General features: G+C 39.7%; 65 protein-coding genes, 3 tRNA genes and 3 pseudogenes (1 of these 71 only partly in view). 33 read left to right on the top strand and 38 right to left on the bottom strand.

Translation table 11 applies throughout. From position 1 onward, the window contains the following. The 3 genes in view from WIW72_RS08490 to WIW72_RS08480 are tightly spaced (at most 39 nt apart) and all read right to left on the bottom strand, a layout consistent with a single transcriptional unit that may run on beyond the window. Nucleotides 1–300, bottom strand: the 5' portion of a protein-coding gene (locus WIW72_RS08490) for a cysteine synthase family protein (protein WP_337699439.1). It extends 582 nt beyond the left edge of the window; only the first 300 of its 882 coding nucleotides appear in the window; the start codon lies at nt 298–300; the stop codon falls past the left edge of the window. A 39-nt stretch (nt 301–339) separates the two neighbouring features. Continuing rightward, nucleotides 340–570 (bottom strand): sulfurtransferase TusA family protein, encoded by a 231-nt coding sequence (locus tag WIW72_RS08485; RefSeq protein WP_156005391.1) that lies wholly within the window; start codon nt 568–570, stop codon nt 340–342. Beyond that, the gene (locus WIW72_RS08480) at nt 567–962 is read right to left on the bottom strand and encodes a DsrE/DsrF/DrsH-like family protein (RefSeq protein ID WP_337699338.1); all 396 of its coding nucleotides are present in this window, start codon (nt 960–962) and stop codon (nt 567–569) included. The genes WIW72_RS08485 and WIW72_RS08480 overlap by 4 nt, the downstream gene beginning before the upstream one ends. 55 nt (nt 963–1017) lie before the next feature. Between WIW72_RS08480 and WIW72_RS08475 the strand changes: the two genes are divergently transcribed. Continuing rightward, entirely contained in the window at nt 1018–2013 is a 996-nt protein-coding gene (locus WIW72_RS08475; RefSeq protein WP_337699336.1) for a DUF711 family protein, read from the top strand. Between the two features lie 62 nt (nt 2014–2075). Then, nucleotides 2076–3125 (top strand): phosphate uptake regulator PhoU, encoded by a 1050-nt coding sequence (locus tag WIW72_RS08470; RefSeq protein WP_337699334.1) that lies wholly within the window; start codon nt 2076–2078, stop codon nt 3123–3125. Here WIW72_RS08470 and WIW72_RS08465 read toward each other — a convergent pair. Continuing rightward, entirely contained in the window at nt 3122–4291 is a 1170-nt protein-coding gene (locus WIW72_RS08465; RefSeq protein ID WP_337699332.1) for a nicotinate phosphoribosyltransferase, read from the bottom strand. The two genes, WIW72_RS08470 and WIW72_RS08465, sit on opposite strands and share 4 nt — an antisense overlap. A 62-nt stretch (nt 4292–4353) precedes the next feature. On the opposite strand from WIW72_RS08465, the gene WIW72_RS08460 reads away from it, so the two are divergent. The 17 genes from WIW72_RS08460 (at nt 4354) to WIW72_RS08380 (ending at nt 15034) form a co-directional block, all read left to right on the top strand. Continuing rightward, complete coding sequence (locus tag WIW72_RS08460) at nt 4354–4815, top strand: 30S ribosomal protein S19e (protein ID WP_337699330.1); 462 nt, start codon at nt 4354–4356, stop codon at nt 4813–4815. A 13-nt stretch (nt 4816–4828) separates the two neighbouring features. Beyond that, the gene (locus tag WIW72_RS08455; protein ID WP_337699328.1) at nt 4829–5176 is read left to right on the top strand and encodes a DNA-binding protein; all 348 of its coding nucleotides are present in this window, start codon (nt 4829–4831) and stop codon (nt 5174–5176) included. Further along, nucleotides 5173–5328, top strand: coding sequence for a 50S ribosomal protein L39e (locus WIW72_RS08450; protein ID WP_337699325.1), 156 nt, complete (start codon nt 5173–5175; stop codon nt 5326–5328). The genes WIW72_RS08455 and WIW72_RS08450 overlap by 4 nt, the downstream gene beginning before the upstream one ends. Before the next feature lie 196 nt (nt 5329–5524). Continuing rightward, nucleotides 5525–5767 (top strand): 50S ribosomal protein L31e, encoded by a 243-nt coding sequence (locus tag WIW72_RS08445; RefSeq protein ID WP_337699437.1) that lies wholly within the window; start codon nt 5525–5527, stop codon nt 5765–5767. Next, nucleotides 5764–6435: a translation initiation factor IF-6 gene (locus tag WIW72_RS08440; RefSeq protein ID WP_337699323.1), complete on the top strand. Its 672-nt coding sequence runs from the start codon at nt 5764–5766 to the stop codon at nt 6433–6435. The genes WIW72_RS08445 and WIW72_RS08440 overlap by 4 nt, the downstream gene beginning before the upstream one ends. After that, nucleotides 6435–6695: a 50S ribosomal protein L18Ae gene (gene rpl18a, locus WIW72_RS08435; RefSeq protein ID WP_337699321.1), complete on the top strand. Its 261-nt coding sequence runs from the start codon at nt 6435–6437 to the stop codon at nt 6693–6695. Before WIW72_RS08440 ends, rpl18a begins: the two co-directional genes overlap by 1 nt. A gap of 5 nt (nt 6696–6700) precedes the next feature. Further along, the gene (gene pfdA, locus WIW72_RS08430; RefSeq protein WP_337699319.1) at nt 6701–7147 is read left to right on the top strand and encodes a prefoldin subunit alpha; all 447 of its coding nucleotides are present in this window, start codon (nt 6701–6703) and stop codon (nt 7145–7147) included. A gap of 216 nt (nt 7148–7363) precedes the next feature. Then, nucleotides 7364–8326: a signal recognition particle-docking protein FtsY gene (gene ftsY, locus WIW72_RS08425; protein WP_337699435.1), complete on the top strand. Its 963-nt coding sequence runs from the start codon at nt 7364–7366 to the stop codon at nt 8324–8326. Nucleotides 8327–8361: 35 nt separating this feature from the next. Next, nucleotides 8362–8541, top strand: a complete 180-nt coding sequence (locus tag WIW72_RS08420; RefSeq protein WP_337699317.1) for a SecE/sec61-gamma family protein translocase subunit — start codon at nt 8362–8364, stop codon at nt 8539–8541. A gap of 9 nt (nt 8542–8550) precedes the next feature. Next, nucleotides 8551–9009: a transcription elongation factor Spt5 gene (locus tag WIW72_RS08415; protein WP_337699315.1), complete on the top strand. Its 459-nt coding sequence runs from the start codon at nt 8551–8553 to the stop codon at nt 9007–9009. A gap of 12 nt (nt 9010–9021) precedes the next feature. Beyond that, a complete protein-coding gene (locus WIW72_RS08410) occupies nt 9022–9534 on the top strand; it encodes a 50S ribosomal protein L11 (RefSeq protein WP_337699314.1) in 513 nt (170 codons plus the stop codon). A gap of 4 nt (nt 9535–9538) precedes the next feature. Continuing rightward, on the top strand, nt 9539–10195 hold the full coding sequence (locus WIW72_RS08405; RefSeq protein ID WP_443294934.1) for a 50S ribosomal protein L1: 657 nt from the start codon (nt 9539–9541) through the stop codon (nt 10193–10195). Continuing rightward, nucleotides 10192–11202: a 50S ribosomal protein L10 gene (locus WIW72_RS08400; protein WP_337699312.1), complete on the top strand. Its 1011-nt coding sequence runs from the start codon at nt 10192–10194 to the stop codon at nt 11200–11202. The genes WIW72_RS08405 and WIW72_RS08400 overlap by 4 nt, the downstream gene beginning before the upstream one ends. 47 nt (nt 11203–11249) lie before the next feature. Beyond that, nucleotides 11250–11564: a 50S ribosomal protein P1 gene (rpl12p, locus tag WIW72_RS08395; RefSeq protein WP_156005426.1), complete on the top strand. Its 315-nt coding sequence runs from the start codon at nt 11250–11252 to the stop codon at nt 11562–11564. A 38-nt stretch (nt 11565–11602) separates the two neighbouring features. Further along, a complete protein-coding gene (alaS, locus tag WIW72_RS08390) occupies nt 11603–14323 on the top strand; it encodes an alanine--tRNA ligase (protein WP_337699310.1) in 2721 nt (906 codons plus the stop codon). Continuing rightward, nucleotides 14289–14921, top strand: coding sequence for a DUF434 domain-containing protein (locus tag WIW72_RS08385; protein WP_337721345.1), 633 nt, complete (start codon nt 14289–14291; stop codon nt 14919–14921). The genes alaS and WIW72_RS08385 overlap by 35 nt, the downstream gene beginning before the upstream one ends. 23 nt (nt 14922–14944) lie before the next feature. Continuing rightward, a tRNA-Arg gene (locus WIW72_RS08380) sits at nt 14945–15034 on the top strand. 102 nt (nt 15035–15136) lie between these two features. Here WIW72_RS08380 and WIW72_RS08375 read toward each other — a convergent pair. The 4 genes from WIW72_RS08375 to WIW72_RS08360 form a co-directional block, all read right to left on the bottom strand. After that, nucleotides 15137–15493, bottom strand: coding sequence for a hypothetical protein (locus WIW72_RS08375; protein ID WP_337699307.1), 357 nt, complete (start codon nt 15491–15493; stop codon nt 15137–15139). Between the two features lie 569 nt (nt 15494–16062). Beyond that, a complete protein-coding gene (locus tag WIW72_RS08370; RefSeq protein ID WP_337699305.1) occupies nt 16063–17379 on the bottom strand; it encodes a hypothetical protein in 1317 nt (438 codons plus the stop codon). Between the two features lie 487 nt (nt 17380–17866). Then, nucleotides 17867–17939, bottom strand: a tRNA-Gln gene (locus WIW72_RS08365). 97 nt (nt 17940–18036) lie between these two features. Then, complete coding sequence (locus tag WIW72_RS08360; RefSeq protein WP_337699303.1) at nt 18037–18522, bottom strand: DUF973 family protein; 486 nt, start codon at nt 18520–18522, stop codon at nt 18037–18039. A gap of 672 nt (nt 18523–19194) precedes the next feature. On the opposite strand from WIW72_RS08360, the gene WIW72_RS08355 reads away from it, so the two are divergent. Next, nucleotides 19195–19267 (top strand) — tRNA-Gln (locus tag WIW72_RS08355). Here the strand turns inward: WIW72_RS08355 and WIW72_RS08350 are convergent. The 7 genes and pseudogenes from WIW72_RS08350 to WIW72_RS08320 all read right to left on the bottom strand — a co-directional run. Continuing rightward, nucleotides 19251–19445: pseudogene (locus WIW72_RS08350) on the bottom strand (putative integrase); the annotation flags it as partial. The gene WIW72_RS08355 and the pseudogene WIW72_RS08350 sit on opposite strands and share 17 nt — an antisense overlap. A gap of 132 nt (nt 19446–19577) precedes the next feature. After that, nucleotides 19578–20288 (bottom strand): ParB N-terminal domain-containing protein, encoded by a 711-nt coding sequence (locus tag WIW72_RS08345; RefSeq protein WP_337699301.1) that lies wholly within the window; start codon nt 20286–20288, stop codon nt 19578–19580. After that, nucleotides 20272–22275 carry a TrmB family transcriptional regulator gene (locus tag WIW72_RS08340; protein WP_337699300.1) on the bottom strand — a complete coding sequence of 668 codons (2004 nt, stop codon included), beginning with the start codon at nt 22273–22275 and terminating at the stop codon, nt 20272–20274. The genes WIW72_RS08345 and WIW72_RS08340 overlap by 17 nt, the downstream gene beginning before the upstream one ends. Next, nucleotides 22272–22787: a hypothetical protein gene (locus tag WIW72_RS08335; protein WP_337699297.1), complete on the bottom strand. Its 516-nt coding sequence runs from the start codon at nt 22785–22787 to the stop codon at nt 22272–22274. Before WIW72_RS08335 ends, WIW72_RS08340 begins: the two co-directional genes overlap by 4 nt. A gap of 54 nt (nt 22788–22841) precedes the next feature. Continuing rightward, nucleotides 22842–22994 (bottom strand): CopG family transcriptional regulator, encoded by a 153-nt coding sequence (locus WIW72_RS08330; RefSeq protein ID WP_337699295.1) that lies wholly within the window; start codon nt 22992–22994, stop codon nt 22842–22844. Nucleotides 22995–23081: 87 nt separating this feature from the next. Then, the gene (locus tag WIW72_RS08325) at nt 23082–23369 is read right to left on the bottom strand and encodes a cysteinyl-tRNA synthetase (RefSeq protein ID WP_337699294.1); all 288 of its coding nucleotides are present in this window, start codon (nt 23367–23369) and stop codon (nt 23082–23084) included. Beyond that, entirely contained in the window at nt 23370–23582 is a 213-nt protein-coding gene (locus WIW72_RS08320) for a hypothetical protein (RefSeq protein ID WP_337699292.1), read from the bottom strand. It abuts the gene before it with no gap. A gap of 189 nt (nt 23583–23771) precedes the next feature. On the opposite strand from WIW72_RS08320, the gene WIW72_RS08315 reads away from it, so the two are divergent. After that, entirely contained in the window at nt 23772–23942 is a 171-nt protein-coding gene (locus tag WIW72_RS08315) for an AbrB/MazE/SpoVT family DNA-binding domain-containing protein (RefSeq protein ID WP_337699291.1), read from the top strand. Nucleotides 23943–24198: 256 nt separating this feature from the next. Here WIW72_RS08315 and WIW72_RS08310 read toward each other — a convergent pair. From WIW72_RS08310 to WIW72_RS08270, 8 genes and pseudogenes are all read right to left on the bottom strand, one after another. Continuing rightward, nucleotides 24199–24439, bottom strand: a pseudogene (locus WIW72_RS08310) (hypothetical protein). Nucleotides 24440–25062: 623 nt separating this feature from the next. After that, a complete protein-coding gene (locus WIW72_RS08305) occupies nt 25063–25794 on the bottom strand; it encodes an integrase (RefSeq protein ID WP_337699289.1) in 732 nt (243 codons plus the stop codon). 670 nt (nt 25795–26464) lie between these two features. Then, nucleotides 26465–27796 carry an ATP-binding protein gene (locus WIW72_RS08295; protein ID WP_337699285.1) on the bottom strand — a complete coding sequence of 444 codons (1332 nt, stop codon included), beginning with the start codon at nt 27794–27796 and terminating at the stop codon, nt 26465–26467. Between the two features lie 807 nt (nt 27797–28603). Continuing rightward, on the bottom strand, nt 28604–29581 hold the full coding sequence (locus tag WIW72_RS08290) for a hypothetical protein (RefSeq protein ID WP_337699283.1): 978 nt from the start codon (nt 29579–29581) through the stop codon (nt 28604–28606). A gap of 12 nt (nt 29582–29593) precedes the next feature. Beyond that, nucleotides 29594–30037, bottom strand: a complete 444-nt coding sequence (locus WIW72_RS08285; RefSeq protein WP_337699281.1) for a conjugal transfer protein — start codon at nt 30035–30037, stop codon at nt 29594–29596. A 441-nt stretch (nt 30038–30478) separates the two neighbouring features. Beyond that, nucleotides 30479–30688, bottom strand: a complete 210-nt coding sequence (locus WIW72_RS08280; protein WP_337699431.1) for a type II toxin-antitoxin system VapC family toxin — start codon at nt 30686–30688, stop codon at nt 30479–30481. Between the two features lie 104 nt (nt 30689–30792). Then, nucleotides 30793–31053: a hypothetical protein gene (locus tag WIW72_RS08275; protein WP_337699280.1), complete on the bottom strand. Its 261-nt coding sequence runs from the start codon at nt 31051–31053 to the stop codon at nt 30793–30795. Between the two features lie 793 nt (nt 31054–31846). After that, nucleotides 31847–33808: a DEAD/DEAH box helicase gene (locus WIW72_RS08270; protein WP_337699279.1), complete on the bottom strand. Its 1962-nt coding sequence runs from the start codon at nt 33806–33808 to the stop codon at nt 31847–31849. Nucleotides 33809–34101: 293 nt separating this feature from the next. Here WIW72_RS08270 and WIW72_RS08265 point away from each other — a divergent pair, with 293 nt between their 5' ends. The 3 genes from WIW72_RS08265 (at nt 34102) to WIW72_RS08255 (ending at nt 36032) form a co-directional block, all read left to right on the top strand. Beyond that, a complete protein-coding gene (locus WIW72_RS08265; protein WP_337721344.1) occupies nt 34102–34548 on the top strand; it encodes a DUF973 family protein in 447 nt (148 codons plus the stop codon). Between the two features lie 97 nt (nt 34549–34645). Continuing rightward, nucleotides 34646–35284: a hypothetical protein gene (locus WIW72_RS08260; RefSeq protein WP_337699275.1), complete on the top strand. Its 639-nt coding sequence runs from the start codon at nt 34646–34648 to the stop codon at nt 35282–35284. Nucleotides 35285–35354: 70 nt separating this feature from the next. Continuing rightward, nucleotides 35355–36032 (top strand): hypothetical protein, encoded by a 678-nt coding sequence (locus tag WIW72_RS08255; protein ID WP_337699273.1) that lies wholly within the window; start codon nt 35355–35357, stop codon nt 36030–36032. Here the strand turns inward: WIW72_RS08255 and WIW72_RS08250 are convergent. Next, nucleotides 35964–38333 (bottom strand): hypothetical protein, encoded by a 2370-nt coding sequence (locus tag WIW72_RS08250; protein ID WP_337699271.1) that lies wholly within the window; start codon nt 38331–38333, stop codon nt 35964–35966. The two genes, WIW72_RS08255 and WIW72_RS08250, sit on opposite strands and share 69 nt — an antisense overlap. A gap of 163 nt (nt 38334–38496) precedes the next feature. Here WIW72_RS08250 and WIW72_RS08245 point away from each other — a divergent pair, with 163 nt between their 5' ends. Then, a complete protein-coding gene (locus WIW72_RS08245) occupies nt 38497–39054 on the top strand; it encodes an SPW repeat protein (protein ID WP_337699269.1) in 558 nt (185 codons plus the stop codon). A gap of 241 nt (nt 39055–39295) precedes the next feature. Here WIW72_RS08245 and WIW72_RS08240 read toward each other — a convergent pair whose 3' ends face one another. The 4 genes from WIW72_RS08240 to WIW72_RS08225 form a co-directional block, all read right to left on the bottom strand. Beyond that, on the bottom strand, nt 39296–41065 hold the full coding sequence (locus WIW72_RS08240) for an ATP-binding protein (protein ID WP_337699266.1): 1770 nt from the start codon (nt 41063–41065) through the stop codon (nt 39296–39298). A gap of 92 nt (nt 41066–41157) precedes the next feature. After that, nucleotides 41158–41409, bottom strand: coding sequence for a hypothetical protein (locus tag WIW72_RS08235; RefSeq protein ID WP_337699265.1), 252 nt, complete (start codon nt 41407–41409; stop codon nt 41158–41160). A gap of 78 nt (nt 41410–41487) precedes the next feature. Beyond that, entirely contained in the window at nt 41488–43689 is a 2202-nt protein-coding gene (locus WIW72_RS08230) for a heavy metal translocating P-type ATPase (protein WP_337699263.1), read from the bottom strand. Then, nucleotides 43690–43854: a YHS domain-containing protein gene (locus WIW72_RS08225; protein WP_337699261.1), complete on the bottom strand. Its 165-nt coding sequence runs from the start codon at nt 43852–43854 to the stop codon at nt 43690–43692. Nucleotides 43855–44002: 148 nt separating this feature from the next. Here WIW72_RS08225 and WIW72_RS08220 point away from each other — a divergent pair, with 148 nt between their 5' ends. Both WIW72_RS08220 and WIW72_RS08215 read left to right on the top strand, forming a co-directional pair. Further along, nucleotides 44003–44518: a TRASH domain-containing protein gene (locus WIW72_RS08220; RefSeq protein WP_337699259.1), complete on the top strand. Its 516-nt coding sequence runs from the start codon at nt 44003–44005 to the stop codon at nt 44516–44518. Nucleotides 44519–44836: 318 nt separating this feature from the next. Next, the gene (locus WIW72_RS08215) at nt 44837–45199 is read left to right on the top strand and encodes a hypothetical protein (RefSeq protein ID WP_337699256.1); all 363 of its coding nucleotides are present in this window, start codon (nt 44837–44839) and stop codon (nt 45197–45199) included. Nucleotides 45200–45244: 45 nt separating this feature from the next. On the opposite strand, the gene WIW72_RS08210 is transcribed toward WIW72_RS08215, so the two are convergent. The 3 genes from WIW72_RS08210 to WIW72_RS08200 form a co-directional block, all read right to left on the bottom strand. Then, nucleotides 45245–45823 (bottom strand): XdhC family protein, encoded by a 579-nt coding sequence (locus WIW72_RS08210; RefSeq protein ID WP_337699255.1) that lies wholly within the window; start codon nt 45821–45823, stop codon nt 45245–45247. A gap of 70 nt (nt 45824–45893) precedes the next feature. After that, nucleotides 45894–46199 carry a winged helix-turn-helix domain-containing protein gene (locus tag WIW72_RS08205; RefSeq protein ID WP_156005458.1) on the bottom strand — a complete coding sequence of 102 codons (306 nt, stop codon included), beginning with the start codon at nt 46197–46199 and terminating at the stop codon, nt 45894–45896. A 192-nt stretch (nt 46200–46391) separates the two neighbouring features. Beyond that, nucleotides 46392–47090 carry a hypothetical protein gene (locus tag WIW72_RS08200; protein ID WP_337699253.1) on the bottom strand — a complete coding sequence of 233 codons (699 nt, stop codon included), beginning with the start codon at nt 47088–47090 and terminating at the stop codon, nt 46392–46394. Between the two features lie 37 nt (nt 47091–47127). Between WIW72_RS08200 and WIW72_RS08195 the strand changes: the two genes are divergently transcribed. From WIW72_RS08195 to WIW72_RS08180, 4 genes are all read left to right on the top strand, one after another. After that, nucleotides 47128–47808, top strand: a complete 681-nt coding sequence (locus tag WIW72_RS08195) for a maleate cis-trans isomerase family protein (protein ID WP_337699252.1) — start codon at nt 47128–47130, stop codon at nt 47806–47808. A gap of 145 nt (nt 47809–47953) precedes the next feature. Beyond that, nucleotides 47954–48487, top strand: coding sequence for a hypothetical protein (locus WIW72_RS08190; protein WP_337699250.1), 534 nt, complete (start codon nt 47954–47956; stop codon nt 48485–48487). Next, the gene (locus WIW72_RS08185; RefSeq protein WP_337721343.1) at nt 48487–48975 is read left to right on the top strand and encodes a phosphate-starvation-inducible PsiE family protein; all 489 of its coding nucleotides are present in this window, start codon (nt 48487–48489) and stop codon (nt 48973–48975) included. The genes WIW72_RS08190 and WIW72_RS08185 overlap by 1 nt, the downstream gene beginning before the upstream one ends. A 69-nt stretch (nt 48976–49044) precedes the next feature. Continuing rightward, entirely contained in the window at nt 49045–49575 is a 531-nt protein-coding gene (locus tag WIW72_RS08180; protein WP_337699246.1) for a class I SAM-dependent methyltransferase, read from the top strand. A gap of 5 nt (nt 49576–49580) precedes the next feature. Here WIW72_RS08180 and WIW72_RS08175 read toward each other — a convergent pair whose 3' ends face one another. Next, nucleotides 49581–50060: a hypothetical protein gene (locus WIW72_RS08175; protein ID WP_337699244.1), complete on the bottom strand. Its 480-nt coding sequence runs from the start codon at nt 50058–50060 to the stop codon at nt 49581–49583. Nucleotide 50061: 1 nt separating this feature from the next. Next, nucleotides 50062–50382 (bottom strand): hypothetical protein, encoded by a 321-nt coding sequence (locus WIW72_RS08170; RefSeq protein ID WP_337699242.1) that lies wholly within the window; start codon nt 50380–50382, stop codon nt 50062–50064. Nucleotides 50383–50754: 372 nt separating this feature from the next. Between WIW72_RS08170 and WIW72_RS08165 the strand changes: the two genes are divergently transcribed. Next, nucleotides 50755–51813, top strand: coding sequence for an ISH3 family transposase (locus tag WIW72_RS08165; RefSeq protein WP_337699240.1), 1059 nt, complete (start codon nt 50755–50757; stop codon nt 51811–51813). Between the two features lie 659 nt (nt 51814–52472). Here the strand turns inward: WIW72_RS08165 and WIW72_RS08160 are convergent. From WIW72_RS08160 to WIW72_RS08145, 4 genes are all read right to left on the bottom strand, one after another. Continuing rightward, nucleotides 52473–52862, bottom strand: coding sequence for a hypothetical protein (locus tag WIW72_RS08160; RefSeq protein WP_337699238.1), 390 nt, complete (start codon nt 52860–52862; stop codon nt 52473–52475). A gap of 44 nt (nt 52863–52906) precedes the next feature. Continuing rightward, nucleotides 52907–53341 (bottom strand): hypothetical protein, encoded by a 435-nt coding sequence (locus WIW72_RS08155; protein ID WP_337699236.1) that lies wholly within the window; start codon nt 53339–53341, stop codon nt 52907–52909. 33 nt (nt 53342–53374) lie between these two features. Next, nucleotides 53375–53566 carry a hypothetical protein gene (locus tag WIW72_RS08150; RefSeq protein ID WP_337699234.1) on the bottom strand — a complete coding sequence of 64 codons (192 nt, stop codon included), beginning with the start codon at nt 53564–53566 and terminating at the stop codon, nt 53375–53377. 112 nt (nt 53567–53678) lie between these two features. Then, entirely contained in the window at nt 53679–54662 is a 984-nt protein-coding gene (locus WIW72_RS08145; protein ID WP_337721342.1) for a Rieske 2Fe-2S domain-containing protein, read from the bottom strand. 313 nt (nt 54663–54975) lie between these two features. On the opposite strand from WIW72_RS08145, the gene soxA reads away from it, so the two are divergent. After that, entirely contained in the window at nt 54976–55440 is a 465-nt protein-coding gene (soxA, locus tag WIW72_RS08140; protein WP_337699229.1) for a proton pump complex quinol oxidase subunit SoxA, read from the top strand. A gap of 58 nt (nt 55441–55498) precedes the next feature. On the opposite strand, the pseudogene WIW72_RS08135 reads toward soxA, so the two are convergent. Then, nucleotides 55499–56007: pseudogene (locus WIW72_RS08135) on the bottom strand (IS701 family transposase); the annotation flags it as partial.

Genomic DNA, 56007 nt, shown 5'->3' with positions numbered 1-56007 from the left:
GGCTGAAGGTGCAGTAGAAGGGACGAATACAGTAAACTTCACGTTGTAAATAGCTGATAACGCTGATAACGCTATACCGGTATTGCCAGATGTAGCTTCAACAAGGTGCTCTGTTTTCCTTTTTAGTGCTTCTTTGAAAAGAAAGAGTGCAGTCCTATCCTTTATGCTGTGACTTAACGGGTTATAAAATTCGAGTTTGGCCCAGACGTTATTTCCTATATTTAACTTAAGAAGGGGAGTAGGCCACATCCCTTCCATTAGTTCTATTGCGTTTGTGAATACGTGGAACTCCTTTGACACAATATTGACCGCCAATTATGTTTAATTTTACTATCAAATTTAAGCATTATTATCTCTCTTTACAACTTTCATCCTTATTACGAATTTGCTACCCTCCTTACTCCATCCCAAATACTGATTGTTAGTCTCTCTACACCACTTCTCTAATTCCGTCACAGCAGCTTCCCACTTAGTTTTGACTATTATTTCCTCACCGTCTTTAGCCTCTCTGAAAGCCCTTAAGACGTTTACAAGAACTACTGGGCAAACGTCCTCACTATCGATTATCATAGGGACAACACCACCTCGGATTCTCTTGCTTGGGTTAAAAACGTAATACTTCCTGAAAGTTTTACACCATCTTTAAGGTCTTCCTTACTAGCCCCTATAACCTTAAGACCTGCTTCGTCTACGTAAAACTCCACACCCTCTTTTATAGCATCATCAAGCATTTTCTCAGCATCGGTTATCTTAAGCCTTCGCATCTGAAACTTTACGTAGAGCCTAGCAAAAAAGGGCATATCTAACTTAGGTTTGGAGGACTTTAAAAAGAGAGCTACTGCTTGAGAAACCACAAAGACCTTAACTTCCCAGTTTAAAGCCCTAGCTGATAGTGCTAGAGTCAAAGCATGATATAGCGCGTCTAAATTGTTGTTAGACAGTAAAATTGTAAGCCTAGGCATTCTAATTGATCATTTTCCCAGTAAACTAAAATATTTGTCAAGCATAGATGGACACATGAAGATAAGAGCCCTCACTATTTTCTTCGTTTCAGAAGATATGGACAAGTTAGTTAAATATGTAGATCAGCTTCAAAACATAAAAGACGAAGTAGTATGGACGAAAAGAATAGCGTTTCCCCCTGAGCTAAAGGACTTAGAGCGTAAAGTAAATCAAATACCTTCGGGAAAAGGTATAATTTATTCAATCATACACAGAAGAGCTAAGGATGAACTGAGAAGTATCGCGGACTTTTTATCTACCGATAAATCGTTCTATGCTTCCGTGTTACTTAATGACAGTAAATATATTGACGACGTTGCACAATTAGTATATTCGTTAGACCCCGAAATTGCAACAAGAGTAGCGATACTCGTAAACGAGGAATTCCTAACCACGCCTTACTTTCCAGTTGGTAGCGCTAACACGATAAACGACTCTTTATCTTCCTCGCTAATCTATGTTAGAGAATTCGAGGAGAACAGAGCGGAGAGAGTTCTAGCATTTGCTGACGAATACAGTAAAAAAATAAGCAAGGAAATAGGAATAAGGTATCTAGGTATAGATGCTTCTCTGTCCCCATGGATGGAAGAGAGCACTGGAAGACTAATAGAAAATCTTTCCGGGGAGAAGATATTCTCTTTCGGACAGCTATCCACGGTTGCGAATATAAATAGGAGGATATTCGAGTTAGTCTGGAGGCTAAAAATAGCTCCGATAGGTTTTTCTGAACTTATGTTGCCCGTAGCTGAAGATAACGTTTTGATGGAAAGAGTTAGAGAAGGTTCTTTAACCCTATCTCAGTTGATGGCTTTGACTTCTGTCTGTGTTGCTGGATTAGATATGATAGCGGTGAAAAGAGACATAGAATTATACAAAAAGATCTTAAGAGATTCCATGGCAATCCAGTTTACTAAAAGAAGACCTTACGGAATTAGAATTATTCCGTCTACTGGTGAAGGAGAAATTTACCTTAAAGAGTATGGCAAAATACCCGAGATTAAAATAATCTGATACACATTTAAACTACTTTTATAAACTTTACAAATATATATAACATAGACTAGTGAGTAAAAATGGAGGTTCGTAGAGTTCAGAAATTCGGTAAATCGACACTTATGGTATCATTACCTGCTGAATGGGTAAAAGAGGTAGGATTATCACCAGGGGAGAGTGTATACTTGGAGGTAGATGAAGACGGAAGCCTAAAAGTATATCCACCAAATATGAAACTACAAAACGCAACTAAAGAGGTGAAAGTGCTTCTTTCAAACAATATAATGCCCGAAATAGTCACGAGGATAATTTACGGTTTGTACATTCTTGGCTTTGACAAGATCGAGATAGAGAGCAAAGACAAGCTGTTTAGTGAAGACATACTGAGAAAGGTGAAAGAAGCAGTAAGAAGTCTAATAGGATATGAAATTACGGTTCAGAACGTGGATTATATTCAAATACAGTCCTTCTTGGATCCCACGAAATACACCATGACAAGCTTACTTAACAGGCTAATTAACAACCTGAAGCAAATGCTCCATTACTTAAGCCTGGGTATAAAGGAGGGTAGTAGGACATTCCTGCAAGAAACAATAGAGTTAGAAAAGGAGGTTGATAGACTTTATTATCTAGCTCTAAGGCAATTAATCCTTTCACAATCTAATCGTAGCTTGGCTTACATGATAGGTGTTAAAAGGATACAGCTTATAGGAAATAGAATATTAATAAAGGCGATTGAGGAGTCCGCTGATGAAATAAGCGAAGCTGCTACTGACTTGTTGACTCTCACACCTCAGGAACTTGAAGAAGTCAAAAATTACTGGAACAACATGTTCGACTTAATAGAGCAGTCTACAGCAATAATAGACCATACCATAAAAGTCCTTGCCAAAGAAGACGCTAAATTGATAAACGAGACTATGGAAGAACTCAGAACCCTCAGGAGGGTTTTAATAAGCGAAGCTACAAACATAGAGAATTCAACTTCTAATATAAAGAACTACAGGATACTGATAGCTATAAGGACAGTCAATCTGAGATTATATAACGCTATCAGAAGAATGGAACCCATAGTTGAAATAGCATTTAATAGAAGCTTAGAAAATACTAAGGAAATAGTTATAGATTAATTAGGAAGCTTTTTTAGCTGTTCCAGAACGTATTCTCTTATTTCTTTTGCAGACGGTAGATCAGTAATTATCTTACCCCTTTCCATCACCTTTTTCAACAGTGGTTTACACTCTGGTCTTGGAGGTTGTACGTCGAGTAATGTAATTACATCTGTATCTGGAGTGTCTCCGCATCTGTACACTTGTTTTGCTCCAGGCCATTTTCCTCTTTTAGTGAAGGGTATCCACTTGCCGTTTTCGAACTTTTCTACAATATCGGCGCTGAAATCAACACCTTCAGATGGATTAGCTATACTTGTTCCGACACCGAAGCCATCAACTATATCCCTTAATTGTATAATATCATCTTCATCTATTCCACCGCTAACGTATATCTTAACGTTAGTAAAACCGTGAATGTTAAGAGTCCACCTAACCTCTTGAACTATCTTCCTAAAATTCCCCCTTCTACTTGAAGGTGTATCTAACCTGATTCCATACAACTTATCCTTGAGTAACTGAGCTGCCTTTAGTGCTTCGGTTCTCTCGTCTTCAAAAGTGTCGGCAAGTATTATTCTCGGTACATCAGGTGGCATTGCTTCGTGGAAGGCTTTCCACGCCTTTACGTTATCACCTACAGACAGCATTAACGCATGAGGCATAGTTCCCGACGGTTTTACGCCTAAAGTTTTTTCATTAAAGGCTCCCGATACGCCATCGCAACCTCCTATATAAGCAGCCCTATCCACCATCGGCGCTATAGCCGGATGAACCGCCCTTAATCCGAAGAATAAAACTGTCTTGTCTAATGCCAGTCTCTTTATCCTAGCTGCCTTTGTAGATATGCTTGAGTAATGTCTTAAAATCCCGAGAAAAGCTGTTTCATAGACACCGAAATCTAAGTAGTTACCTTCTATTATCATAACTGGTTCAATTTCCTTAAAGAGTGTACCTTCAGGCATCGCGTAGACAGTTACATCTTTTCCTTCAAGGAGGTTTAACACTTCTTCTAGCCCGGTAAAAACTGCCCATTGGTAATCCTTAGGGAGGCCATAGGAGTGTATTTCCATTCTAACTTTGACTTCCTTAAATCCTAAATGCTCTAAAGTCCTTACGGCTCTATCGAAATAAACGTCAGTTATTTCGCCCTTGAGTATCGAAGCCTCATCGGCTATGTAAAATCTCATTATCCATCGAAATTAGAAAGTCAGATTAACTTTTAAACCTTAAATGAATGATTAGTAGGCGTATGATAACTGTAAATATGGTTCCAGCCGACGAGCTGATCAAAAGGCTCAGTGAGTACTTAAAAGAGAACGTTAAGGAGTTACAACCTCCAGATTGGGCTCTATATGCAAAAACAGCTAGCTTCAAAGAAAGGGTTCCGGATAACCCAGAAAACTGGTGGTATATAAGGGCTGCTTCATTGCTCAGGAGAGTTTATATGCAACAGCCTTTAGGAGTAGGTGAGACGAGAAGGATTTATGGAGGATTAAAGAGGAGAGGGACTAGGCCACCTATATCAGTAAGAGGTCCTGGTCACGCTAACCGCCTCATATTCCGTCAGCTTGAGAAAGCCGGGTTAATTGCTAAGACGAAACAAGGTAGAGTTCTCTCTCCTAAAGGAAGGTCGCTTTTGGACAAATTATCATACGAAATATTTAAAGAGCTGGCTGATAAAAGAACTGATTTGAAAAAGTATTTAGAGTAATTAGGTGATTATCATGAGTGACGAATACGATGAAGAACTACAAGAGTTATTAAGAAGGAAGGCAGTAGAGCAACAAAGAAAAGTCTTAGAAGAACAGCAAAGAAAAGCCGAACTTGAAGCCAAGAAAGAAGCAATTTTACGAGTTATATTAACACCAGAAGCTAGGCAAAGATTAGCAAACGTAAAGCTCGTAAAGCCAGAAATAGCTGAAGCTATTGAGAATCAATTAATAGCCTTAGCACAAGCAGGGAGGATTCAGGCTCCTTTAACTGACGAGGAGTTAAAGGAAATTTTAGCACAACTCACCTCTCAAACTAAAAAAGATTTCAAAATAACAATTAAGGAAAGGGGATGGAAATGAGTAAGCACAAGCCTTTAGGTAAAAAACTGAGACTTGCAAAAGCGATTAAAAGTAACTCAGCCATTCCGGCTTGGGTAGTTTTAAAAACTAATGCTAAAATCAGATTTAACCCTCTTAAAAGAAATTGGAGAAGGAATAGCCTGAAGGTGTAACGAGATGACTGAACAAAACAATCAGGAAGTACAAGAAGTTCAAAACCAACAAACCACTACTCAACAGCAGGTAGAGCAACAACCCCAAAAACAGACCGAGGTTAAGCAAGAGGTACAACAAGAGAAGAAAAGTGAGAAGAAGGAGCAAAAAACTGCCGAGAAAAAGAGGGCTAAGAAAGAAAAGGATAATTTCGAGATGGTAGTGAACTTCAGAAGAGCATTCATGGGTAGAAGAAACGTGAGGGCTAGAAGGGCACTCAACATGATTAGGAGCATTGTCAAAAGACATTTTGATGCGGAGAGGGTCATAATCGATCCAATACTAGCTAGAGCAGTATCTACTAACGGTAGGGATAAGATTGTGAGAAAAGTAAGGATAAATGTTAGAAAGGTAGGGGAAAAGATATATTTAGTTACTCTCGCACTTAAGAGTGAATGAATTTAGACAAGCTTTCAATATTCGGGACAGATAATATAGGAATATACGTTTTTACTAATGATAAGTATACTATTTTACCTAAGATAGATGACAGACTAGTTCTAGATAAGATTCAGGAAGTTTTAAAGACCGAGGTAATCCAGACTACAGTGGCTAAGAGCGTGCTTGTAGGCATCTTGGTCTCCGGTAACAACGACGTAATCATTCTGCCCAAGACCATTACAGACGATGAGTACCAAAGCATAAAACAACAAGCCAAAGATGTGAGAGTTGAGATCTTAGATATCAAGCCTACAGCATTAGGTAACATAATACTCATGAACTCACATGCTGCTTTATTGTACAAAGAACTGACGGACGTAGAGGTAGAGAAGATTAGAAAAGTTATTCAAGTTGAAGCCGTGAAGAGGGGTAGTATAGCTAATATAATCACTGTGGGTTCTGTAGGAGTCGTAACTGACAAAGCTGGGTTAGTCCACGTAGACGTTACAGAAGAGGAATTAACTGAACTGTCCGAATTCTTCAAGGTGAAGCTGGATACGGGAACTGTTAATTTTGGAAGCGTCTTTATAAGAAGTGGACTAATTGCAAACAAGAACGGAGTCCTTGTTGGCTCGTCCACTACCGGACCAGAGATTTTAAGAATCCAAAGAGCATTTAATGATTGATGTCCGAGATCAAAATTTTCATGGTCAGAGGAACGGCATTATTTAACGAGTCTAGATTTCCCACAAGGCAAAAATTCGTTAAGTACATAAGGGCATTAAACGAAAAACAAGCACTAGAAAAAATATACAGTGATTTCGGAAGTAAAAACAAGATTAAGAGGTATAACATTAGAATCGAGGAAATAAGGGAGGTCAAACCTGAAGAGATAAACGATAAAACAACAAGAGATTTAGTAAAGTTAGAAAAGATAATATTGTGAGTGGCATGAGTGAGAGAGAACAAAGTGGACAAATAGCCATAGACGTAGGGGCTCTTTACCAGCAAGCAGTGGAACTTAAAGAGTATATAGATACTCTCCAGAAAACCTTAACTGAGGTCTTAGACTCAATTGAGTCAGTTAAATCCTCAAAAAGTGCAATAGATGAGATAAATAAAGGTAATCAGGAGTATATAATGATCGGAGATAGGAAAGGTAATGTCATGTTTAAGGTGAGTAATATAAACAACGTGAAAGTAATAGTCCACTTAGGACTGCAGTACTTTGTAGAAGTAGATCCGCAGACTGCAAAGAAAATACTAGACGATAAAGAAAAAGAACTAAACGATTATTCTAAAGCTTTACAAGCCGAACTGGCTAAATCAATAGAGGCTTATAACCAGCTTGCACAAGTTCTATCCGCTATCCAAGCCCAAGCTCAAACAGGTGGATAATTTTGTTTCGATAAATTAAAGAAAGCACTTTCTAATTTTTTAGGTAAAGTAACAGGAAAAGAGGAAGAGGAGAAAAAACCCGAGCAGGAGCAAAAAGTTGGAATCCAACAGAATGTCCAAATCCCCCAAGAAGCAACTCAACAGAAATCAAAAGAAGATCAAAAACCTCCACAAGAAGCAAAGCCTCAACCTCTTCCTCCCCAACCCACTGACCAAATCCCTCAACCTAATACTCAGTCCCCTCCACAATCCGTAACGGAAAAACTTAAAGACGAAAAGAAGGCTGAGGAGAAGTCTAAATCACGTTTCTCTTTCTTCGATTTCCTCAAATATAAGACTATAAAGGAGGATGACATAACTGAATTAATTGAAGAATTCAGATACCAACTTCTCGAGGCTGACGTCTCCTACGAAGTGTCGGAAAAGATACTAGAAGACCTGAAAAACTCCCTAGTAGGAAAGAAGGTTAGTAGAAGCGAGGAGATAGAGAAAATAATAACAGATTCTCTAAAAAAATCTATAGAAGAGATCCTTACAAAAAACAGAGGCTTCGACTTGGTAAAAGAAATAAAAAGCGAAGGTAAGAAGCCTTACGTGATTGTCTTCTTCGGCGTAAATGGTGTTGGAAAAACCACGACAATAGCTAAAGTAGCGTACATGCTGAAGAAAAACGGTATTAGTTCCATTATAGCTGCGTCCGACACCTTCAGGGCAGCTGCTCAAGAACAACTGGCTTATCACGCCCAAAAGCTCGAAATACCCCTAGTTAGGGGGAAATACGGTGGGGATCCTGCTGCAGTCGCATTTGACGCCATAAATTCTGCAAAAAGCAGAAACATAGACGTGGTGCTAATTGACACTGCGGGAAGGATGCACGTTGACGCTGACCTAGTTGAAGAGCTCAAGAGGGTTGTAAGAATAACAAAGCCGGACTTAAGGATATTAGTCCTTGATTCACTTGCTGGTAACGACGCTCTTGAACAAGCTAGATATTTCGAGAATAATATCGGCTATGACGCAGTAATACTCACCAAAGTGGACGCTGACGCAAAAGGAGGAATAGTTTTGTCATTAGCTTACGATCTTAAGAAACCCGTGATCTACTTGGGAATAGGACAAGAATATGACAGTTTAGTTCCCTTCGATCCGGACTGGTTTATAAAGAGAATATTTCAGTAGTTAAAGTTAAAATTATGGTCAAAAACTATCTACATATGGCATTCTTAGAGTCCCTTAAAAAACTCAAGGACGATTGGAAACTGATAACCAGCGTAGCTAAAAAACCTGACAAGGATATGTTAAGCTACAGCATTAAGCTTACATTACTTGTAGTCGGAGTTGTCGGGATCCTCGCGTATATAATACAACTTTCCGTTACCCTAATTATAAAATAGGTGAATATAGTGGAAGCACCAAGATTCAGGAACTATTACGCAGTAAGAGTTACGGCTGGTCAGGAAATAAACGTAGCCTTGATGATAGAAGAGAGGATCAAAACAAATAACGTTAAGGAGATTTATTCAATTATTGTCCCGCCCAATGTCAAGGGTTATGTCATTGTAGAAGCCTCTGGTCCACATGTAGTAAAACTGGTAGCTACTGGTATAAGACACGTAAAAGGAGTAGCCCATGGATTAGTCCAAAAAGAAGATGTAGTCAAATTCGTCTCTAAGACCGTTGCAATACCTACTGTGAAAGAGGGCGATATAGTAGAGATTGTGAGCGGCCCTTTTAGAGGTATGCAAGCGGAAGTAAAGAGATTAGATAGTGCAAAGAATGAAGTAGTTTTAAATATTTTAGAATCATCATTTCCTCTTCAGGTTACAGTTCCCCTTGACCAAGTCAAACCCGTTAAAAAGTAAGGTGATAAGCTTATGCCCACAAAGTCAATAAAAATCGTAGTTGAAGGAGGAAACGCAAAGCCAGGCCCACCACTGGGTCCTACGCTCTCACAACTAGGACTAAATGTAGGTGAAGTTGTAAAGAAAATAAATGAGGCAACATCTCAATTCAAAGGCATGACAGTACCTGTAGCTATAGAAGTTGACACTTCCACCAAGAAATATGAAATAAAGGTAGGTGTTCCAACCACCACATCCTTACTTCTCAAAACTGTAGGTGCTGAAGCACCTTCTGGTGACCCCGAGCACAAGAAGATAGGGAACTTAAAGATGGAGCAGATAATCGACGTAGCAATAAAGAAGAAGCCGCAGTTAACAGCTAAGACCCTAAAGGCTGCAGTAAAGAGCATTCTAGGGACTGCGAGATCAATAGGAATTACAGTAGAGGGTAAAGATCCAAAGATGGTTGTAAAAGAAGTAGAACAAGGTAAGTATGATGACTTATTAACCAAATATGAGCAAAAATGGAATGAGGTAGAAGGGTGAAATTATGATCGCTGACAGAAATAGTCTAGTGGAAGCGTTAAAACAAGCACTAGACCCTTCAAACAATCCTAAGAGGAACTTCACTCAGAGCGTTGACATAATAGTAACTTTTAAAGGAGTAGATATGAAAAAAGGAGAGATAAAACTAAGGGAGATAGTCCCGCTACCTAAGGCTCCGACAAAGGCTAGGAAAGTTCTCGTAGTGCCTTCCTTTGAGCAGTTAGAATCAGTCAAGAAAGCTCAACCGAACGTCATCCTAACCAAAGAAGAGTTACAAAAATTACAAGGGCAGAAGAGACCAGTGAAGAAACTCGCAAGACAGAACGATTGGTTCTTGATATCTCAGGACTCTATGGCATTAGCTGGTAGGATAATTGGACCCGCACTGGGTCCTAGAGGAAAGTTCCCGGTTCCTCTTCCAAACTCTTCTGACGTCTCAGAATACGTTAATAGGTTTAAGAGATCAACATTAGTTAAGACAAAAGACCAGCCCCATGTTCAAGCTTTCATAGGGACTGAAGATATGAAGCCTGAAGATCTAGCCGACAATGCCTTAGCTGTACTTAACGCTATCGAAAATAAGACTAGAGTTGAAGGTATTTTGAGAGCGATATATGTAAAAACCACTATGGGTAAAGTAGTAAAAGTTAATATGAAGTGATTAAGATGGCCGTAGTAACTCAACACAAAATTCCGAAATGGAAGATAGAGGAAGTAGAAGAACTAACCCAAAAGCTTAAGGAGTACACTACAATAATAATCGCGGATATACAAGGATTCCCAGCTGACAAGTTGCACGATATTAGAAAGAAATTGAGAGGGAAAGCTGAGATAAAAGTAACTAAGAACAGTTTGTTCGAATTAGCCCTTAAGAAAGCTGGTATTGACGCATCTAACTTCAAACCTTATCTCACTGGGTCAAACGCTTATATCTTCACCAGAGCAAACCCGTTCGAACTCCACTTATTCCTCTCCAAGTTTAAACTAAAGAGGTATGCAATGCCTGGAGACAAGGCAGATGAAGAAGTAGTAATACCAGCCGGAGACACTGGAATGCCTGCAGGTCCTATACTGAGCACTTTCGGAAAGCTTAAGGTTAAGACTAAGGTTCAAGACGGTAAAGTACACGTCTTACAAGATACTGTGATAGCTAAACCTGGCGATCCAATTCCTCCCGATGCTATACCTATACTACAAAAGTTAGGGATAATGCCCGTCTATATAAAGCTCAGCATAAAAGTCGCATATGAAGGAGGCATACTGATACCCGGCGAACAACTGGCGATTAACTTAGACGAGTACAAGGATCAAGTAATGAAAGCTCACTTTAACGCCTTCAACTTAGCTGTAGAGATAGCCTATCCAGTGCCAGAAGTTCTGAAGGTCACCGCACAGAAAGCTGCAAGAAATGCTATGTCCTTAGCTGCTGAAATAGGCTACATAACTCCTGAGACTGCACAAGCGGTAATATCAAGAGCTATGGCTAAGGCATATGCACTTGCTGGAGCAATTAGTGGTAAAGTAGACTTAGGTATACAAGTACCAACTGCTGCTCCTGCTCAGGCTGATGCTCCTGCTGAGAAGAAGGAGGAGAAGAAGGAGGAAGAAGAGAAGAAGGGACCTAGTGAAGAGGAGATTGGTGGCGGTCTAGCCTCACTATTCGGTTAATGAAAATTTTATATATTGCTTTGTCGGTTAAAGAGGATTGATACAGTATGGAATACATCTACGCGAGCCTCTTATTACATTCAGCTAAAAAAGAGATAAATGAAGATAACCTCAAAAACGTACTCTCTGCTGCAGGTATAACCGTAGACGAAGTTAGGTTAAAGGCTGTAGTAGCTGCCCTAAAAGAAGTAAACATCGACGAAGTCCTCAAGAACGCTACTGCAATGCCAGTAGCTGTGGCTGCTGCTCCTGCTCAGGCTGCTGCTCCTGCTGAGAAGAAGGAGGAGAAGAAGGAGGAAGAAGAGAAGAAGGGACCTAGTGAAGAGGAGATTGGTGGCGGTCTAGCCTCACTATTCGGATAAGAAAACTCTTTTTAACACCGCTCCACGCATTTTAATCTATGAAAGCAAGTGAAAGCGAGTACAGACTTAATTTCTTTTTATCAAACAATTATGAAAGAAAATTATGTAAGTCTTGTTCAACCCCTTTCTGGGCTAAAGACAAATCCCGTGAAGTTTGTAGTGACGTACCTTGTACGGACTACTACTTCTTTGACCTGGACATAAAGTCCCCTCCCCTCACCGTAAGAGAAGCGAGAAATAAGTTCCTAAAGTTCTTTGAGAGGAAAGGACATACCATAATTCCGCCCAAACCAGTGTTAGCTAGGTGGAGGGAGGACCTATACCTAACTATAGCGAGCATTGTAGATTTCCAGCCTTTCGTCACGAGTGGTGTGGTTCCACCTCCCGCAAATCCCTTAGTTATCTCCCAACCTTGTATAAGGCTTGAAGATGTAGACAACGTAGGTATCACCTTCGGCAGGCACTTGACGACTTTCGAAATGGCAGCCCACCACGCCTTTAACTACCCTGACAAACAAGTATATTGGAAAGAAGAGACTGTATCTCTCGCAAAGGAGTTCTTCACAGAAGAACTGGGGATACCGGAAGAACAGCTCAACTTCAAGGAGTCGTGGTGGGAAGGTGGAGGTAATGCGGGCCCATCTTTTGAGGTGACCGTAGGGGGGCTTGAACTGGCAACACTAGTATTCATGCAATATGAAATCAAGGGAGACCAATACGTACCTTTGAAGCTAAAAATCGTGGATACAGGCTACGGAGTAGAGAGAATGGCGTGGTTTACTCAGAAGACTCCCACAGCGTTTCACGCGATTTACGGCAACCTCGTTTACAAGTTCTTCGATAAGATCGGGTCCAACAAAGTAGACGACGAATTGTTAAAGACTGCCGCAATTTTAGCCGGTAGGATCGACCCGGATAAGCCCGAAACAATAGTAAGGCATAGAGAAGAAGTAGCAAAAAAAATGGGGCTCAAATTCGACTTTGTTAACGAGGAGCTGACTAGAGCTGCTAGGGTGTTCCAAGTACTAGACCACACCAAGACCATAGCTATGATGTTAGCCGACGGTCTAGTCCCATCTAATTCAGGTGAGGGTTATTTAGGTAGGCTTTTAATAAGGCGTGCACTAAGAGTCCTCAAAATTCTGGGGAGTGATGTAAAACTCTACGAGTTGATCAAAGAGCAAATAGATTACTGGAGGGAAGACTTCCCGCAGATGTTGAAAAACAAGGACTATATACTCGACGTGGTTCAGCTCGAGCAGGAGAGGTTTGAAGAGACAATGAGCAAAGCGACTTCAGCAATCTCCTCTTTGGTAAAGAAAAGCAAGGAGATAACGGCTGAGGATTTAGTAAAACTATACGACTCTAACGGTATCCCCCCAGACATTGTGGCAGAAGAAGCCCGTAAGATTAATCCCAACGTAAAGGTAGAAGTTCCCCATAATTTTTACGCGTTAGTCGCTAAAAGACACCAGTCAGCGCCTATAAAAGGAGGAAAGAAAGAGAAACTACCACAAGACCTCATAAAGATCATAGAGGAGAGAGCACCACCATCTACTAACAAACTCTATTACAAAGATCAGTACCAGAGGTCTTTTCAAGGTAAAGTACTTCTCTCTTACAAAAACTACCTAGTCCTAGACCAGACCACCTTTTATCCAGAGGGGGGAGGGCAAGTAGGCGACACTGGGATAATTAGGGTAGGCGACACTGAATACAAAGTAGTTGACACACAGAAAGTCAAGGATTACGTAATCCACATACTGGATAAAGAGGCGAATATACCGGAAGGCACTACTGTTTACGGTGAGATAGACTGGCAGAGGAGATATAGGATAATGAAACATCACACCGGCACACACGTGATCTTATCCGCAGCCAGAAAAGTCCTGGGCGAACATGTGTGGCAGGCAGGTGCGGAAAAAACCCCGCAGAAAGCGAGGCTCGACATTACTCATTATAAAATGCCTACAGAAGAGGAGATAAAGAAAATCGAAGACCTCGCTAATTACGTGATCAACGACCGCAGACCGGTAAGGCCATTCAATATCAATAGAATAGAGGCTGAGATGAAGTACGGAGTATCAATATACGCCGGAGGTGTCCCTGAGGGGGCTGAGGTGAGGCTAATCGAGATAAAAGACTGGGACATTGAAGGGTGTGGGGGTACCCACTTAAGCAACACCAGCGAGATCGGTGCTTTAAAGATCATTAACGTAGAGAAACTACAAGACGGTGTAATAAGGCTTGAGTATGTAGCTGGGGACGTAGTATCTCAATACGCAAGGGCGCAGGAGGAGAAGATCAAAGAAATGTCAAAGAGCCTTAACACGTCCCCCTCCCAATTAGAGGCTAGGGTCAAGAGATTGTTAGAGGAAGAGGAGAAGAAAGAACAGTTACTTTCCGGCTACAGAAGGATGGTACTAAACGAGATAGAGAGAATAGCCAGAAAAGATGTCGTAAGTGACGTCACTCTCTACGTAATTAAGGATATCTATGACGACGAGCTTGTCAAAGAGGCTATGAGAAAGTTGACCTCATCACCTAAAACGGTAGTACTGTCAATGACCGTAAGGGAAGCAAATAGAGTTGTGGAAATAGGAGTCAGTAAAGACCTCAAGGTGGACAAAATAATAGAAAAGTTGAGGAGTTTAGGAGGTAGGGGAGGAGGTAAAGGAACTTATGGTAACGTGACTATTAACGTCTCAGAGGAGAATGTAATAAATGCTGTTAAGTCGGCAATTGCTGAGGGCTTATGAGGACTACAAATACCTTATAAATAGGGGGTATAACAGGAAACCCGCATTGGACTTAGTATCATCAAGGTACAACCTCACGTCGAAAGAAAGGCTACTCCTTTACCGCTGTACTCATAGTGACGAGGAAATAAAGGCTGTTAAAGAGAAGAGAGTACAAAACGCGGAAGAAGTAATCGTGGACGGGTATAACGTAGGACTCACGTTACTTTCCGTGATCCACGACGACGAAGTCTTCATATGTGACGACGGCTTTATTAGGGATCTCGGTCTGGGGAAGAGGAAAGAGAAGGAAGAAGTTTTTGATTCCCTACTCTTTGTTTCGGAATTCTTATCGTCCAAAGGGGTGAAATTCCAGTTAGTCTTGGACGCTCAGATAAGTAAGAGTGGCGAACTAGCTGGGAAATTGAGAGCCCGAGGAGTCGCTGCAGTTACAGTGAAGAAAGCTGACATAGAAGTGATTGCGAGCGGTAAGGTGATAGTATCGAACGACTTCGTAGTGATCATGAGGGCGGGGAAGGTTTACGACTTGTTGAACGAGTTAGTGAGTTATAGCGGGATCAATGTGGTTCCTTTTCCTCCTAATCCGAAAAACCTTTAAGTGGAATAAGTGATTATAAGATTGGACCCGTAGCTCAGCCAGGATAGAGCGCCGGCCTCCTAGCGGGGCCGGAAGACAGCCGGTGGTCGTGGGTTCGAATCCCACCGGGTCCGCTATAACTCCTCGTTAAATTTTTCCGGTAAAGTTATGATCGCTTCCGTAATTCTTGTATTAAGATGATATGTGAACTATTACGCTCAGAAATTAATACATAATCAAATAAATGTGTGAGGCTTTACCTCAACTCTTCTCTGAGTCAATAACTCCTTAACAAGATAGTTGTTTCCTCCTAGTCTGTTTATTAACTCCATTGAAAGCAACTTGATCTTCCTCTTTCTCACGTTCTCCATTTCCTCGAGTAAGTGTTTAAACTCAGTCGCGTAAGTCAGACTTACAACCTCTAATATACTCTTCTCTTCTCTTAGCTCTTTTATCTCCTTTTCTAATTCGGCAGCTATTTTCATTAGCTCTTCGTCGTCTTTATCTTTAACAATTTCAAGTAACTTAGAAGCAGCATCAATTATTCTATCTTGGTCGATATAATGAATAATTTGTAAGAGTTGGTCAAACATAAAATATATTTCAGAGTTGTAAATTAAAAGCATTTCCAGCATTGTTCGAACATATAAAGTGAGTGGGGGTTCCCCCACTAAGGTAGCCAAGCCCGGAAACTCTCTTCACCAGAATCCCCACACACTGTAACTATCAACGTCTTCAATACAAGAAATCGAGGTTTTCAAAGAGATCGTATAATCACGTCGCGTATGGTATCAGTTTGCTACAACTCAGAGAAATTTATCGCCCTTCCTGATCAGCTGTGGTTAAGCCATACTTGAGAACTCCCTCAGCTACTTGCAACGTTAAAGAGCCAGATAGGATTAGAAAGGCAAAATCGCGGAAATTTTGTGAATGATCTAAAATGAACTGCCTACCATAATGAAGAGAAGGCCAAGTATGAAGAGAATTAATCCTATAAATGAATTCAACAGAGGGAATATTAAGGAAAAATAATGTTTCCTCTTGAGGAAATAAAGAGAGTAAAAAGGCATAAAGTGAAGGACTGAAATCCGTATAAAGTAATGTCGGTACTCCGGGGTAAAAAATTACACGTAGAAGCGTTACAGTTCTTCCGCGGAAAGTTTCATAACGACTTCAGAAAGTTAATTACAGCATTTACCCCACCAGCATTATAAGCGTTTATAATCCCGTTTACCACGTAATCAACACCTTTCTCGACAGTCTCAAACGAGGGGTCAAAATACTCTTGGACGAGATCTGGTAGGTCCTCAAACCCTCTAGCTATCAACTGTCCTATAATATCGGATTCGAATAGAGTTAAGTCTACCCATTTATCAAAGATATTCCTAGAAAATCCCATACCGTTAGCTATGGCCCAATTAACTAAATCATCATAATTCCAACTTTGAGGTGGCTGTATAACTCCACCAATCGCCAAACCAGGGCTTACTATAACCTCCTTATTCACCATCGGGACAGTTATTGTAAAATCATCAGCTAGTGGATTTAGATAGCTAACAAAACCCCTTAACTGCAAACCCATGCATTCACCACGGTCACCGAAAGTTATATAAATTGGTGCACCCTCAATAGCCTTATTAAAGGGTTCAGTAGCAAGATTGGAGTAATATGATAGACGAGGGTTGAAGTAAGTTGAGTCTGGCATAGAAGGTGCAATTAAGTTGTTTAGAATTTGAAGGTGAATCGCTGGGGTATCAGCAAACTTCTGTGCTGAAGTAGAACTCTTTAATTGAGTTAAAAGGTCGTAATTGATCTCGTACGTAAAATCTTTTGTCTGTATAAAGGCTGGTGTAAAAGGTGTAGAATCAAAAATTCCATACAGAGTTGATGTCATAAAGTTGAATATCCCTACTATATCTGCTCCAAAACCAGCACCACCTTGACTAATAGATGGATTGGTATAATATTGACCATCCACCACTAACGGTAATATGCCGAATCGCGGGTTAATATTGATATCTTTAAAGAATGATTTATATGCCTTTACTGAAAAGCTAGCCCCTCCTTGTGCTACTTCTAATTTGTTAGTATAAATAAACCCTCCTGGTATCCCACCAATGTAAACATATACAGTCCTACCATCTCTTTGCGTAGAGACAACTAAACCGTGCCTGACCAGAATTGATTGCATTCTCTTTACCTTAGATAAATCGAAATTAGTGGGACTAGTAAGTTCTGGGTAGTTTTGAACATAAGTTTTTGTAACCCTCCTAGGGAATACGATAGCGGGTAAATACTTATACAACTCTTTGTTTTTATATGAGTTGAACAGAATTTCTTGACCTTTAAAGTATTGGCACGTACCAGAGTCTATAGTAGAGATTCCAATAGAACCGAGTATACCAGCTAGTGCCCCAGCTATACCTTCACCTAGTCCAAACTTAGAAAATTGGTCTACTCCTCCTTCTCCCTGACTCATGAATTAATTTCTTGTGATAATGTTATATAGAGCTTTTGATTTGACTATAATTTACTCCAACTTGTTAAATATGAATAACTTTGACGTTAGTGATTAATATGTGAATAAATAGTCATGATAAGTACCTTATCTTCTATTATCTCTCTCCAGAGTGTGGAGATAGTGTCGTCACTTGTTTATTTATATTTCTATACTTTTTAGACTTTATATAATATTCGAATTTATTGTTAATTCTTTACGTGTAGAATCAACGTTTAATAGATTTATACCCTAATGACGACACTATCACCTCACTCTCTCTCCAGATAATGACGATTAAATTCAATCATAATTGGACCATTAACACCTCACACGCTATTCATGATGACAATTCTAGATTATAGAGAGGGGATGATGAGCAAAGGCATTATTACATTGCTCCTTTAGAAAGGATAATTGAGAAATACGTTAGTATTGGGGGTGTGGGGTTTCCCCCCCCCCATAAAGGTAGCCGGGCCCGGATTCGAACCGGGGTCCCAGGGGCCAGAGCCCTGGATCCTTGGCCGCTAGACTACCCGGCTAAGATTTAATTTTAAAAAATAATCTAAAAAACCTTTCCATCTAGTGCTCAGTGTAATTAACATAAAAACCCTTCCTGAGTAAGTTACATTATTAAATTTAGAAAACTGTGTAACCAGTGTATTTAACGGCTACTTGTACAGTAGTACTGTCACTTAGGCTAAGCCTTACCTGATAAACGGTGCCATTTTGAGGAATAAAATCGGATTCTGCCGGAAAAGTCAATGTAACTGTGGTAAGTCCAGCAGATAACGAAATAGGGGAAATGCTACTTGCCGTTTCATCGGTTCCTACTATTGATGCAGACACTATTTGTACCTTACCGGTAGAGCGTAAAGTAATAGTAGCTACGTAATAGGTTTGACCGTTATTAGTAACTGAACTCAATGTCCCTGTTCCTACTTGTGTTACTGTGGGTATACCGCCTAGTTCACCTAATAAACCGAAAGCAAATCCTACAACTACTAAAGCTATTATAACACTGGCAATTACTAAGATTAACGCTGTTACAGCACCACTTAAACCCTTCTTACTTCTCTTAGTATTAGAATCTTTAAATCGCTCACTTATAATTATCATTTTCATTGAAAAATGAGTAACTTAATGTCTATATAAAATTAACTTAATGAGAATCATGAATTAAACTAGAATTATTAATGTTAATTGCACAGAATGTAAGAAGTAGTAGGAAAGAAGAGACGTAACTTTAAAACATTCAGAATTTAATTTAGAAACTTTACCGTACCCCTAGAAGGTAGAGGCTTGTCGTTCAATTTGTCATTAAAGTTTCTAAAGCAGTTTCACAACTAAATGTATAAATAGCTACTAACTCGTCTCTGTTCGAATTCACGTAGTACTCCAAACAATCTCAAAAATTCAGGAACTTTTATTTCATGATGACTTTAGAAAGCCAATCATCGCCCCAATAACTCATAATTTAATATTAGAATAAAAGTTATATGAAAAATTCAAAAAAGTAAAAAACTTTCGTTTTACATATAGACCATTTTCGAATTTACTAATTTTTACCTAGTTTTTAAGGTCTTGTCAGCGTTAAAACTTCTATTATTATTTACATTCACCATATTTAGTCATAGAAGATAATTTAGAATTATTCTACAATCAATGGGTGAACATCAGAAAATAAAAAGTTCATAATTGACTACAAAAGTGGGATTATTTTATCGTCTCATTATAATACTAATGTGGTAGATTTTAGGAATAAGGTTTTTAAAGTAAGTGTGTAATTTTGATCTTAGCCGGGTAGTCTAGCGGCCAAGGATCCAGGGCTTTGGCCCCTGGGACCCCGGTTCGAATCCGGGCCCGGCTACCTTAGTGGGGGGTACCCCCACACCCCCAATGCTAACGTATGTCTCGATTATCTTGTCTGAAGGTCCGATGTAACGATACCTTTGCTTACCGCCTTCATCCTTCTCTATGGAGTAAACATAATACTTTCCTTTAATCTCTTTTACATAGAATTTAGAATTTACGTAGAAATTAGACATTCTAAGAATGTTAAATAACGCGGGTTTAAATACTTATTCTAATAGAACGATTAGCGTGGAGTTGGAAGGAGACGGCAAAAGTTCCTCATTAACGCAAAAAATTGAATACTCATTCCATATCCCCATATAGAACTACTTTTTGTTGCAAATCGGGTGCTTAATCTTCTTACAAAACTTTTTCAAAAATTTATGGAATTCATACGCCTGTATCACATCATGTTTTACAATATCTTCTAACGCTTTGTCAAAATCCTCGTCGACATCATAACTTCTCCTAAGTATTATAACTTTTTTGATGCCCAGTTTTTTCGCGACGTTGTACCTAAAGTAACCGTCTATTAGTCTGTATTTCCTGTCAACAATAAGCGGGCGTATGATACCATATTTGCGTATCGAATCTTCTAGTAATTCTTCCGATTTCTTATCATTAACATCTTTAAACAACTCTTCTTTAAATTGTTTAATTTCAGGGTGTTCTTGAATTATCTCAATTGGGACTATTACATAAACGTCGTCTTTGAATAACATGTTTAACGTTTTCTCGCTTAATAACATCTCATGCCCGTTTTTACGAATCAGATAATAAACGCCCGGCGGGAATTTCTTATTATTATATATGAAATATCCGTCTCCCTTAACGACTCTGACACTGTTCGCTTTTAGTTCGCCGTTCGCCGTTAGCCATACCCAGCCAATGATTATGAGTTCATCGTCAGCAATATAACGAATTACAGGCGGGTCGACCGTCCTATCGATATAACATTTAGCTTTGCGTAAGCATTCGCGTTGTTCAGGGTCATTTGGGTCATAGTGTTTGCCGTCGGGTTCATTTAGCGTTAACATATTCTACACCATCGATAATGTTGAAAGTAACCAGGTCTTTCGCCTTCAGCTTTTCGATTATGTCGTCACCGAATATTTCCGTTAGCTCAGCGGTCGATATTGAGCCATATTCCTTCAGGAATTTATACGCCTCAGCAACGTGATTATTTTCGCCGTCGCCTCTTTGCATTGCGTCTCCGTCAACCCGACGCACTGCATCTCCTCTATCGACTCCGGAGTCATCGTCAGGGCGAAATTTGCTATCAGCGACGCCGACAAGTTCGCCTTTCTCATCACGGACCTCAACTACATCTTTGTCGAGATTATTGACTAACGCCTTAATCCTGCGTCCTAACGCCGTTAGGTACCACATGAACGTTTTACCGTCCGTTTTTTCGCCCTCTACCACGCCTTTCCTCTCCAGGTTCTTTAACAAGTTTATCGTGTATTGTTTCGACACTTTCAACGCGTCAGCGACTTCAGACGACTTAAGACCGCCCTCATCCGGTAACTTCTCTATAATTTCTACATCTCTTTCCGTTAGCCCGAGACCGTTGTACAATAAGTCTAACTGGAAGTTTTCGAGTACAAATTGCCAGTCCTCTAACGTCGCCTCAGTCCTTCCCCTCATTATCGCCGTAACGATTATCAGGTTGCGTGCGATTTCTACAGTGCGGTTTAACGGCTCTCTCGTGTACTCCTTTAGTTTCTTCATGAAATCGATTACTGCATCTGTTACGTCTTCAGGTATCTTAGCGTGCGACGGTCTTGTCAATAACCACGCTTTAAACACCATAGCGTCGACCGGGCTAATTTCGACTTTCGACCTGTCAATGATACTTTGCCATACCATGTCCTCTGTCGACGAGTCCGTCTTGACGTAAACTTTCAACATACGGTTGAAAATTTGCTCTTTATCGACGTCGATAGTATCAACGACTGACGTAGTTATTACGGCGGGTTGACCCTCTATGCACCTTTGGCGGGCGACATGACGCTCCTTACCGTCTTCACCGGTCTCTTTTTCAGTAACGACCGTGCAAATCTTCTCTTCAGTCATCAGTTCGCGTAGGCAATTCATGTTCTGTTTATCGATTTGCTCTATGAAGAGTGCTTTCCCGTCGAATGAGTGGACATTAAGATAGCCCAACGCGTTTTGTGTGACCCTGGTCGACGGTATAACGATATCTTCGGCGTACTTTAGTACGCTCTTCACGGTCGACGATTTACCGACACCACTACCGCCGACTAACATTATGTGTATTCGAGACATCCCCATAACGCGTTCCATTCTTGTCGACACTAACGAGAGAAACGTCAACAATTTGAGCCGTTCATGCCCGACGATTTCATTAGTACGTGACATTATCCACGCTATGGGGTCTCTCTCTATCTCAGCCAAACGGTCGGGGTACTTTTGCCTGACGTAGTCGATAAGCGGTACCTTTTCCTCTTCGCCGTACTCTTCTCTTAGTTCGGCGATCTTTTTGCTTATCGCCTTTTTCGGTACTTTATAGTCAGTCGCCTTAGCGACCTCACTTATCGCCTCAGTGCAGTCATCGACGCATTCTTTAACTACACCGCTGTACCATATCACGAATTTTAGCTTAGCCCGCCGTACGACCTTATCGTCCTCTATTTTCTCTTCTTCACCGATACGGTAGACGTCTATCTTGACTTTGCGACGCCCGTCCTCACTCTCAACCGTATCTCTCGTTATGAACTCCTCAGCTGAAATTCTATTTTTCTCAGTTTCACGCGATTTAGATTTATTGGAATCGTCAACTAAAACCCGGGGGGATTCCGGCATTTCCGGCATTTCCGACACATTTTTGCCGGTTTTGCCGGATTTGCCGGGTTCTCTTTTGTTTTGAGTTGACGATTTCACTTTTTCGCTTTTCGCTGAGACTTTTTCAACGCGTTGTTTTTTCTCATCTTTGGCGGAATTTTTTGAATTTTCTTTACGCCCGAATTTACGCCAATGATCTTTGGGGAATAGCGGGCTCACTCCTCCTCACCCTCTTCGTCGTCGTCTTCGTCTCTTTCGTCTTCATCTTCACTTTCGTTGTCTTTGCCTTCGTCTCTTTCGTCTTCATCTTCACTTTCGTCTTCGTCTCTGTCTTCACTTTCGTCTTCGTATTTGCGTTTCTTTTTACCTTTGACTTTACTTTCGTTTTTATCCGTCTCGTTCACGCGGATATACAACGCGTCCTGGTCGTACCCCTGGATAACGACCCTCTTACCCTTCCATTCATCAACGTCGACATCTTTCGGCAAATTCAGTATTACATAATAATCGCTCAACTCCTTAGCGGTGTACAATTTTTTGCCCGATTTATAATACCCGTGCAACGGAATGATAGGTACGCCGAGACTATACTTAGACTCTCTCGGTTCGCCCGTCACCAGGTATATCGCCTTTTTTGAGGATACCCATACGTACTTTACCTTTTTCCGACCGCCGTTTGAGCGGCCGTTATGCTTTTTACCCCTATTCGATCTATTTTTAAATTGACCCATTCATATCACCTCTTTTTTCCGATTGATGACGAAAACGTAAAAAAACGGATTGACTTATGACGAGAGGAGTCCTAACTCTTTTGTCAAATGCTTAATCGCTATTTTTACTGCATCTGACTCAGAAACGTCGTAGTACGTTGCTAACTTCCTTAGTATCATTTTATCTTCTTTTTTTAGCCTGACGTATGCGATCATTTTAGTAGACATTTTTGCTATCACCCCTATTATACTTCTTCTGACAGAAATGCTTAAAAGACAAACATAACAATTTTATTGAAGTTTCATGGAACTTATTCATTTTTTCTCACCCTTCACGTTAATTATTAATGATACGTCAATTTTACGACTTCTCATCCTTTTGAGCAACGCGTTCGTAAGTTGTCTGTCGCTAAGTATGATGTCGATAATGTCGTCGAAGTACTCATCGACTATGTCTTCCAGGTCCGCGTGGTCGAATTCGACTTCGTCTACCGCGTACTCGTGGTCGTAGTCGTAGTCATCACATATAACGCTCTTTTCCCAATCGTTATAATAACATAACTCTTCCAGGTCACGGTAATGTACGTGGACCGGTACTATCATTTAGCTCACCTCAACGACCTCTAGTTTTCCGTTGTTAAACTTCGACCTTATTACGAATCTTACCATGTCGTCTTCGTCGAAGACCTTCACGATTATCGTGGAGTCGTCGATAACGAAGTAGTCGTACCAACCCCATGTCCTCATGTGGTCGTTTAACATCTCTTCGATTACCTTTTCGACTAAATCCCAATCCGTTTTTAGCAGGCTCTTCATAGTTCCCTCACCATCTTGTTCGCGTGGGCGTGAGGAGTTAGATAAAAAATACTATCTTTGACTTGAACCCATTTATCCCCGAATTGGATTTGAGTATTCATTATGCGTACGCCAATTTTCTATTTGGCGTATGAATTTATAAGCTTTTCGTACGATAAGTTTATAAAATGCATACGTCCATTATACATTATGAAACCAAGAGTCTATAAAGGCGGTAGACCTGGACATAACACATTTTATTTGTTAATTCCTAAGGACGTGGTGGACTCGTTAGGCATAAAACCAGATGATGACTTTATTCTTAATGTAGAGCAAAAAGACGGCGAATTGACGCTTTGTTATAGACGGGTGAAGAAGTGATTTACCCGATTTGCGGGGGCATCGTCGTTTCCATATCCCCATGTGGAAACTGAGGGCTAAGTCCCTACACTCGATCACGATTGAAATGATAGGGTAGGGACAAACGGAAGTCAGATAAAATTTTTTATTTCGTACATACTTAGATTTAATCAGATCTCTTGCTCCGCCTACTACGTCTTCTTCCGCCCTGGGGGAATCTCGTCCTTCCAGGGCGGGTAGAATGTCAGTGATAAAGGAACGTTACGTTATTTTTGTATCACGGGCAGTTGACTTGACAACCAATTTTAGACGCAAACTCTCGAAGTGCTTCTATTAGCACGGGGCGGGCTTTAACTCCTAAGATTGTTACTAGTTTTTCGCATCGTTCATCACTTATAACACCTAACTCTCGAACGTTGTACGCACTCTTTTTTGTGTACCCGATAGCCATTAACTCTCCTATGTCGGCGATCTCCAGGGGCTTTCTTATATTCCGTGGAAAGAAACTCGCAGACCATCATAATATCATGCGGGGGCTGAGTATTTAAGTTTTCCATATCCCCATGTGGAATGAGAAATCGGGCTAAGTTTCACCTTCGTCTTTGAGGTCGTCGTTTCCATATCCCCATATGGAAGGCTTTCCGAAGGGATCATCGTCGTCTCCATATCCCCATTCTAACGACACGTCGCGACGCGATTTTCCGACTCGACGAACGTGCAAACATATGGTTGAGGGGAATTCGACTCGATGCACGTATTTTCGACTCAACGCGATGACCCCCTACTCAATGCACGTGCAAACATATGTTTGGGGGTTTGTTTACTTTCGGTTGCACTAAATTGAGTCCTGCGGGACTCAACTTTTCTCTCTCATCTGATTTTATTTCATTTTTGCAAAAAGTTGAACGGGTACCCGTTCAGTTTTGTTCATCTACATTATCTTTTTTCAGTCTATTTTACAATTTTTTGCGTTTATAGTGACCAAACATATGGTTGAGGGGAATTTTTGACCCCGCGACGTGCGAGTTTTAGTTGTGAACGGTTGGAATCTAACGTATATATATAATAAAAAAGAAAAAGAAAGATATTTTTTGTGAGGCGGAAGAGCCGAGACCCGGAAAAAGCAAAAAAAGTGTAAATATCATAAATTAACGAATTTGGTCAACCATTCCGCATACTTCTTATACTCTTTTTTCGCTAAAGCGTATAAGTCCAAATAATGCTTTGTTAGGATATTCCCGGGTGTCCTACCTTCAATAAAGTCTACAATTTCGCCCGGTATATTTAACTCTAGCATTTTTGTGGCCACGAATTTTCTGATGTACTTAGGTGCAATATCTAGTTCACGCATTATCTTCTTTGCGTAATTGTAAGTAATGTTCTGTCTTTGTAACGGCGAAACATGGAAAACATAGAACACGCGTTTTGAGCCCCTTTGCCAATTTAATGTATATATGCATATATTATTTTCACAGATATCGTTTTGTGGGTTATACTCATTTAGGACCTTTATAGCCTCAGTAAACCTTATCCCGCTTTCCAGTAAAAGTCTGAATAATAGTTCTACTTTAGTCCCCTTCACTTTTGTAAGCCATTCCTTAACCTGGTCTACTGACGGTACCTTTAAATCCACGCCCGATTTTTTCGTCTTTATCGCTTTCCACTTCTCTATATCGCCCTTCCACTTATAGTACTTCTTCCACGCTAAGATAGACGCTTTGTTATTAGCGTCTAATTGCTTACGCAAATAATTTACATATTGCTTACAAGTTTCGCGTGAAACTTTCTTTATACAATCGTTATAAAATGCAAATAGTTCAACTTCGGACGGCAAATTTTCATTTGCTTTAGAACGCGTTTTCCCTTCCTTCATTATTCTAACTCCTTTCAATTCTTCATAATTAGCATTGGGGGTCTTAGGGGGTGTCCCCCCTAAATAGGGCTTTGGCCCCTGGGACCCCGGTTCGAATCCGGGCCCGGCTACCTTTGTGGGGGATACCCCCCACCCCCAATGCTAATATAAAATTCGATTACTTTCTCTAATGTTACTATGTAATGGTGTCTTTGCTTATGTCCATCATCTTTCTCTGCGAAGTAAACAAAATACATGGAGGGTTACAAAGGCTTATGTTGAAAATTACCCTAAACTCGTCAGCCTAACCTTTTTCCGGTTTATCTTAGGCTAGAAGAATGTAAACAATTCTGGTTAGGCACGGTCTACTAGTTTGCACATGAAAAAGGAGGTGGGACTGCGTATTTATATTGGTGGAATACCGGAAGGGCTTAGTCATATTAGCAAATTAGAAGTAACACGAAGTGGAGCTAGCTTTCCAGCAAGTGTTGTTTTTCATGGCTCTAACATGCCAAGGAGTGCGAAAAGTTTATGCGAAGTCGTCGCCGATATTTTCCGTCTTGGAAGGTACAAACACACTCTGGAGGAGTGGACGACGAGATGTACTGGTTTCCCCATTCCTTTACTTCGGAGTTTTCGCGATAAAGGCGTGTTGACATACTTCTATCCATTTTTGTGTAGCATCCCCCATTCAAACCAATACTTTTAATTCAATAGCTTGAGGAACATCGAGCATTCCTAAGAATATTGAAACGGGCATTACATTATCTTCTACTTTGTCCTTACTCAAAATATACACCTTTTTCATCCTCCCCAAAATCTTCTTTTCGGACTTAACGTTACCAAACTTCACTTCAAATCCCAACATTTCTCCTTCTTTTTTTATTACAGCGTCTATCTCTCCTTTCGCCTTGGTGTAAAAAGTGTCATAAATCCTAGATAGATGGGAAATTACTACACTTTCAACTAATTTACTCTCTTCGGGCAAATTAGTTAACGTCCAAAGGGCGAAAGCTCTGTATAGGAAGGGGTCTACGAAATAGAATTTCTTCTCTTTCCTAGTTAACACATTACCTTGTAGGTCTACTTGATTCAAAACTTTAAGCAAGTATAGTTTCTGTAGAAGTTCTACGTAACTAATCGCAGTCTTTACTGTACCGACTCCGAATGACTTTGAGAGAGTGTGATAACTGAAATCACTAGAAGTCCTTTCTATTACGCCTTTAATCGCGAGTTTGAAGAAAGTTTCACTTCTCATTAACTTATTTACCTCACTAACTACAGTAGATATAAAATCACTTGTTGTTCCCTCGCTTACTTTTCCGTATTTTACGTAGTCCCTTATAGCGTTAGGAAACCCACCCGTGATCAAGTATTTTTCAAGTAGGTCATTAAGTTCATGTAGAAACTGAATATTTCGCATATAGTTTGAAAGGACGAAGTTTAAATCACCCTTTTGTATATCAACGTTAAATAACCGCGTGTATTTAGAAAAAGGTAGAGGAAGCATTAGTAAATTCTTGCCTTTCCCTCTCCTCCCGGGGAAAGTTTCAATTTCCCTCTTCGCTGACATCGATAAAGAGCCAGTAACAACTAGGACGTCGTTTCTAAAATCTCCCTTATCTATCCTACTCTTTAAAGCCCTATACCATTCCTTAGGATAAGTTATCTCATCTAAAAAAATGAACGATGATGAAATATTGTTAGCCCTTTTAAACTTTATATATTCCTCTAAAACCTCATCCAACTCCTTATAATCAGCTAATTTATCACAAGTGAAATAGAAAATTGACTTAGGATTTATTTTCTCCTCCTCTAATAGTCTCTTTATAAGTAATATTAACACAGTGGACTTCCCTACTTGTCTGGGGCCGAAAATGAAGTTTAGGGAGTAAGGGGACAAGCTCACCTTTTCAATAACGTCCGGAACCCACTTGACTTCTGACTCTTTATATTTTCTATAAATCTCAACCTCGTTTATTCTCTCCTTAGAAATCCACCAAGGGTTGTACTCATCTATCATTTCTGTGGATTTAGACTCCACAAGAGTTTAAAAAGACTGTTTACTTAGACTCCACAAGAGTTTAAAAATAGGTAGGCGTGCTTAAGTTAGGGTGATCCTATCAGTACTGCAACACAAGTGAGTTAATTCGAAAGGCTTTTGAGATAATGAAGAACCTGCAAGGGAAATTCTTTAGAGATTTTGCTTGGATAGAAGTTTCTCAGCTGAATGGATAGTGAACTGGCCAATGGTTTACCTACTGTTTGCCCTTACATCACCCATACTTTTGCTGGTCAAATTTAGAGTCTGTAACTCTTTTAGAAGGTAGCAGAAAGTCTCGCCCTTTCACGGTAGACCCAAAATCTAATTAGTAAAAATAATTTTTATTTGTTATTAGTGGTTAGTAAAGATTTAATGTAATTAGTTAGATAATTATATGATAATTTTTATAAATTTCCAAGTACCATATTAGATTTTTTATATTTCCACAAAGATAGAGTGAGGAATATTATTGTAAATTAGGAAATGATAAAGATATTTATGATAAAATTTGCTTTATTTGTATCAATTATTTAATACATTATTCTTAATGCTCTCTATTATAAGTATAATAAAATATGTTCCTTATGAAGAAAAATATGAGGTTTAGTATTGAATTTATATTTGTAGTACGATTTTGGGTCTACCGGACTATGGGAGGGGCAATCGCTTTCCCTTCTTTCAAGGGACTAGATCTGGATTATAGTCCCCTCTTGGAGGGCTCTCTGGCTGCTGAGTTGATGGTGGGAACTTCCCGCTGACGGAAGGAAATCAGCTATTTCCGATAATCTAGGGATTTTGCAGTATTTTTCCAAATACTTCGTATAATTTACTCATATTTTCCACAAATTCGTCATTTTTCACAAGATTCTTAATAATTTGTACCTTTATTTCTAGAAAAGAAATTATATCGTCTTGATGTTCCCTAACGTCTTCTAATAATTCCTTTCTTGTAATATATGCAGGATTGGATGATATACTATATCTTGTAATAGTCGATAAAGGCTCTAAATAAGAGGCTAATAGAATCATATCAATAAATTCCTTTATCGACATTTCTGTCATGACAAATGAGAAATTAATAATATAAGGATTTTTCGCCAATTGATCCAGAACAGCATCGCTTAAATTAAGTTTTCTACACGATTCTTTATCATTATTAATACATTTTACAAATAATTGTAAATTCTCTTTCATTAACTGACTTAAATTAAATAATTTTTCACATTTTTTAACAATTCCCCAAAGAGTTTCCCATTTCCTGTTCTTAATGGTACTTGTAATGAAATTCTCAACTGATTTTAAGCACTTTGCTATTCCTTCATTTCCTAGATATCTTCTATAGTTTCGTTGAGTCAACTCAAGTAGCTCTTTAAGATTAGATTCCTTTATCGGCTCGTGTCCTAATTTCTCAATCTCCTTAAGGCTCACGCTCTTTTTTATGTGATTTCTCGCTTTATTAATAATCTCTTGCATTTCCCTTGGATGCTTTATTCCAAAATTGCTCATTTCTGCAACAATCATAAAGGGCAATAATATAATCCCTGCATATATCAAAAGTAATCCCTTTGATAACTTCTCAACGGCTTGTTGCAAATGATTTATCTTTCTATTTTCGTATTTTTCGAATTCTTCCTTAGTAATTGAACCTTCCTTAAGTAATTTCTCATATTTATTCCTTATATTTTCTCTAGCATCTAATGCATAATCCCAATCTACTATTCCATCTTCTACGTATTCCAGAAAAAATTGAGGAGACTTGGACACGAAAATTTCGCCTTAAAAAATCCTGTCTTTTATTACTGAATTTACAGTATACTCTGGATACTTTACATAAACGTATTTAAGCAAATCATCAAGTGGAATTTTAAGATGAGTAACAACAAATTCGACAAAGTTTTTATCTAAAGAACTAAAGTCAAAGGTAACTTCATCCGAAATTTTGTAGACCTTCTTAAATCCTATAATTGCACCAGAAACAAAATCTTCCACAGCTTCTTCTTTAACCTCTACATAACCTAAATGTTTAAGCCTGTACACATCGTCTTGCAATTCTTTAGAAAAAGGTCCGAAATAATAGGGAATAAACTCGTAACCTAAATTAAAATTTAATTCTTTCTCGATAAGAAATACTAACTTCTGCAACTTTGTTGCACTAACTGAAACTCCTAAGTCCTTAGCGATCTTTAATATGCCCATTACGTAAAAGTACTTGCTGTTCACATCTATTTTTATCATATAATTTCTAATTAATCTTTCTAGTAGTCGCTTCAGCTTCTACATTGCGTAGTTCTAATTAAAGATCGCGTTATACGGTAGACCCAAAATCATACTACAAAAATATTTCTGGTAGGATAATATCTAATCCGTGAAAGATAACGATAAAAAGAAAACCGCTAATCTAGCCCCTTATAAACTCACTCTCTTTTTTACGCTTAATGAAGTGGAGGCTGTCTTTACTCCTAACACTCCTTCTGCTACCGTCTTCACCCGTTTTACTGTCATCAGAGTAAGCAAAAAGTTTGCACAAGTCGGCGGGCTACCATTTTAAGTATTCACAGATTATCGTTATTCAATAACCAATTACTCAACTCGTCAACCCCGGTAACTGGTGCGTGGAGTCTTAAGTTATTAAACGCGCTTACGTTATCGGGGGAAGTACTCTCAGTTATGAAAAGTTGTGACCTCAAGTCTGGGTTCTATTTCTTTAATTACCTCGATGTCTTTATCATTAGAAACTACTATCATATTTCTCTGGACGGCGATAGATGCTATCATTAGATCTATAATTCCCACTGGTTTTCCTAACTCCCTAAGTTTTACCATCATTTTTAATGCTAAAGTATAATCATCCTTTGTAGGGTATATAATTATGAGTTTACTCGCGTATTTCAGTATTGGAGGAAATTCAATTACGTTAAATATTGACGTTATTATGTAATCGAACTCCTTTATCTTTGAGGTCTTAAATAGGTCTATTAGTACGTTCGTGTCATAGATTTTCTCCTTAATTCCTCCTGAAATTTACGTTCACCTTGCGGTGGTTCTATCGATACTTCTTCAATCCTTATCCCAAGCCTTTCCAACTCCCGAATTAAATCCTCCCCACTTTTCACGTTCTCGAGCTCGTTAATTTTCTTTTCGATAGCTTGTCTAATGACCTCGCTCCAATTTATCTCCTTATGTGCCTTCATCTTCTCATATAACTCATCTGGCACCTTTACAGTTATCACTTGCATAAGATATACTCATATATACGAGTATATAAAATGTCATTCAAAAGAGTCAACAGGGTCGACTGGATGGGAGTTACTAAAAGTTTAATCAGCCTTAAAAAGTATTATGAAAGGAACAATAATTTAGTTTAGGTCTTGTTCGACATAAGAAATGAGAAGCAGTAAATTAGTTTAGGCATTTACAATTTTAGACTAAGAAGCCAAAACTTTAGGTCTATTATAAATATTATAAATTTCACCTATCTTCCACATTATAAAAAGACTTTTTCATCATAAAGCCTAGAGGATCTAATGCTGAGACAAGCGTGGAGTATAAAGTCTTAAATAAAACTTACCTATTATATTATTCCGTGTTTCCTCTTAGTTATATTTTCTCTTTATTAATGTCTGTAACTATCTTAGGAGCTCAGGAACTTGATTTATGTTAATAAATGAATGAGGTAACAATAGAAAATTTTACATTTCTAGCTTGATTATTCTAACATGGGTTATTTTCCTTAATCTTTCTGACGTTGCCTTTTCTGATTAACTCTTAATTACTTTCTTGATTGGTCGAGTTGAAGATTACTGGAAATTTATAAGATAACTTTACTGTTCCATCAAAATACTCGCTCTTTTCAACCTTCTTTTCATTCGCTAACTTTATCTTTTCTAGGGTAAGAGCCCAACGATCTCAAACTCACAATTACTTTATATGAGTGTGCTAATTACATACTATTTAATTCACTATTTATACCCTAGGTACAAAGTCTCGGACATAATATTGTAACTAAAGCCTCAGCACTCAAGACCCTAATCACCGATCATTTATATTTCCCGAGCTCATCACTTTATATTCCTTCCACTTGAGTTTGCCCTCCTCCCTCTTTATTACACCTATGTTAATTAAAGTCCTTATGGCAGCAGTGACGTCCTCTACCTCCTTTCCATAATTTTCTTTCACGAAGTCCGCTAACCTCACTAAGTAAGGGTTACAGAACTCTAATTCCCCTACACCCATTGAGACCAATACTTTCTCAATTTCACGTAACTTTGACACCACGCATAACTCCTCGGGCTTTTGCACTCCCATGAAAAGGAGTTTCATGACCACACCCCTATGCAACTTCCTTGCAGCCAGTTCAACACCACTAAGTGGAACACCGTATTTCAAACTGACGTAGAAGTTCCACGCCTCTTGACTCTTCTTGTGCTTTAACGCTTTTAACACCCTGTAAAGTGCAAATGCTATCCATCTGGAATTAGACAATACTTCCTCAATGTCCTTAGCTGTCAGCTTCTTACACACGTCTAAGATGTCCTCACCGTTGGTCCATCTCCTGAGAAGTTCTTTACCTTCAGTGCACCCCCTCAAAGCTTGTAAGACTTCGGGAGAAGACGAAACTACGGATAACGCGTCAAAGTCGTCTACGTTCACTGGAAAGCCCTTAAGACTAGACACATCTATGTAACTCAGAGCAACAGCTCTACCTAGCTCCGTCAGGTAAATACTACCTGCTTCTTCCCTGACTAAATTCTCCTTTTCTAGTGTAGATAACGCCGGGTCTACATTGCTGTAGCGGAACCTCAAACTACCTTTGATCACTTTATCTATCTCCTCTCTAACAAACCCTTCAGCCCACGCTACTACACCTAATGTGAGGTTTTCAAGAGTGTAAGGGGTAGAGAGTGTATTCCCGTTTTCAGTACTTCCGTCACCTCGTGTAAAGTACTTTTGCCTTATCCTTTCCATCTCCCTAGCGGTTTCCGCTATCACTATCGCATAACCTTCGTTGTCGAACCCTCTCCTACCAGCCCTTCCCGCGATCTGTTTGAACTCTGAGGGATCTAAGTCCCTCCAGCCCTTGAACTCACCTCTCTCATCACTTTCAGGCAGGGACAAGTCGTAGAATATGGTAGTGTATACGGGTAAGTTAACACCCTGACCTAAGGCTGTAGTGGAGACCAATACCTTGACCTTGTTTCCCGTGAAATCGTTAATTACCTTCTCCCTCGTCTCGTAAGGCAGCCCGGAGTGGTAGGGCTGTGCAGGTATGTTAAACTTAACTAGCGTGTCAGCTAAGTGTTCTGCCGAAGCTCTACTCTTTACAAAGACCAACGCGTTCTTGCCTATGGAGAGTACCCAGTCCAACACGCCAAGGAGGAGGTCTAACTTGACGTTCTTTAGCCCCCTCCTAGCTATAGAGAAGACCCTGTTGTCATCATAGCACCTCATGACGTAAGGGTATACTATACACTCGTGCAAAGGTACACTCCGCTTTTCGTATTTTACTAGCACTGCAGATAACCACTCTCTGTACTTTTCTACATTTGGGACTGTTGCACTCAACGCAACAATTGGTACATTGTTCGTTTTTGCCCATAGGACTACATTTTCTATAGCTAATCCCCTATCACTTTCTACGTTATGTACCTCGTCTATTATCACTGTACTAACTCTCCTTAACCAGCGGTAGTTATGCCTAACCGTAGAGTCGAACTTTTCGTAAGTGGTGAGGAGTACTTCCGCGTCCACTTTAGATAAGTCGTCTTCGTATACGTCTGAGTCTACGTACTTAGACTTCCTTTTCTCTTTCACTGCTCTGTAGACTTCGCGTGAGAGAGCTTTTAACGGTGACATATAGACTACTATCTCTTGAGTGTTGGTCAACAAGTGCTTAGCTATATGTGTTTTTCCCGTGCCGGTAGGGGCTGTAATCAGATAATTTTTACCGTAAGTGTAATTCTCTACAAAGATGTCAAAGAGTGACTTCTCCACGACATTATAATGATAGTAGAAATTAATAAGGTATATGTCGTCTTACGGGGGTCGGGAGAAACGTAGCATTCCGGCAATAATGTTCAATGATCCTTAACGTGTTAGTGTTCCATTATAAATTTTATTATATAAATTTATGAAATCCCCTAAATTAAGCATGTTAATTTGGTTGAATTCTGAACTTTCATGTTAAAGTTATTAAATTATTATCTAAGATGAATAGATGATACGACTTAAAAAATTAACAAAAACTTTATATAGATATTTACCCAATTAGTTTTTGAACCAAAATGATGTCTCTAAAGCTAAAGGCTAAGAGAAGTAAGAAGGGTTTAAGTGGTGCTGTAACAGCGTTAATCTTAGTAATTGCCAGTGTTATAATAGCTTTAGTAGTTGTAGGATTTGCTTTCGGTTTATTCGGTGCACTAGGCGGTACACCCATAGTACAACAAGTAGGATCAGGAGTACTATATCAATCCGGCAATAATGAATACGTAGCTACTATTACTTTACACTCTACTGGCACTGTAACAATAGACTCTGCATCAATAGTAGGAGTCGATTCAACCGTGGTAGGCTTATCGACTCAAACATTGTCCGTTGGTCCTAACACACTTGTAATAACCTTCAGTGCAAATAATTTCACTCCACAGCCAGGTAGTACTTACCAGATAAGTATTGGTCTCGGCGACGGTACTACAGTACAAGCAGCAGTAACCTATATTGGTTCACAGCAATGAAATACCGAGGTGTGAGTTTATTTTAAAACAATTTTTCTTTTTTCTCCTCTTAATTCTCTTATTCTTTCCCTTAAGCTTACATTCCGAATCATCTCCATTGCATCATTTCTCCTCAAGTAGCTTCCTACTATATAACGAAACTGTAATAGGTTATTTTCCTAACGGTTCTCATTATATCCTTTACGAGTTCTATTTCCAAAACATAACGTTAGTATTTGAGAACGGTACAATGGAGGTCGAAACCATAGTTTATAACAAAAATTCAACCAGTTATTTACCACCTGCTTATAGTCTAGACTACGTGTCACACCCAACCGTATTTATGTTTGTTAATCCTAGTGACTTAGGAAAACCGGAAGTAAGGGATGGTTTAGTTTATAATGGGACTGTAAACGGTTTATATGAATACTACCAGCTTAATGAGATAGATGACGTTAAGATACTCTACACTATATGGGTGGAACCGAACGGTATAATAAAAGAGTTTCAGACGATTCAAATTGCTGCTAACGGAGCTATAGTAGGTAATGCTACAGCAGTGCTCTGGTTAACGAATATTGGTAACTCGTCAGCGGGGTTGCCATCTTTTCTCTCCACGTATACGGAGGCCAATGTTGTGACTGTGAGTAACTTAAACTTCTTAGCCTTGGCTGAGACCGAAGCTTTGAAAATAATGAAGTATATAATTTTCACAGCAGCATTCCTTATAGTAATCATACTTTTATTTAGAAAGTAAAACTACAGAGCCTGATTCGTGAACTTCTATTCAGAAAACCTTATTTTCTTGTTCAACTTTATAAACCAATATGTTATTTCTGATCCACCTAGTTGCTACAGCGTTTTTGTTGTCTAACTCTTCCCACCCGTTCCTAGAGTACATGATGATTTCCCATTTTTACACTATAAACCAAACACTCGTTGGCTTAGTCATAGAAAACGTGACTGAGGTCTTTCCGAATGGTTCTGTAGAGTTTGAATATTATTCGATAGACCTAAACAACTCGGAATATATAGGTCCTATAATGGAGGTCAACAATTTATCCAATCTTACATCACTTTACGTGTTTACTGACGTAGGAAATAAGGTAGTCTATAGGGCTGCACCGTTTTACCTAGTGGGCGAGGAGGATGGTGTATATATTTACAAGAATGAGCAGAACTTAGAGGGAGTTGAGGTCATCACTTATTATTACGTGAACTCCTCCGGCGTCCCCTCCAAGATCGTTTTTCTACAGTACGGGGTTAACGGTGAGTTGGTGGGTAACACCACTTATGTACTCTATTCTTCAAGTCTGCTAAATCCTAATGCGAAACTGTATTTCCCGAGCGGTTTGACTAGGGTTCAAGGTGGGGTAGATGTTCAATTCAGTAACACTGCTAGGTATACTCTAATAGAAAACGCCTTTACGTCAGCATTAATCCTCTTTGCTGTCATAATAGTCTCTCTTAAAGTACTCAAAAAGTACGGTAATAAAAACGGCTAGGTTTACTAAGATGAATGGGAGTAGATTCGGATCTGCTGGAGTCTCCACCTCACCTATTACTATGTTGTAATTCACGCTCGGGATCACATTTCCTGTGACCGGGTAGTAAACGACTGTGACGTTTTTAGGGTCTAAGTGTATACCTGAGCTCAGGAGTTGTGTAGGTATCGCTTCCATTCCTACGACATAGATCGGTAAGTTGTCTACGTGGCTTAAAACGATTTCCCCGTGTACTAGTATCTTCATATCGACTTCAACTACCCGCAATTCCCCGCTGGTATTGAACGCCACAGAATAGGAGCCGTTACTAACTTTAATTATTCCGCCTCCAGGGTACTGGACGTATGATAAAATTATGTAATAATACCCATCACCCCAAGGGACTTTTATACTTTCCGACGCCGGATTAAAAACTTGAATTAGCCGTGCCCCGGGGAAGGTAGAAAGTATCTGGATTGATGTTAGGGTAGTATAGATGGTACATGAGAAGTTGACTGGGTAGGGGAGCCTCTGTGCTGGTATGTTTAAGCTGTAGTTTTGGTATATGTCGTAAAGGAGGTAGGTACTATTCCCACCAATGACACCAGCAAGGTACTGTTCAGGGATGTGTACATAAGGCGGGACTACCGCTACCCCTTCAGGTAATAAGGTAAGATTCTGAGGGTAAGTAGCTAGGATATAAACCCCTTTCGAGGTGAAAGAAGTCTTGTATTCTAAATCCTCAAAGACATAGATCCCGTCCACACAATACGTCTGATTAAACCCTCCTACAGACTTTAAAAAGGATACAACAGATAGGTTATTAGTCACTACGTATTGTACACCGTAAAAGGCTAGGATTGTGCTTATATTCGTTGAGTTATAGAACGGGAGAAGGGTAACATTAGGCAGACCGGCAAAACCCTCCTCTGGATATTCTTTGCCGTCGTATTGTATGGGTTGTACGTAAATAGCTACTTTTCCTACGTCGTGGTGATCCAGATAGTTAGCTACGTAGTAGAGTGGTCTAGGTATGGGTGTAGGCATGTAGTTACCTGAGTAATCTCCGCCTGCAAGCGAGGTGTATGAAGACGTTATTTGTGCGATCACCAAGAAGATCATGAGGAGTAGGAAAACTATGTGCTTTTCCTTGAACTTATTACTCACGTCAGCAAGAAAGACGCCTGACAAAACGCCGAACATGAGGAAGAGAGTGCCCGGGATCACTTCTTCTACATAAGTGGGGAGGATAAGCCACATGTACGGGAAGAACGGTGACTCTTTGAGGACGTCGTTTAGATAGTAAATGAGGTTTAGTGTGAACACGTGGTTGAAGAGTGTAATTGTAGAGGACTCCAAGATCACCGTGATGATATACACTGCGAAAACAAACGGCAGGTTTGTCACTTTCCTGACTTTTTCGAAATATAGTATGAACGCTAAGATCACGAACGCTGGGAGTAGGAGTGAGAGCGTATAAGTGAAGGCATTGGGGTAAAGAACTAATAACGGTCTAAATAGTCCTACCCCTCTTACCTCGTCTAAAAATGGGTAATTTTGATAGTTCAACCATAACTGTTGGACCTCGATTGACGTCCCTAAACCGTTGTAGACTTCTCCTTGTATTAGGAGGGACGCGAAAGTCCTTATGTTCAAGCCTATGTATATGGGGATCGCTGTAACAAATGTCTTCAGGAATTCCTTGTCCCTTACGCTATATATTGTGAATGCTAGTACTGTGAGTGCAGTATATAGGAACCCTCTGGGGTCAGTAGTATTTAAAGTAGACACGAGGGCTAGTATGATAGCCCCTTTTAGCCCCGGTCTCCCCTTAACGTAGTCTAGGGTGGCGAGGAGCAAGGGATAAAGGGCTACGAACGTCGCGTAGTTAGTCCAGTAAGTGAAGTACATGAAGGGGGGAGAGATCGTAAAGAGGAAGGCTGTAATCACTGGGACTCCGTATAAGATTACCCTTTCTCTTCTCGTTTGTACTTTTATGAGTTTCTTTAAGAAGTATTTTGATGAGAAGTACATGGATATAAAGCCTAAGAATATGGGATAGGCATAATAAAGCTTGTCTACTACCTCACTGGGGAGGAAATAGGAAGAGAGGTAAATTGGCAGGTCGGGAGTGTTCATGACGAATAGTATGTTAATGACTCCGTCAGAGACAAGTTCTGGTGGGGGCATGAATATTGGAGGGTATGAGTCCCTTACGTAGATTAACCCTGGAGTAATTATAGTCCTCCAGAGGAGTGTAAACACGTTAAAAAGAGAGAGCAGTACAACAGCCATTACCTCAAAGGATCTCCTTCTGTGCATATTCACAGATCGTGATTAGAGACTATTCTATTTAAAATTAATAGAAGCACACTTTTATGAGGAAGTGGTATTAATCGAAAGTTCCTGACGGTAGATAGAGTTCGGCGTTTATAATTACCTCTCATAACACAATTTTAAATTCAACTACGCTAATTGTAAAATTATGGCAAGCAATAAATCAATTATGGATAGGAGGACAATAATTTACGGGGTTGTCTTCTCTATAGCGTCTTATGCATCTGCAGCAGTTTTAGCCCTTAGTTTAGGGGCATATGCACTCAGCTCATTTTTAGACCCTATAGTGACTTTAACAATTCCGCTAATACTTATTTCTGTTGGTTTACAAGCTATGAACAAGAAGTTCAGCGTAATCTTCCTTACGCTGTTTAACGCTCTACTTTATGCGGTTTCTGGTCTATTATTTATGGTACCTACACTAGTCATAGCAGGTATTATAGACGAGTTCGTATCGTGGGTGGTGGGCTTTAGGGGGTTGAGAGCGGTGTTGGTGAACACGACTATTGTAGGGGGCTTAGTGGGGATCCTGAGCGTTGTTTTCGGTATACTAATGGTGGGGCTGTATGGGGCAATTCCGTTCCACGACTTAGTTTTGGCTTATGTAATATTTACCGTGATATACTTCGTGGAGAGCGCTATAATGGGGTTAATATCATTCAAGATAGGAGATTATCTGATTAAGTCTGGTGTAATAAAGTCTTGACTATTGAAACTATTTTCATACTTTTTCTTAGATTTTCTCTCCTTTTCCATGCTTAACATGGGGGAAATACGTTCCATAAGCGAGTATAAAGCCCTATGGCGGATAGCCATAAAGAGAATCTGCTTCTCCAGTGTCAAACGTTAAAATGAAATAAAGTGATTATTATTGGGTGATGAATGACTTTGCTCCTGATTCGTGAAGAAAACAGCAGGACTGACTTGTTCTATGAAGGCAGTACAATTTACCACTTTCTGTTTTTAAACTCTTCGTAAACCTTGATCTGCTCTGGAGATACACTTGGCTTCACTTGGGATAAGACCTTTACGAAATCGTTAAACGTGACTTGAGTCCTCAATACACCGGTAGATGCCCCCTCTTTCAACAGCTCTCTCTTCACTTCTTCTACCACGAGTTTCAAATCTGCTGGTGTGTAACCCTCAGTTATCCTTGCTACGTTATAAAGCGTTTGGTCGTCTACGTTTAGCCCTTTGCATAACACTTTCAATACGCTTATCCTGCCCTCTAAGTTAGGTGGTGGGACATAGATTATCTTATCAAACCTTCCGGGTCTAAGTATTGCAGGGTCTAAGTCCCATGGTCTATTTGTCGCCCCCACGACAATTATATATTCGTTGTCTCTTATTCCGTCCATTTGGTTCAAAAGCTCGGTCAGTGCTGTCCTCCACTCGTTTTCACCCCGTATCCTCGCTATCATGTCGATCTCGTCTATGAAGACAACAGCAGGTGCGTTATCCCTAGCTATGTGGAACTTTTCAGCTATAACCTCCCCAGCTTGAAAAGGTCCTACTGAAGAGATCTCCTCACCTGATAGAATTATAAAAGAGGCGTTCAATTCGTTTGCTAGTGCTCTTGCTACGCTGGTCTTACCAGTGCCTGGAGGTCCGTAAAGTAAGATCCCTTTCACGGGTTTTATCCCGAGCTTCTCAGCCATTTCCTTATTCTTTATGGGTAACTCTACAGATTCCCTTATCACCTTTTTAACCTCTTCTAAATCACCTAAATCGTCCCACCTTACTTCTGGTACTCCATAGGGTTTTTCACCGATCTTATGCCTTGTGTATTTCTTAGCTAAGTTTTCGAATTTTATTACTGACGATATGGGCACTGACGGTTTATAGTTATCGAGAGCGTTAAGGAAGTCTTGAGTACTCGGGGATCTTCCTTCCTTTTCAGCCTTCAGTTTTACCTCTTCTACTATTTCTCTTATGTCAGCAGGGGAAAGTCTGTTGCTCTTCTTAGCTAAGGCTTTGCAGTCCACGTTAAGCCCTGAAGTGTAACCGCACCATATCTCCTCCCTCGCGTTCTCGTCCGGTAAAGGTACGTAAATTACCTCGTCGAATCTCCCAGGTCGTAATAACGCTTCGTCAATTTCTTGGGGGAGGTTCGTAGTCCCTATAATCAGAACCGGGATGTTATTGTCGTGGAGCTCTTGTAGCCTCATTAATAGTATGTTTATTAACCTATGAGTTACCTCATGTACGTCTCCTTCCCTCTTCAACGTAAACCCGTCTATCTCGTCTATCATCACAATTGCAGGGGCGTAAAGCTCGACAGTGTCGAAGAAATTATTTATGAGGTATTCACTTTCACCGTACCACTTGCTTAACACGTCAGTAGCCCTAAGCTCAAAGTAGTTCCACCTAAGCTTGTTTGCCAACGCTTTTGCTATACTGGTCTTACCTGTACCGGGAGGTCCGAAGAGGATCACCCCGTAAGCCCTCCTTTTCTCGATGACGTATTTTGAAGCCTCCTCCAGCCTCTGTTTGACATCTTTCATATCGTATATTTGCTCCCACTTTACTGACGGTATAAGGGTCATCCTCTTGGTCAACTGTTTGGTGTTAGATGTTCCCACCCTCATCATTCTGAGGTAGTATAGGAAGATTATTAGCGGGATTACAAAGAACAAAATTTGTATACCCAGTTCTAAGAAGTTTATGTAGGAAGACAAAAGTGATGGTTGTGAAGGAGCTGTGGCGTTGCTATTCATAATACAATTATTTGTGTAGAGGGATAAAAAAAAAAAAGATATCTAGTCAGCGAGTAACCGCCTCTTCACTTTTCAGGCCCCCCTAAAACTCATCACACGATCCTTCTTAGTTTGGCTGTTACCTCTGGGTAAACGTTTTCTGGAACGATTAAAATAGTAACGTTTATTTCGTCAGTGTACTTATATATCTCATTAAGGACGTGTTCCACTATCCTCGAGTTATTCTTACAGTTAGGGACCCCTACCCCTATTAGAAAATAAGCGCCATCTTCATCTATGAAAAGACCCGCGTTATCTACCAGCTCAGAGAATTTCTTAAACCCTTCTTCAATCGCCCTGTCCATAATACTAATTATACTCCTTATAGTATTTATTCCTATTATACGAAGCATATATATACTCGTAATAATAGTCGCTCTGTATCACTGGACAAAACTCCACAATACTACGCTAACGCTGTTCATAGACATTGCTAGGGCTGCATACTCCGGTGGTAAATACAACGGGTAGAGGAGACCAGAGGCTATAGGTACCAGAATAGAATTATATGCTAATGCCCAAGCAATATTTTCCTTTATCTTCCTTACAGTCCTCTTACTTTGCGCTACTAAGTCCAATAACGACTCGAGGGAGGGGATGATGACATCTCCCGCATACTTTGCTATATCCGTCCCAGTAGAGATGGCAATTCCCACGTAAGCCTCTTTAAGTGCCATAGCGTCGTTAACTCCGTCACCTACAAATGCCACTTTCTTTCCTAAGTTCCTTACGACTTCAACTTTGTCCTCAGGTGAAAGGTCCTTATACACTTTTACCTTTAGTATCTCACCCACTCGATCAGCAAATTTGCTCGAGTCACCCGTAGCTATGATTACCTCGTAACCACGTCTCTTTAACCACTCCACTACTTTAATCGCCTCTTCCTTTATCTCGTCCTCCAACCAAATATACCCGGTGACCTTTCCTTCTACACACACTAGCACGTCTGCATCTTTGCCTTCCCCTTCACAGTTCCTCAATACGAACTCTCTCTTTCCTACTAGTACTTCTCTTCCGTCGACCTTTCCGTATATCCCTTCTCCCTTAAATTCAGTGTAGCCCTCCACGTCCCGTTTACCTTTAGCTAACGAAGCTATTGCCTTGGCTACAGGGTGGTTGCTGAGCTTTTCCAGATGTGAAGCCAGTTCCACATCCCCCTCGTATTTTGCGACTCTGATTTTACCCTTTGTTACTGTCCCGGTCTTATCGAAGACAAACACCTGAACCTCCTTAAGCCTTTCTAATGCCTCACCGTTCCTGACGACGATACCCTTCTTTATCAACTTCCTTAGCCCAACGATTATAGCCATGGGAGTTGCGAGACCGAAACCACAAGGACATGCTGACGCCAGAACCGCGACTGTTATTAGTACGGAAAAATAGAGGGGGAAATGTAATACGAAAAACCACACTGCAAAAGCTATTACTGAGATCGCGATAATCGTGGGCACAAAAACGGCTGAGATCTTGTCAACTAACTGTTGTATTGGTAGTCTTGTGGTTTCAGCCTCTCTTATAGCCTCTACTACTTGGGACAAGTAAGTCCTCTCTCCGGTCCTCGTTACGAAGACCTTTAGGTACCCCGAATTGAGGATCGAACCACCGATTACGGGGTCTCCTTTGATTTTTCTTGTAGGTACTGATTCTCCAGTGTATATCGACTCATCAACGTAGCCGTCTCCTTCGTCGACTACTCCGTCAGCGGGTATAACTTCACCGCTTTTCACGATTACTACGTCGTTTACCTTCAGTTCCGAGGCGTTTACCTCTATTATTCCAGAGTCTGTTATTTTCTTCGCCTTTACGTTAATGAGTGAGAGGACTTGTTCGCTAGCTCTTTCCTTTAAATAAGCCTCTAGTGTCTTACCTACTAAAATAAACGTAATAAGTAAGGAGGAGGCTGAGAAAAAGGGGTTAGAGAGTGAAAATAGGCTGTAGAACCATGCTATATTAGACGAAAGTGAGACCAGAACGTCCATATTAGTGGTCTTGTTTCTTAGGGCTCTGATCATTCCTTTGTGAAACCTTAGACCAGAGTAGAACTGGACTGGGATCGAGAAGATTAATTGCAGGAGTGGAGAGGCTGATAATAATACTAACGAAGTGAAAATTGAAGAAACCACTAGCCTGGTCAACAAGTCTTTAAAGTCGGATTTTCTGCTTTGTTTTAAGTCTGTAATTTCTGCCTTATACCCTCTCTTTTTGAGCTCCTCTACGACGGTTTGAGGTGAAGTAGTCATTGGGTTTATTTCGACAAGGAGATTGTCTCTCCCAGCTCTAACGTTGATTACTCCATCGAGGTTTTCTACTATCTCTTTGACTTTCCGTATTTCCTCCTCACTTACGTCCAGGCTCATGTTAAATTTTTGTGTTATTACATCATATCCGGCTTTTCTAACGGCGTTTATAACGTCCTTTAGCTTCGCTCCTTCAATAACTATTTTCGCCTCACCTGAAGCTAGATTAACGTTAACCTCCTCAACACCTGGCACTCCTTTAATAGCTTTTGATACTGTAGATGCACACGTCGAACAGTGCATCCCTACAATTTTCAGCTCTTCTTGTTTCTTTATCCTGAGTTCCATTCAAGGCATTCCCTGCGGGCCTTCTTTTAAGTACTTATCGGGGTCTTTTTCAAACGCTTTCTTGCAGCCGTTACTACAGAAGTAATATACTGTTCCTTTGTACATCGTCTTATAGGGAGTTGTGTCGTCTACTTCCATACCGCATACGGGACATATATGCGTCATAATCTATAAATCCACAGGAGAAATTTTTAAGCTAACGTTTACAACGTAAAATTGTATACGTAATCGTGTAGCTTTTTGTAAAAAAGTGTCTTGTAACACGGTCAATATAAAGACAAAGTATATTATCAGCACGGATTTAAGTTACATTATGGAAAGGAGTAAACTCTCTCAGTTAGAATACAAAGTGCTCCAAATGCTTAGAGAAGACGGGAGGAGGAGTGCCAGTAGTATAGCTAAGGAATTAAGCGTAAGTAGGGCTACCGTTGCGAAGGTGATTAAATCGTTAAAGGATAAGGGCGTTAAGTTTACAGTGGATTATCAGGAAGAGGGAGAACTGATACTATTTTTAATTTCTCGTCAGTGCATAGAAGGAAGTGCGGAGTGTTATAAACTCATAGACGGTAAATACATTTCGCTAGCAAGGGGAAAACTACATGAAATAGAGGAGATTCTGAGTAAAGTTGAGGACGAGAAGGAATACTTTATTTCAACCCAGAAGGTGAATACGGTGACAGTTATAAGAGGCGAGCTTCGTTGTGACTACTGCGGGGGAGAGATAAGGGGTGATCCCATCACTTTTAAGTTAGGTAAGAGGATATACTATACGTGCTGTAGGACTTGCGAAAAAGAACTTAGGAAGAGGTTAAGTAAAACAAACGGTTAAAAGGTAGGGGGACTACTCTAGTATTTACGCGTGGTGTAACTTAATTTCTTTAATTATTTCTAATCCCGCCAGACGAATATCCCTTTTAAATGGATCATAACATATTTAAGCTCAACTCGCTAGAACTAGTCGAGGGATAAATCCTATCTTCTCATCCGAATCTCATTATCACTTCCGCCCTCATGAGCAGAGCCAGTCATTAGCTGGGAGGTGGTAAAAAGAAAACTTATGGATGATATTTTATAAACATAACCCACAGTAAGGCGTTGGAAGTGATTAAAAAGTATTTAAGATTACATAGCGGAAATGTTATAGTCTATGGAATTGGTTCTAACGGGGTTCACCTCTGATGGTAGGGTATTCAGAAAAGTATATTATGACAAAGAGGGGAAGAGGCTGATAGAAATTCTCATGAACGATAAGGTGATTGTTAAGGTCGGCGATTTAGTATATGAGGGTGTAGATTACCTGAAGCCTTTAGGTTTAAAAGCTGAGTGTGAGAGGACTGATGTATTGGATCTCTTTATAAGGAATAAGAACGAAAAGGTCAAGTTTGCTTACTACTTACATAAGGAAGACATGTTAGTACCTTTCGTAGGTGAAGCTGAGTTGGATAGGGTCGCCCAGGAGATCGTGGATAGATACATTTTGGAAATTTTGGGGGAAAGTGAAAGCAGTTGAACTAGTTGACTACTTGAAGGGTCAAAGATTCTTTAGCAAACAGTTTCACTTTAATTCTTCGAATATCTTTTCGAAAGCTTTTACTTCCCTTAAGGGTCTTCCACTTCCGCCTCTTTCGGCTGCAAGTATTTCAGCCACGATGCTTAGAGCGATTTCCTTATCGCTTTTAGCCCCTATGTCTAATCCGGCAGGTATTCTCAGCTTTTTGAGCTGTTCTATACTTATTCCGGCTTGTATAAGCCTTTTCATGATGACCTTAGACCTTTTTATGCTCATAACGACCGCTATCTCTTTAGCCCCTCCTAAAATGGATTTCATTATCGCCCAGGTGTCGTAAACATGTTTTGTAGCTACTATGACGTATTTGTCCTTAACTACTTCGTCAGGTACTTTAAAGGAGTCTCCTTTTATCACCTCATCAGCCTCGTAAGATACATCATCAGCAAAGGGATCTACTACGGTCACTTTATACCCTAAGTCCTTTAAATAGCGGGATAGAATGGGGGCTATGTTTATGCTTTTTCCTACACATTTTGTCTTGTCCACTTTTACGCTATCTCTATCACAAAACACCGGTTCTTCGATTTCAGCTTCTCTACTTGAAGTGAATATGACTATGTCCATAAGACGATATACGAAAAGAAAAATAAAAAGGATAATTAAAATACCTTATATGTACTAATAAAGAATCCTTTCAGTCTTCTCCGTAAATTTCCTTAATCTGAGCAGTTACTTTGTCTAGTGCTGTCTTCTTCTCTTTGTACTCTTTGAGCAGCTCTAATAATTTCTTACCCTTATCAGTGAGGTAATACAGACCGTCCTTTGAGGTTATTAGGTCTTTCTCTACGAGCCTGTTTATATAGTTGTTTGTTAATTCATAGCTTAGATTAGCTTTGTACATTAACCAAGTCTTCTTTGCACCGTTCTCGCATTGAGATAGTATATCATGTATAATTTCGTACCTTGTCCTCTTTTTTCTTCCCATTACAGTTTCTGTCATCAACATGTAATAGGATAAGAAACTTAAAAATTTTACTTCTATTTTGTTAGAGTTATAAGGGTGATATCAAAGATACTATCTCAATCTCAATCTCGTTATATACAAAAACAGTATAAGAAAAGTCTCATTGATACTAAAGTTTCCTCCAAAATTATGTTCAATATACTGAAAAATCTGACTAAATATTTCCGATTATTCATAATTCTCTCTAAACTTGGTAAAGAGGAGCCACGAGGCGTAAGAAGCTGATTTTACAGAACTTATAGTAGGAAAAAGATTCCATTCGACCTCTCCATGAGCTAAAAGGTTCCTCACGTTAATGGAAAGACGAAAAGTCAAACTAAGCTTCTCGTCCATAAACTTCTCAGCCCATGACAGCAAAGAACCTTGTGAGAAAGGAAAGGTCTCACCGTTAACTTTAACCTTGTACCTGCTCCAGCCCTTCCTCCGTATGTATAATTTTAACTTTCTGTAGTCTAACCCCTTTACTTTTACCTTCTTGTCCTTGTACTTTATAGTAACTCCACCGGACAAGTACTCAGAGTAAAGTGCTCTTAAACTCATCTCTAGAATTAGGTAAATTTCTAACGTGGCTACCTCGTTTATTCCTAAGGATATTAGTTTAAGAGCGTCAGATTGGATCTTTTTCACCTTTTCTGGTAGATCCTCCTTTAATTCCCCTTCACCGAGTATTACATATGGTATGTTGGCTAAGAATACTCCAACAGTATCTTCTATGTTTTCAACCTTAATCTTTTCATTTCTTATAATTACATAACCATCATCGTAATGGATGTTCTTCAGTACTTCCTTTAATAGCTCTTTATCTCCTTTTTTCTCGTACTGAAAAAAGGACTTTATCTCTTTCAGTATTAGCTTTCTTGCATTCAACAATTACTTTAATTGTGATCACCTCTTAAAGATTAAAATGCCCGGAGGAAGAGGAAGAATTGGTCTAATTTTACCCGCAAATAACGCTGCAATGGAGTATGATATGTGGAAAATGGCTCCAGAAGGGGTGACAATTCACTCAACCAGGATGAAGCCCACAAGGGGATGTGAGCCTGAAAACGTTGAGGAGTTCGAGAGGGAATTAAAATATGTTTCTTCTTTACTCGAGGAGGTGTCTGACATTATTGTATACGGTAGGACATACGGGACCCATAAACACGCTGATGTAATTAGGAAGGCAATAAAAAAAGAAGTCATAATACCCGAGGAGGAGGTATACGGATTATTAAAGGAACTTAAAGTGAAGAAAATATGGGTAGGTACTCCGTACGTTAAGGAAAGGACGTTGGAAGAGGTCGAATATTGGAGGTCTAAGGGCTTTGAAGTAATAGGCTACGACGGTTTGGGTAAGGTAAAAGGCGTTGATATTTCAAACACTCCCGTATTCACGGTGTATAGACTGGTTAAGAGAAATATAGATAGGGTGATTAATGCTGACGCGGTGTACATAGCATGTACTGCTTTGTCTACTTATGAGGCAGTGACTTATTTATATGAAGATCTAGGTATGCCGGTGATATCTGAAAACACAGCTACTATGTGGGGATCATTAAGAAAATTAAGAATAAAAGGGAGAATACCAGGGATTAACATTTAGAATTATATTGGAGTAAAGTTATTTCTAATAGTCAGTTACCTTAATAATCAATTCTGATCAGAAATTAAAGAGCTTTTACTTACTCTTAAATAATTGAATTTAGGATAATAATGTTTATATACAAGAAATTAAAAAAACATACTATATGTTAAATTCCGTTAGGCTCACTCTCAATTCACCTAGATCTGAAATCATGAAAATCTTTACTGATCCTTTTAGACTTAGTGGAGTTATCTCCCATGCTGTAATTCTTCAAGCTTATGATGATAACCTCAGTAGGTTTGTAAGTCCTTCGCAAGCACTTAAAGATAAAATCCCCAAACTCTACAAGGTCTTATATGTTTTCGGCACTCCAGACACCGGTATTAAAACTCTAATCGGGACATTAAAAGGGCCTGAAATAATTACCGGTGGAGTTCAGTATAAAGGTAAAGACGATGAAAACACTTTTGAACTTAATATGCAGATTATGTCACAAGAGATAACTAGCAAGACGGTAGTTACTATTACCACTAATTTAGTTTATAATCCGTCTATAAAACATAAGCTGTTTGGAAAGGAAATAAAAGAACTTAAAGACCGATTTAACTTCCCCGAACATATCGTAAAAGAACACATAGTACCCTACTTAAACTTGACCTACAAACTTGAAGAAGTAGTGTATCTGCTGTCGGAGTGATGCACTCACTTTTTATATCGAGACTGTTAACAGTGAGTGAAGTGAAAGGCGAAAGTAAGGGTACAAAAAGGAGATTTCATTTCTATTTACCCGAAGAGAAGATTGTCCAATACATTGCAAAGATCATAGAGGTTATTCTACTTGTAGCTATAGGAATAGTTATAGTGTACACAGTAATAGACATTTTCTTGTTAATTCCTTCAGGCCTGCTGAGCGAGATATTCGGACTTGTCGGTAACGCGTTTCTTGTTGTAGTGCTTCTTGAGCTATTTCAAAGTATAGTAGACTTTGGAAAAGGGAGAGGGAGGAGTGTAGTATACGTTATGGACGCTACCATGAGCTTCGTCCTAAGGGAGGTCATCATCGAATTAATCAACGGAGTGAGCAGCATGTCTGTTCTTTTATACTTGGCCTCCATAATCCTGCTCATAGCATTCAGTAGGTTCCTGATCTCCTTTAGGCTCACGAAAAAAGAGCGTAAACATTAGGTGCAGTTTTTCCGTTTTTGTTAAATTATATTAAAAAGCTTTAATTTAATCACCACAATGTTAATGATTATGATAGACGTAAATGACTTCCAACCCGTATTGAGGATGGGCATTACGATAGATGAAGAGGCATATATTGCGAGGAAACTTTCCTCAATGATTGACATAAAAAAAGAGAGGATTCTGGACATAGCTCCGGGTAACTGTCTGATCCCTATTTATCTCTCCTTAGAACTTAATAAGGAGATAAGCGGAGTTGACGACTGGAAGTATTTCAAGAAGGATGAGGCTGAGAGATTAATAAGAAAGTATGGTGCCAGAGTGAATTTGTTTTATGGTCTCCCTCAAATCCCCTTTAAGGATAATAGTTTCTCTCTAGTTTACAGCGTAATGTACTTTTACAACCTAAAAAGAGAGATAATGAAAGTACTTGTTTCTGAGATAAGGAGAGTTCTTGAAGGTCAAGGTACTGTTCTAATAGTAGATCCTATAATGACTAGAGGGAAGATAAGAAAGGAGATGGAAGAGGGGAAATTTAAACTTGTAGAATATACTGAAGCAAATGCGTTATCTTTTAGTAAGTGGGAAAAAATTAGTTAACTTCGTCACTCCAGCCTATAGTTAAACTTAGATTTAGAGATACTTAAGAGTACTACTCCAACTAGAAGGATGAGTATAGGAATGAAAAATTTAGGCTCTGGTGCAAGTTGGTTAAAGTAAGGTATATAATTAATGGCGGGTGTTACGTCTATCAGGAATATTATTATCGACAGAATAGTAAGGAATAAGCCCGTAATTAGTGTGGTATAAGAATACGTGTACTTTACGAATAGGTCATGCCAGTCTACTTCTCTTGTCTTAACTAAGTAAGCTCCGTTCTTCATGAAAGTAAGGGAGTAATCCTTTCCGATCATGGCGAAACCGTTCATGTGGCCGAAACCTAATTCCCTTGCTTCCTCATTGCCCTTCTTGACGTTGAACTTTATTATCTCAGCCCACTCCTTTGGATTCTCCACGTTCTTGCTTTCTATCACATTTCCTTGGTCGTCAAATTTGATATGTCCAACATAGCCCTTGAAAGTCATGTTAAACACCTCCGCTATTCTCGATTGCGAATTTTATTACATAGTCCCAGTTAGTCTCCTTAGCCCTTACAAAATATACCATGTCCTTAATTACCGCAAGTCCTAAATCATCGACTATCATGGCATATCCTAATAAGGGATCTAATAGCTTAAGTCTCTTAGCCTCTTCTTTTCCTATTTCCATGTTTTCCTTAAGTATCTTAGCTAACTTAGATAAGTCCACTTTAGTGATGTCCATTCCATAAATCTTCTCCAAGTGTTCACCGCTAAAACGGTAAACTGCCAATAAACCTGGTATTTTTTGGAAAGTAATTTGTGACATTTATTAATATTTTGAATTTAGGCTTTAAAAATATATCTTTGAAATTAGTCTAATATTATTAAAAAACAAGACTTATTTACTTAAACCTCAAGGCAAAAAGATAGTAGTTTTAATAATCTTCTGGCTCCGAAAACTCGTTTGTGAAGTCCAATTTCCAGTATCAACCCAGAAGTTGTTACAGTTAAAACGGGGGATGGAGAGACACTGACTCCCTCCCGGCCCTGGAACGGTAGACCCAAAATCATATTAGAAAAAATATTTCTGATAGGATAATATCTAATCCGTGAAGATAAAGAAATTTATAAGAGTGCAAAGAATTGAAGAAAGGGTTTAAGGTGAGGGAGATAGAGTATTACCGTGTGATTAACCAAGATGGTGATACCCGGTCTCCCTCACCAAAATAACATTCAACAAATAGGATATAAATTACTTTCCATGCTAAACTTTAATGGAAAGAAAGGAGAAAAGGTAGCAAAAACCCTCATCTCTGCTTGTTTGTGGAACGACTCTGTTGAGAGCAAGTCCAAAGCGTATGACGTATCCCCACAAACCGTGAGGAACTACGTAGAAAAACAAGGGATAGAAGTAATTGAAAAACTATTGGAAAGAGTGAGAAAAATATCCTTAGAAGTACTGAAGGGAGTAAAGGAGGTAGACCTCTCAATAGACTGGACAACCAAGACGTGGTACGGGAGACCAGTGAAAGGACTCGGAAGTTCAGAGAAGGGAAACTCGTGGAACTACGCAACTGCAACAACCAAGTATAAGGGGAGAATACTTTTACTTGCCTTTATTCCGCAAGTGAACGGTATGACTAAGGACGAGATAGTGAAGATCCTCGTGGAGCAAGTTGTTGCAATGGGATTCAAGATAAGGTTGATAACTCTTGATGCCGGTTTCTACACTATTGACGTGATCAACTTCATTTCACAGTTTAATTACATAATTGCTGTCCCGGTTGGTTACGTTAAGGTTTATGAGGAGTTTGATGGTGATTACAAGACTAATAGTAAGAGGCATAGGAAGGATGAGCAAGTCAAGTTCAGACTTCTCGTGTATAGCAGGGAAAAAGTGAGGAGAAAGAAGAAGAGGTTTGTTTATTTTGCTAGGGCTACTAATCTAGACTTGCCCAAGAGGGAAGTGTTGGATTTGTACAATAAGGTGAGAGGTCCAATAGAGACGTCATATAGGAACATTAAGGCTTTTCTCCCATTTACTAGTTCTACTAAGTTTGTTTTCCGCACGTTGATCTTCGTACTAGCCCTTGTACTCTACTCTTTATATACCGTAATCAAGGATGAGATGGGGAGAGAGGAGTTTAGATTATTATTAATTCTTTTATTTTTTCCAGATTTATTCAATCCGGAGAATTTTACAATTAATCTAGTGGAAACACTTATTTACACTATAGATTTATTTTTAAGGAGGTGATTTTGGGTCTACCGTGGAAGGGCGAGGGTTCTCTCAGGGCGGTTCATCGATCCCACCATCAGTTCGGGACTACATTTGGTGGGCAGTCGGGTAGCCAGAGAGCCCCTTGAGGGCTTTCATCCATAACCTCTAGTCCCTTGAGGGAAAGATAATGGTTGCTCCTCCCAAAGTCCCACTAAACCCTCGATCGAGCTGGGGGAGCTGGGGGAGCTTCCGGTATAAAAACTTTCCTTAAAAATTGAGCATAGTCCACACTACTTACGCCATGAAACCTGCTTTACTCACTAATGTTAAACTGCTTATTTTAGTACAATTAATTTATCTTTTGATACGTCTATTCCTGCAACTGGGGGCCTCCAATTGTACTCACCCTTATGTTTTATTCGGGCTTTTTGCCCAACTTCCGGTCCGAGTTGGAGGCGGCCAAGCTCCCCATCGGGCTTTAAGCCCAAGGAGCGTCACGGCCTACACCCCAGTCAGATCTGTATTACCCAGATCTGACTAATATGTTTTATATAAGGAGCGTCATTAGTGTCGCTAAAAGATTTCTGAAAAAGGAGTATTTAAATACAGGACTATCCATCCCCTTGGCGAGGCTTTTCGCCCCCTTAACCTCATTTTTTGTAAAGAAATTTAGAATAAATAAAAAAGCTCGGATTTTATAGCGATCTGAAGAAAAACCCTGTAGTACTAAAGAAAGATCCCACGAAACTCAGGGCCATTATATAAGAGTATATTGGGTCTAAACTCGAGTAGAACAATAAACCTCCGGCTGCAGCTATTCCTATAAATAGGATATTGGCGGTTGATAGGTAAAAAAGCACTTTGTCTTTACTTATCGTCCCTAGAGCAAATAACGCAACACCCAGAAAAGCTGTAAGCATTGCGAAACTTATGTGGAGCGATAATAGTGCTGATTGATAAGCGTTAATTAAAGGAAATTTATCATAAAGTAGAGTAGCTAAACCGAAAGCGAAAAGAAACGTTAAAGAAAGGAGTTCTAAGCCTGCAAATATAGGTACTATTCTTGATCTTTGATAAAGTGCCATACTTATCAAAAATATGTTAATAATTAATAGTTAAAAAAGTTTAGCTATATACTCATATAATATTGACTCTTCTGGGTTACTTCCACGGTGATCGCCGTAGATGAAAATAGCACACCTAAAAATCCGATACCCATCATTAATGCATACATAGGGTCTGTATAACCGCCGAAATAGAATAATCCCTCAAATGCAGCAAATATACAGAATAAAACGTTAAGTAATCCTAGAGCTTTCAACTTAAGGTTATTACTGCGCATCGCAGCAGCAATTATGAAAAAGCTTAGTATTACAACAATTGCCGCACCATATATATGGGCTGTTATCGCATTACCTACAAGCCCTAAGTTAAAGATAGGGATTGCCATTCCTGCACTGTAAAGTACGATGAGAACTATAAGTTGGAATGTGGTAGGCATTAGGATGTAATTTTCAGAATACATTAAGCTTATGGTTCTATTTATAAAATTTGTTACACTCATCAAAAAATACTATACAAGTGTAATTAAAAAATTTTACCTTAACTTTCTAAATAGGTATAAAAATAGAAGCGAAGCGAAGAGCATGTAAAATCCGGCTGCAAAGATCGTAGCTGACTCAACACCAACAGTATTGTTTGTAAAGAAGTTAAAGGGAATTGATAAGAACACAAAAAAGATGAATCCTAGAGAGGCTAACAAGGTGTAAACAAATAAACTCTTATTCATTTATTTCACCGGGAAGGTCTCCCAGATTATATTATACGCTATAAATAGTGCCATTGCAATAGTTCCCCCGAAGATTAATCCGAGAACGAAAAGACCCAACTTGGTCATTTTATCACCCCTGCTGTTGGAACGGATTTCCAAAACTTGTTAATAACCTTGTGTAACAATTCGTTGGAGTCTGTCCTTTTTGCAGTAGCAACTTACTACACCCTGTGTTCTCGTCGTAGCTTGAAAGAGTTGCGAACCCAGACAAATCATTACTCCTGCCCAAAATAACAGGGGCGTTAGGGTTCATACCAACGGCATAAAGATAGTCAGTGTTTGGGTCCCAATAGAGTTGAACGTAAGGCAAGGGTCTTACAGTCGGTCCAGTCACTACACTAGCACCTTTATATGGATCGTAAGTGGAGCCATGACAATCACAATGTATAACCCCGTAATTAATGCCTTGGGATACGATTATGTTGTATACATCAGAGGGGATGTAGTTAGGGAAAGGTCCATTTGGCTGAACTAGATTAGGCGGATAATAATGGATTTCTGGAGGAATACAACCGAGATGTTGACATATAGCACTATAAGCTACAATTGACTTATTTGGCCCTACTCCCCCTGGAAAAGTATACGTTGCACCATTTTCTGGGATTGTAACAGTTGTAGACGGTACCGCCACTGGGTTTCCGTTCTTATCACCAATGTTGATCAAGAAAGTTATATCGCCCTGCATAGGGTATTGAAAGACTAAAATCGCTGGGTTGTTTACCGGTAGCTTAGAGGCCTCTATTGGGTTTCCGTTTGAGTCTGTTACTATCATCCACGGAAAATCCTTAAGTGTAATTTCCGGTTGGTTTAAGTAACCGAGAACGGGTAGTACGGAAACCACAGCCAATGCTCCTATTCCTATTAGTAGTCCTTTTAAGAACATCCTCCTCTCGGGGCTTAACGGGCCTACGTTGTCTTCAGCATATTTAAAAAGATAGTCTCTCCCTTTCTTTATGAACGCTTTCTCGTCGAATTTTGTAGGTGGATTCCTCATTTTATAAATGAGACGGTGTAAAAATATTAGGTCATCCCTTTCGAGAACGAAAGGTTTCATTTCTTTTCACAAATTTAGTTATAGTTGAAATCTTTAAATTTTTATTTTATATCTTTACAAACTTACAATATTGTTCTTATTGATGATTAAAACTATTCATAATGTTTAATGTAAATCTTTAATACACAGATTAAACTATGTTAAATTTACATTTATAATGCTAAATTATTTTATTTATATAAACTAAATTTCAAAAATAAATAAATCACAGAAAAAGTTAAATATAATGATAATTACAATAGAATTTAGGTGAACGAAAATAACATTAGCTGATAAAATAAAACATGAAGCCGAAACGGTATGGTTTATCGTTATGCTTGCAATAAGTCTAGGTTATTTCTCATGGGAAATAGTCCAAATTCAGGCAGGCACTAATGTAAGCTTCAGATATGGTTTACCACTTTACAGTGGTATGCCCAAACAAGCTCAGGAGGCTGTAACATATTTCAATGCACATCCTCCAGTAAACCATACTTCCGAAGTCGTCGACGGCATTCTCGTAGTTAATATGACAGCTTATCAATACTATTACTCGCCTAACCTAATCAAAGTCACTCCCGGACAACAAATAGTTCTGATCATTAACTCGCCGCAAGTTATAACCGGGATATACTTGCGTTTACCAAATGGTGTCATAAACGTTAATGCAGTACCCGGAATACCGAGTTACGTATACTTCGTTGCACCTACTACACAAGGTAACTATACGTGGTATGAACCCGAATACGCGGGTTACGCTTTTTCAACAAATATGACCGGAGTTCTGGAGGTGGTTTAAATGGCTTACACTCTTGCTATCCAATTTGAAAAAATTAAGAAACAGCAGTTATGGGACTTTAACGTAACTTAAAGATTTTCATCAGCCCCGGCGGTCCACCTAAATAACGTTCAACGAACCTGAGGAACGCCTCCACGCTCCTCAGGTTAAGAGCCCCCACCAGCTCCCTGACAACATTGGTCATGATGGTGAAGATCGTGAGGTAACCCTGAAGCCTCTCTCTCCTCCAGAACGAAGAGTCCTCCAGTCCAAGGGCCTTGGCGTCCCTGTGGAGCTTCTCGATCTCCCACCTCATCCTCCATGCCTCCTCCATCTCCTCCTCGCTGAGCGAGAGATCGGTCGTGTAGAGGTACCTAACGTGTGTACCGGAGTCACCTTTATATTCTTGGACTAACAGTTTTACCGTAATCACTTGGGCTCCCAAGGTTAGGTCGGCGTAGTAGACGCCGGGGGGTAAGTCTCCCACTCGGAGGTGTCCCTCCACCTCCTCGAGGGTCCCCCGGGCCGACTCGACCCTGAGGAGCCTCCGGTTGGACTTGAGCTCAGACACCACGTTGTCCTTCACGA

It is taken from the genome of Stygiolobus sp. CP859M (genome assembly GCF_037389975.1).
Classification (GTDB): Archaea; Thermoproteota; Thermoprotei_A; order Sulfolobales; family Sulfolobaceae; genus Stygiolobus.
This window is presented reverse-complemented; position numbering and strand designations above follow the sequence as displayed.

Coding starts and splice junctions, on each gene's coding strand:
- WIW72_RS08485 (WP_156005391.1), bottom strand. CDS start 570: ATGATAATCGATAGTGAGGACGTTTGCCCAGTAGTTCTTGTAAACGTC.
- WIW72_RS08480 (WP_337699338.1), bottom strand. CDS start 962: ATGCCTAGGCTTACAATTTTACTGTCTAACAACAATTTAGACGCGCTA.
- WIW72_RS08475 (WP_337699336.1), top strand. CDS start 1,018: ATGAAGATAAGAGCCCTCACTATTTTCTTCGTTTCAGAAGATATGGAC.
- WIW72_RS08470 (WP_337699334.1), top strand. CDS start 2,076: ATGGAGGTTCGTAGAGTTCAGAAATTCGGTAAATCGACACTTATGGTA.
- WIW72_RS08465 (WP_337699332.1), bottom strand. CDS start 4,291: ATGAGATTTTACATAGCCGATGAGGCTTCGATACTCAAGGGCGAAATA.
- WIW72_RS08460 (WP_337699330.1), top strand. CDS start 4,354: ATGATAACTGTAAATATGGTTCCAGCCGACGAGCTGATCAAAAGGCTC.
- WIW72_RS08455 (WP_337699328.1), top strand. CDS start 4,829: ATGAGTGACGAATACGATGAAGAACTACAAGAGTTATTAAGAAGGAAG.
- WIW72_RS08450 (WP_337699325.1), top strand. CDS start 5,173: ATGAGTAAGCACAAGCCTTTAGGTAAAAAACTGAGACTTGCAAAAGCG.
- WIW72_RS08445 (WP_337699437.1), top strand. CDS start 5,525: ATGGTAGTGAACTTCAGAAGAGCATTCATGGGTAGAAGAAACGTGAGG.
- WIW72_RS08440 (WP_337699323.1), top strand. CDS start 5,764: ATGAATTTAGACAAGCTTTCAATATTCGGGACAGATAATATAGGAATA.
- rpl18a (WP_337699321.1), top strand. CDS start 6,435: ATGTCCGAGATCAAAATTTTCATGGTCAGAGGAACGGCATTATTTAAC.
- pfdA (WP_337699319.1), top strand. CDS start 6,701: ATGAGTGAGAGAGAACAAAGTGGACAAATAGCCATAGACGTAGGGGCT.
- WIW72_RS08420 (WP_337699317.1), top strand. CDS start 8,362: ATGGCATTCTTAGAGTCCCTTAAAAAACTCAAGGACGATTGGAAACTG.
- WIW72_RS08410 (WP_337699314.1), top strand. CDS start 9,022: ATGCCCACAAAGTCAATAAAAATCGTAGTTGAAGGAGGAAACGCAAAG.
- WIW72_RS08405 (WP_443294934.1), top strand. CDS start 9,539: ATGATCGCTGACAGAAATAGTCTAGTGGAAGCGTTAAAACAAGCACTA.
- rpl12p (WP_156005426.1), top strand. CDS start 11,250: ATGGAATACATCTACGCGAGCCTCTTATTACATTCAGCTAAAAAAGAG.
- alaS (WP_337699310.1), top strand. CDS start 11,603: ATGAAAGCAAGTGAAAGCGAGTACAGACTTAATTTCTTTTTATCAAAC.
- WIW72_RS08385 (WP_337721345.1), top strand. CDS start 14,289: ATGCTGTTAAGTCGGCAATTGCTGAGGGCTTATGAGGACTACAAATAC.
- WIW72_RS08375 (WP_337699307.1), bottom strand. CDS start 15,493: ATGTTTGACCAACTCTTACAAATTATTCATTATATCGACCAAGATAGA.
- WIW72_RS08370 (WP_337699305.1), bottom strand. CDS start 17,379: ATGAGTCAGGGAGAAGGAGGAGTAGACCAATTTTCTAAGTTTGGACTA.
- WIW72_RS08360 (WP_337699303.1), bottom strand. CDS start 18,522: ATGAAAATGATAATTATAAGTGAGCGATTTAAAGATTCTAATACTAAG.
- WIW72_RS08345 (WP_337699301.1), bottom strand. CDS start 20,288: ATGTTAACGCTAAATGAACCCGACGGCAAACACTATGACCCAAATGAC.
- WIW72_RS08335 (WP_337699297.1), bottom strand. CDS start 22,787: ATGGGTCAATTTAAAAATAGATCGAATAGGGGTAAAAAGCATAACGGC.
- WIW72_RS08330 (WP_337699295.1), bottom strand. CDS start 22,994: ATGTCTACTAAAATGATCGCATACGTCAGGCTAAAAAAAGAAGATAAA.
- WIW72_RS08325 (WP_337699294.1), bottom strand. CDS start 23,369: ATGATAGTACCGGTCCACGTACATTACCGTGACCTGGAAGAGTTATGT.
- WIW72_RS08320 (WP_337699292.1), bottom strand. CDS start 23,582: ATGAAGAGCCTGCTAAAAACGGATTGGGATTTAGTCGAAAAGGTAATC.
- WIW72_RS08315 (WP_337699291.1), top strand. CDS start 23,772: ATGAAACCAAGAGTCTATAAAGGCGGTAGACCTGGACATAACACATTT.
- WIW72_RS08305 (WP_337699289.1), bottom strand. CDS start 25,794: ATGAAGGAAGGGAAAACGCGTTCTAAAGCAAATGAAAATTTGCCGTCC.
- WIW72_RS08295 (WP_337699285.1), bottom strand. CDS start 27,796: ATGATAGATGAGTACAACCCTTGGTGGATTTCTAAGGAGAGAATAAAC.
- WIW72_RS08275 (WP_337699280.1), bottom strand. CDS start 31,053: ATGCAAGTGATAACTGTAAAGGTGCCAGATGAGTTATATGAGAAGATG.
- WIW72_RS08265 (WP_337721344.1), top strand. CDS start 34,102: ATGTCTCTAAAGCTAAAGGCTAAGAGAAGTAAGAAGGGTTTAAGTGGT.
- WIW72_RS08255 (WP_337699273.1), top strand. CDS start 35,355: ATGTTATTTCTGATCCACCTAGTTGCTACAGCGTTTTTGTTGTCTAAC.
- WIW72_RS08250 (WP_337699271.1), bottom strand. CDS start 38,333: ATGCACAGAAGGAGATCCTTTGAGGTAATGGCTGTTGTACTGCTCTCT.
- WIW72_RS08245 (WP_337699269.1), top strand. CDS start 38,497: ATGGCAAGCAATAAATCAATTATGGATAGGAGGACAATAATTTACGGG.
- WIW72_RS08240 (WP_337699266.1), bottom strand. CDS start 41,065: ATGAATAGCAACGCCACAGCTCCTTCACAACCATCACTTTTGTCTTCC.
- WIW72_RS08235 (WP_337699265.1), bottom strand. CDS start 41,409: ATGGACAGGGCGATTGAAGAAGGGTTTAAGAAATTCTCTGAGCTGGTA.
- WIW72_RS08230 (WP_337699263.1), bottom strand. CDS start 43,689: ATGGAACTCAGGATAAAGAAACAAGAAGAGCTGAAAATTGTAGGGATG.
- WIW72_RS08225 (WP_337699261.1), bottom strand. CDS start 43,854: ATGACGCATATATGTCCCGTATGCGGTATGGAAGTAGACGACACAACT.
- WIW72_RS08220 (WP_337699259.1), top strand. CDS start 44,003: ATGGAAAGGAGTAAACTCTCTCAGTTAGAATACAAAGTGCTCCAAATG.
- WIW72_RS08215 (WP_337699256.1), top strand. CDS start 44,837: ATGGAATTGGTTCTAACGGGGTTCACCTCTGATGGTAGGGTATTCAGA.
- WIW72_RS08210 (WP_337699255.1), bottom strand. CDS start 45,823: ATGGACATAGTCATATTCACTTCAAGTAGAGAAGCTGAAATCGAAGAA.
- WIW72_RS08205 (WP_156005458.1), bottom strand. CDS start 46,199: ATGACAGAAACTGTAATGGGAAGAAAAAAGAGGACAAGGTACGAAATT.
- WIW72_RS08195 (WP_337699252.1), top strand. CDS start 47,128: ATGCCCGGAGGAAGAGGAAGAATTGGTCTAATTTTACCCGCAAATAAC.
- WIW72_RS08190 (WP_337699250.1), top strand. CDS start 47,954: ATGTTAAATTCCGTTAGGCTCACTCTCAATTCACCTAGATCTGAAATC.
- WIW72_RS08185 (WP_337721343.1), top strand. CDS start 48,487: ATGCACTCACTTTTTATATCGAGACTGTTAACAGTGAGTGAAGTGAAA.
- WIW72_RS08180 (WP_337699246.1), top strand. CDS start 49,045: ATGATAGACGTAAATGACTTCCAACCCGTATTGAGGATGGGCATTACG.
- WIW72_RS08175 (WP_337699244.1), bottom strand. CDS start 50,060: ATGACTTTCAAGGGCTATGTTGGACATATCAAATTTGACGACCAAGGA.
- WIW72_RS08170 (WP_337699242.1), bottom strand. CDS start 50,382: ATGTCACAAATTACTTTCCAAAAAATACCAGGTTTATTGGCAGTTTAC.
- WIW72_RS08165 (WP_337699240.1), top strand. CDS start 50,755: ATGGTGATACCCGGTCTCCCTCACCAAAATAACATTCAACAAATAGGA.
- WIW72_RS08160 (WP_337699238.1), bottom strand. CDS start 52,862: ATGGCACTTTATCAAAGATCAAGAATAGTACCTATATTTGCAGGCTTA.
- WIW72_RS08155 (WP_337699236.1), bottom strand. CDS start 53,341: ATGAGTGTAACAAATTTTATAAATAGAACCATAAGCTTAATGTATTCT.
- WIW72_RS08150 (WP_337699234.1), bottom strand. CDS start 53,566: ATGAATAAGAGTTTATTTGTTTACACCTTGTTAGCCTCTCTAGGATTC.
- WIW72_RS08145 (WP_337721342.1), bottom strand. CDS start 54,662: ATGAAACCTTTCGTTCTCGAAAGGGATGACCTAATATTTTTACACCGT.
- soxA (WP_337699229.1), top strand. CDS start 54,976: ATGCTTGCAATAAGTCTAGGTTATTTCTCATGGGAAATAGTCCAAATT.